Below are 57,671 nucleotides of genomic sequence, written 5' to 3' on the forward strand. Positions count from 1 at the left end.
CGAGGACACCGCCCTGGCCCTCGGCGCCGCCTTCAAGCAGGCCCTCGGCGACAAGGTGGGCATCTACCGCTTCGGCAACTGCACGGTCCCGCTGGACGAGTCCCTCGCCCAGGTCACCGTCGACCTGTCCGGCCGCCCCTACCTCGTGCACACCGAGCCCGAGAAGACGGCACCGATGATCGGCGAGTACGACACCACGATGACCCGGCACATCCTGGAGTCCTTCGTCGCCCAGGCCCAGGTCGCGCTGCACGTGCACGTGCCGTACGGGCGCAACGCGCACCACATCGTCGAGTGCCAGTTCAAGGCCCTCGCCCGAGCCCTGCGGTACGCGTCCGAGCGTGACCCGCGCGCGGCGGGCATCCTGCCCTCCACGAAGGGCGCCCTGTAAGCATGAACGGCCTGTCCACCGCACTGATCGTCGTCGGCCTGTTCTTCGCCGGCGGCGTCGTCTCGTTCACCAAGCAGAAGATGCCCAAGGGCGTGACCGCGGTGCTCGCCGTCGGCGCCGTGCTGTGCCTGACCGCGGGCGTCCTGCGGCTGGAGGTGTGACCGTGAGCACCACCAAACGGGTCGTGGTCTTCGACTACGGCTTCGGCAACGTCCGCTCCGCCGAGCGCGCCCTCGCCCGCGCGGGCGCCGACGTGGAGATCACCCGCGACTTCGACACCGCCATGAACGCCGACGGGCTGCTGGTCCCCGGCGTCGGCGCCTTCGCCGCCTGCATGAAGGGTCTCAAGGAGGCGCGCGGCGACTGGATCATCGGCCGTCGGCTGTCCGGCGGCCGGCCCGTCATGGGCATCTGCGTCGGCATGCAGATCCTGTTCGCCCGCGGCATCGAGCACGGCGTCGAGACCGAGGGCATGGACGAATGGCCCGGCACGGTCTCCCCGCTCCAGGCCGACGTCGTGCCCCACATGGGCTGGAACACCGTGGACGTGGCGGCCGGCTCCGAGCTCTTCGCCGGCCTGGACGCGGACGCCCGCTTCTACTTCGTGCACTCCTACGCCGTCCACGACTGGACCCTCCAGGTGGACAACCCGGTGATGCGGGCACCCAAGGTCACCTGGTCCACCCACGGCGAACCGTTCGTCGCCGCCGTGGAGAACGGCGCCCTGTGGGCGACACAGTTCCACCCCGAGAAGTCCGGCGACGCCGGAGCCCAGCTCCTCACCAACTGGATCGGAACCCTGTAGCGACATGGCCAAGCTCGAACTCCTCCCCGCCGTCGACGTCCGCGACGGCCAGGCCGTCCGCCTCGTGCACGGCGAGTCCGGCACCGAGACCTCCTACGGCTCCCCCCTCCAGGCCGCGCTCGCCTGGCAGCGCTCGGGCGCCCAGTGGCTGCACCTGGTCGACCTGGACGCCGCGTTCGGCACCGGCGACAACCGCGCGCTGATCGCCGAGGTCACCGGCGCCATGGACATCAAGGTGGAACTGTCCGGCGGCATCCGTGACGACGCCGCCCTCGCCGCCGCCCTCGCCACCGGCTGCACCCGCGTCAACCTCGGCACCGCCGCCCTGGAGACCCCCGGGTGGGTCGCCGAGGTCATCGCCGAGCACGGCGACAGGATCGCCGTCGGCCTCGACGTGCGCGGCACCACGCTGCGCGGCCGCGGCTGGACGCGTGACGGCGGCGACCTCTACGAGACGCTGGAGCGCCTCGACAAGGAGGGCTGCGCCCGCTACGTCGTCACCGACATCGCCAAGGACGGCACCCTCCAGGGCCCCAACCTGGAGCTCCTGAAGAACGTCTGCACCGCCACCGACCGTCCCGTCGTCGCCTCCGGCGGCGTGTCGTCGCTCGACGACCTGCGGGCCATCGCCGAGCTCGTCCCGCTCGGCGTCGAGGGCTCCATCGTCGGCAAGGCCCTGTACGCGAAGGCCTTCACCCTGGAAGAGGCTCTGGAGGCTGTGTCCCGATGACGTCCGAAGCCGTACGGCGCGTACGGGGCGACAGCCCCTGGGACGAGGCCTTCGGGTCCGCGCGCGCCGTGGCGGCGGGCGACCGCGTCCTGGTGGCCGCCGCCACCGCGTTCAACGGTGATGTGCTGTACGGGGAGGGCGACCCGTACGAACAGGCCAAGGCGGCCTTCGGCAGTGCCCTGGAGGCGATCGCCGAGTTCGGGCTCGGCGCCGACTCCGTGATCCGCACGCGCGTGTACCTCGCGCACTCGCGGGACATCGACGCGGCGGGACGCGCCCACAAGGAACTGTTCGACACGGTGCGCCCGGTCACGACCCTCCTGGTGGTGGGGGGCTTCATGGACTCGCGCGTACTGGTGTCGGTGGAAGTCGAAGCATTCAGAGGAGCCGTGATCTCATGACCCTGGCGGTCCGAGTCATCCCCTGCCTGGACGTGGACAACGGCCGGGTCGTCAAGGGCGTCAACTTCCAGAACCTGCGTGACGCGGGCGACCCCGTCGAGATGGCCAAGGTGTACGACACCGAGGGCGCCGACGAGCTGACGTTCCTGGACATCACCGCCTCGTCGGGCAACCGCGAGACGACCTACGACGTGGTGCGCCGCACCGCCGAGCAGGTGTTCATTCCCCTGACCGTGGGCGGCGGCGTCCGCACCACCGAGGACGTGGACAAACTGCTGCGGGCGGGCGCCGACAAGGTCGGCGTCAACACCGCCGCGATCGCCCGCCCGGACCTCATCCGGGAGATCGCCGAGCGTTTCGGCCGCCAGGTCCTCGTCCTGTCGGTCGACGCACGCCGCACCGAGTCCGGCGACTCCTTCGAGGTCACCACGCACGGCGGGCGCCGGGGCACCGGCATCGACGCCGTCGAGTGGGCCCACCGGGCCGCCGAACTGGGCGCGGGCGAGATCCTGCTCAACTCCATGGACGCGGACGGCACCAGGGACGGCTACGACCTGGACATGATCGCCGCCGTCCGCAAACACGTCACCGTCCCGGTGATCGCCTCGGGCGGCGCGGGCCGGCTCACCGACTTCCCGCCCGCCGTCGCCGCGGGTGCCGGCGCGGTCCTGGCCGCCTCTGTCTTCCACTTCGGCGACCTGCGCATCGGCCAGGTCAAGCAGACCCTGCGGGAAGCGGGCCACCCGATGCGCTGACGCCCGCCGTCCGGCCCGCTCAGTCCTCCTTGGACTGGGCGAGCCGGACCAGATTGCCCACCGTGTCGTCCAGTACGGCGGTGAGCACCGGGCCCTGGTCCTGCGGCTCCTGGACGAAGGCCACGCCCTCGCCGCGCAGCCGCTCGTACTCCGCGCGGAGGTCCGTCACCGAGAACACGATGACGGACAGTCCCGCCTCCCGGACCGCTCTGCGGTACGGCTCCGCGATGGGACCCTGCCCCGGTTCCAGCAGCAGCTCCAGATCCCGCTGTGCCCCCTCGCCCGCCCCGACCGTGACGAGCGGGGTGCCGTCGTCCAGGTCCGTTCGGGTGCGGGTCTCGAAGCCGAGGACACCGGTGTAGAACGCGTGCGCCTTGGCCACGTCATCGACGTACACGCTGGTCATGGCGACCTTGATCATGGGGATTCTTCTTCCGGTCTTGCGCGCTGGACGGCCCCCGGATCGTTCGGATTCAGATGCCGAGCTGCTTGGACGCGTTCAGTTTCTCGATCGCGTCCGCGTCGCCCACCAGTTCGACCTCGGCCACCTCGCGCCGCCCGTAGACGAACAGCAGCAGCTCCGACGGCTCACCGGTCACCGTGACCACCGGTGTGCCGCGGTGGGCCACCGCCGTCCGGCCGTCCGGGCGGCGCAGCACCAGGCCCGTGGGCGCGCCACGGACCACCATCCGGGCGGTCTGCTCCAGCCGCGACCACAGGGTGTCCTGGAACACCGGGTCGAGCTCACGCGGCGTCCAGTCGGGCCGCGCGCGGCGCACGTCCTCCGTGTGGACGTAGAACTCGACGACGTTCGACAACTCGTCGATCTGCTTGAGGTTGAAGGGCGAGAAGCGCGGCGGGCCGCTACGGAGGAGCTGGACCAGCTCCTCGTACGGCTTGGCGGTGAACTCCGCCGTCACCCGCTCCAGACGCTGGGCGAGCTGCTTGACCAGGATCCCGCCGGCGGCGTCCGGGCGGCGCTCGCGCACCACCACGTGGGCGGCGAGGTCGCGGGTGCGCCAGCCCTCGCACAGAGTGGGCGCGTCCGGGCCCGTGGTCTCCAGCAGATCGGCCAGGAGAAGTCGTTCACGCTTGGCATGGGTCGACATACAGCCAGCCTACGGCGACCAGCCCGCTCCGCACACCCGTCGCCCGGCCACCCCTCGACGCGGCGCGTACGCGCCCCGTCCCCTGCCGCGCCTTTCCAACCGGTGGACGGCAACCGGGCACCGTCCTCCCGCGCGGCACAATGGCTTCCATGACCAGCACGTCCCGGCCCAGCCGCCTCGCCCCCGAGATCGCCGCACGGCTCAAGCGCAGCCCCGACGGCCTCCTGCCCGCCATCGCCCAGCAGTACGACACCCACGAGGTGCTGATGCTGGGCTGGATGGACGACGAGGCGCTGCACCGCACCCTGACCACCGGCCGCTGCACCTACTGGTCGCGCAGCCGCCGGGAGTACTGGGTCAAGGGCGACACCTCCGGGCACGTCCAGCACGTGAAGTCCGTCGCCCTCGACTGCGACGCCGACACCGTCCTCGTCCAGGTCGACCAGGCGGGCGCCGCCTGCCACACCGGCGCCCGCACCTGCTTCGACGCCGACGTGCTGCTCACGGACACCCCCGCGGACCGCGTCGGCCGCGGCGCGCACACCCCCGGTCAGTAAGGTCTGCCGCCATGGACCTCGAGACGTTCCGCAAGCTCGCCACCGACCGCCGGGTCATCCCGGTCACCCGCAAACTGCTCGCCGACGGCGACACCCCGGTCGCGCTCTACCGCAAGCTCGCCGCGGACCGCCCCGGCACCTTCCTCCTGGAGTCCGCCGATGGGGGGACCGCCCACGCGTTCGGCAGTGGGGGAGGGCGCTCCTGGTCCCGCTACTCCTTCGTCGGCGTCCGCAGCGCCGCCACCCTCACCGAGCAGGGCGGACAGGCGCACTGGAAGGGCACCCCGCCCGTCGGCGTACCGGTGGGCGGCGACCCGCTCGCCGCACTGCGCGCCACCCTCGATGCCCTGCACACCCCGCGTGACCTCGCCCACGACCTCGGCCTGCCGCCCTTCACCGGCGGCATGGTCGGCTACCTCGGCTACGACATCGTGCGCCGACTCGAGAACATCGGCCCCGGCGAGCGGGACGACCTGCGGCTGCCCGAGCTGACCATGCTGCTCACCAGTGACCTCGCCGTGATGGACCACTGGGAGGGCTCCGTCTGGTTGATCGCCAACGCGATCAACCACAACGACCTGGAGACCGGCGTCGACGAGGCCCACGCCGACGCCGTGGCCCGGCTGGACGCCATGGAGGCCGATCTCTCCCGCGCGGTGGCCCAGCCCCCGGCCGTCCTGCCGCCCTCCGAACTCCCCGACCACACCGCCCTGTGGGGCGGACCCGACTTCCGGGCCGCCGTCGAGGACATCAAGGAACGCATCCGCGCGGGAGAGGCCTTCCAGGTCGTCCCCTCCCAGCGGTTCGAGACCCCCTGCACGGCGAGCGCCCTGGACGTCTACCGGGTGCTGCGGGCCACCAACCCGTCGCCCTACATGTACCTGTTCCGCTTCGACGCGTTCGACGTCGTCGGATCGTCCCCCGAAGCACTCGTGAAGGTCGACGACGGACAGGCGATGGTCCACCCCATCGCCGGCACCCGGCCGCGCGGCGCCACCCCGCAGGAGGACCAGGCCCTCGCAGAGGAACTACTCGCGGACCCCAAGGAGCGCGCCGAGCACCTCATGCTCGTCGACCTGGGACGCAACGACCTCGGGCGGGTCTGCGAGCCCGGCTCCGTCGAGGTCGTCGACTTCATGTCCGTCGAGCGGTACTCGCACGTCATGCACATCGTCTCGACGGTCACCGGCCGGGTCACGCCCGGCCGGTCCGCCTTCGATGTGCTCGCCGCCTGCTTCCCGGCCGGCACCCTCTCCGGCGCCCCCAAGCCCCGTGCCATGCAGATCATCGACGAACTCGAGCCGTCCCGGCGCGGGCTGTACGGCGGCTGTGTCGGTTACCTGGACTTCGCCGGGGACTCCGACACGGCCATCGCGATCCGCACCGCGCTGCTGCGCGACGGCACCGCGTACGTCCAGGCAGGCGCCGGAATCGTCGCCGACTCCGACCCCGTCGCCGAGGACACCGAGTGCCGCAACAAGGCGGCCGCCGTGCTGCGCGCCGTCCACACGGCGAACCGGCTGGGCACGGTGTGACCCGCGTGCCCGGGGAGGTGCCGCACACACCGGGCGCCGTGCACCGGGCGCGACGCGTCCGGAGCCGTGTGAGATACGACCGGGACGGGCCCCGGGTGACCGTTCGCGCGCGGTTCACGCGATAGTGGAGTACGTGACTGCTGCTCCTCATCCCCGTTCCGAGGCCGCCGGCCCCGCCCGGACCGGCCGCCTCAGCCTCGCCGTCGCCCTGCTCTGCGGTGCCCTGGGCGCCACCGTGGTCCTGCTCGCCACCCGGCAGCAGTGGTCCGAGGGCACCGCGACCGTGGCCGGCGGCTCCTTCCCCCTGACCGCGAGCGGCAGCGACGTCACCGGCGTCCCCGCCGCCCTCGCCGTGGTGGGCCTGGCCGCGCTCGTCGCCGTCTTCGCCGTCCGGCGGGCCGGCCGGTTCGCCGTCGCCGCGGTGCTCGCCCTGTCCGGAGCGGGCACCGCCGTGGCCGCCCTGCTCGGTGCCTCCGACAGCTCCGCGCTCGACGACAAGGCCGCCGAGGTCTCCGGCGACACGTCGGCCGCCGTGGGGGCCCTCGGCCACACGGCCTGGCCCTACGTCGCGGCCGCAGGCGGCCTGCTGATCCTGGTGGCCGGCGTGCTCGCCCTGCACTACGGCAGGCTGTGGCCCGCAATGTCCGGCCGTTACGAGCGCGCCGCCGCCCCGCGGCCACGCGGTACGGCCGCCGTCGGTGATCCCGACCGTCCGGAGGAACTGTGGAAGGCCCTCGACCGAGGCGAGGACCCCACCGGAGCCTGAACCACCGGACCGCCGTCTCCCCTCCGCCGAGCGGCAGGCCAGGGGCGTTCACCGCGCGGAGGAGCACCCCCGATCACCGCACGCGCGCGCGTGCGGGACAATCGATCCGAGCGTCCTGCTCAGACACGTACACAGCACTGAGGAGCAAGCAATGGCGGGCAGCAGCCACGGTCACACCCCGGCCGCCTGGACCGGTGTCATCATCTCGTTCATCGGTTTCTGCGTCGCGAGCATGTTCATGGTGATGAACTCGCCGGTGGGATTCTGGGCCGGCATGGTCGTCGTGCTGCTCGGCGGTGTCGCCGGAGGCATCATGAAGAAGATGGGCATGGGCCAGCAGCAGCACGTCCACCCCGTCAACCCGCCCTCCGCCGACCGCGAGCCGGTGCGCGCCGAAAGCTGAACACCCGAAGCACTCCCGGGCGGGGGCGGTCGGCACACGGGTGCCGCAACCGCCCCTGACGCGTGTGCGCGGGGCACAATGCCCGTGTGAACGCCGTCAGCGCCAGCGTCCTCCGCGCCGCCGCCCGTCTGGCGCTCCCCGTAGGAGCGCTCGCCGCCGTCGCCGGAGCCTTCGCCTACGTCGGGGCGGTGGACCCCAACGAGCCCGGGCACTACTCCGCCTGCCCGCTGCTGCGCCTCACCGGCCTGTACTGCCCCGGCTGCGGCGGACTGCGCAGCGCGCACGCCGTCGCCCACGGAGACCTCCCGGCCGCCCTCCAGGCCAACGCGCCCGCCGTTCTCGGCTACGCGGCCTTCGCCGTCCTCTGGGCCGTGTGGGTTTTCCGCGCGGCGCGCGGAAAACCCACACGCATCGACCCCACACCGGTGTTCCTGTGGTCCCTGGGGGCGTTCGTGCTGGTCTTCACGGTTGTCCGGAACCTGCCGTTCGGTGGCTGGCTACATCCTTGATCAACGGGTGAACGTCCAGGTAGGGGGACCGGCGTCAACCGGATGTGAGGCGTACCCCCTGCTGCGGATACCATCGCAGTGACCACCGGTTCCGTCCGGCGACCCGCCCGTCAGGACGGGGAACGCCCCGAGGACGGAAACGAACGCACTGAAGACGGACCGTCTGGAAGGGGGCCCTCGCGTGAGTGTGCTCGACGAGATCATCGACGGAGTCCGTGCCGACCTCGCGGAGCGGCAGACACGGGTCGGCCTCGACGAGCTCAAGGAACGCGCGGCGAAGGCTCCCGCGGCCAAGGACGGCGTGGCCGCCCTGCGCGGCGAGGGCGTCAAGGTGATCTGTGAGGTCAAGCGCTCCAGCCCGTCCAAGGGTGCGCTCGCCGCGATCGCCGACCCGGCCGGACTCGCCGCCGACTACGAGGCGGGCGGCGCGGCCGTCATCTCCGTCCTCACCGAGCAGCGCCGCTTCGGCGGCTCGCTCGCCGACCTGGAGGCGGTCCGCGCGCGGGTGGACATCCCCGTCCTGCGCAAGGACTTCATCGTCACCTCGTACCAGCTCTGGGAGGCACGGGCGCACGGTGCCGACCTCGTCCTGCTCATCGTCGCCGCCCTCGAGCAGCCCGCCCTCGAATCGCTGATCGAGCGCGCCGAGTCCATCGGACTCACCCCGCTCGTCGAGGTGCACGACGAGGACGAGGTCGAGCGCGCGGTCGACGCCGGCGCCAGAATCATCGGGGTCAACGCGCGCGACCTCAAGACCCTCGAGGTCGACCGCGGCACCTTCGAGCGGATCGCCCCCGAGATCCCCGGCCACCTCGTCAAGGTCGCCGAGTCCGGCGTCCGCGGCCCGCACGATCTCATCGCCTACGCCAACGCCGGCGCCGACGCCGTCCTGGTCGGCGAGTCCCTGGTCACCGGCCGCGACCCGAAGACCGCGGTCGCCGACCTGGTGGCGGCCGGCGAACACCCGGCACTGCGCCACGGGCGCGGCTGACCCCGGCCAGGCCCTGTCGCCATACTCCCGCCCGCCTTGCGACGGGATGCGTACTCCCGCCGCACCGGGCCCCGGCCCGAGTACGTCCAGTACCAGGACCGGGGCCCGGCACACCGAGAGCACGCTCCCCCAAGCTCTCGGCTTCGCTCGAGCGGGGACCCATCGGCAGGGGGACCACCATGACGCCGCCAGACCCGCCCTCCGGGCGGACGACGCGAACGTGACGACAGGGCCTAAGCTTGGCACCGATGACCCTCCCGATCACCCTGGCGACCAGGGACCCGTACGCGCGGCTCGCCCGCGGCTGTCGTCCGCGCGGCTGCCGGGCCCCCGCACGCCGCGTGCACGGCCGCCGGGTGCGCTACGTCATCGGTGACGAACCCGGCCAGGTCAACGGCATGCGATGGCAGCACCCCGCCCGCAGGGGCGGGGAGCCGTGCCCGAACACGCGGCTCCACCGCGCGGACACGACCGGCCACGTCCGGCCCACAGCGGCCTGACCACCCCCGCCCCCACGGCGACCAGTGCCCGAACACCACTCACCGTGAGGATCACGCATGCCCAGCGACTTCTTCATTCCCGACCCGGAGGGCCGAACCCCCAGCGCCGAGGGCTACTTCGGCGCGTTCGGCGGCAAGTTCATCCCGGAGGCGCTCGTCGCCGCCGTGGACGAGGTCGCAGTCGAGTACGACAAGGCCAAGGCCGACCCCGAGTTCGCCCGTGAACTCGACGACCTGATGGTCCACTACACCGGCCGCCCGAGCGCCCTCACCGAGGTGCCCCGGTTCGCCGGACACGCCGGCGGCGTCCGGGTCTTCCTCAAGCGCGAGGACCTCAACCACACCGGTTCTCACAAGATCAACAACGTGCTCGGCCAAGCCCTGCTCACCCGGCGCATGGGCAAGACCCGCGTCATCGCCGAGACCGGCGCCGGCCAGCACGGCGTCGCCACCGCCACCGCCTGCGCCCTGTTCGGCCTCGACTGCACCATCTACATGGGCGAGATCGACACCGAGCGCCAGGCCCTCAACGTGGCCCGGATGCGCATGCTCGGCGCCGAGGTCATCGCCGTGAAGTCCGGCAGCCGCACCCTCAAGGACGCCATCAACGAGGCGTTCCGGGACTGGGTCGCCAACGTCGACCGCACGCACTACCTCTTCGGCACCGTCGCCGGACCCCACCCCTTCCCCGGCATGGTCCGCGACTTCCACCGCGTCATCGGCGTCGAGACCCGCCGCCAGTTGCTGGAACGCACCGGACGGCTGCCCGACGCCGCGATCGCCTGCGTCGGCGGCGGTTCCAATGCCATCGGCCTCTTCCACGCCTTCATCCCGGACACCTCGGTCCGGCTCATCGGCTGTGAGCCGGCCGGACACGGCATCGGGAGCGGCGAGCACGCGGCCACCCTCACCGCGGGCGAGCCCGGCATCCTGCACGGCTCGCGGTCCTACGTCCTCCAGGACGACGAGGGCCAGATCACCGAGCCGTACTCCATCTCGGCCGGGCTCGACTACCCGGGCATCGGACCCGAGCACTCCTATCTCAAGGACTCCGGCCGCGCCGAATACCGCGCGGTCACCGACGAGGCCGCCATGCAGGCCCTGAGGCTGCTGTCGCGCACCGAGGGCATCATCCCGGCCATCGAGAGTGCCCACGCGCTGGCCGGTGCCCTGGAGGTCGGCAGGGAGCTGGGCAAGGACGGGCTGATCGTCGTCAACCTGTCCGGCCGCGGCGACAAGGACATGGACACCGCCGCCCGCCACTTCGGCCTGTACGACACCGACAGGACCGTCGCCGCCGACGCGGACGCCGGCACCGCCGAGATCGAGGGGGACGCCAAGTGAGCGGGAACGTGAAGCTGCTGGACGACACCCTCGCCGCGGCGAGGTCCGAGGGCCGGGCAGCGCTGATCGCCTACCTTCCGGCCGGGTTCCCGACCGTCGACGGCGGCATCGACGCCGTCAAGGCCGTCATCGACGGCGGCGCCGACGTCGTGGAGGTGGGCCTGCCGCACAGCGACCCCGTCCTCGACGGGCCCGTCATCCAGACCGCCGACGACATCGCGCTGCGCGGCGGCGTGCGGATCGCCGACGTGCTGCGCACGGTCCGGGAGGCCCACCGGGCCACCGGGAAGCCGATTCTCGTCATGACGTACTGGAACCCCATCGACCGCTACGGCGTCGAGCGGTTCACCGCCGAACTCGCCGAGGCGGGCGGCGCCGGCTGCATCCTGCCCGACCTGCCCGTCCAGGAATCGGCACTGTGGCGGGAGCACGCCGCCAAGCACGGGCTCGCCACCGTCTTCGTCGTCGCGCCCAGCAGCAGGGACGAGCGGCTCGCCGAGATCACCGCGGCGGGCAGCGGCTTCGTCTACGCCGCTTCCCTCATGGGCGTCACCGGCACCCGTGAGTCGGTCGGAGCGCAGGCCGAGGAACTCGTGTCACGCGCCCGGGCGAGCCGCGCCGACCTGCCGGTGTGCGTCGGGATCGGCGTCTCCGACGCCACCCAGGCCGCCGAGGTCGCCCGCTTCGCCGACGGCGTGATCGTCGGATCGGCCTTCGTCAAGCGGTTGCTGGACGCCCCCGACCGGGCCGCGGGCCTCCAGGCCGTGCGGACACTCGCGGGCGAGCTGGCCGAGGGCGTGCGCGGCCGGACGTGACGGCGACACGGATACCCAAGCCCCGGCAGAAGTGCGGTAGTTAGTCATACGGGTCGCTCGTACGGGTGGACCTGGGGCCGGGGAGGCGCGTTGCGCCTCCCCGGTTCGTTCTGAGGGGTGTGAGCGAGAAGAACCGTGAGGGAAAGCGCACCGCTCGTGAGCGGCTGGCGGTCGAGCGCGAGAAGCAGAAGTCGGCGGACAGGAGGCGCCGCACCCTGACCGTGGGTGCGAGCGTGGTCTGTGTCCTGGCACTCGCGGCGGTGATCGGTATCGTCGCCGCCAACGCGGGCAAGGACGAGGGCAGCGAGGAGGCAGGCCCGGTGGTGGCGCCCTCGGGGGCGCTGGGCAAGGACGGCCTGGCCATCCCCGCCGGCAAGGAGAGCGCCCCGTCCACTCTCACCGTGTGGGAGGACTTCCGCTGCCCTGCCTGCAAGTCCTTCGAGCTGGCGTACCGGCCGACGCTCCACGAACTGACCGGGTCCGGCCAGTTGGAGATCGAGTACCACCTGGTCACGCTCATCGACGGGAACATGGGCGGCACCGGCTCCCGCAACTCCGCCAACGCGGCGGCCTGCGCCCAGGACGCCGGAAAGTTCACCGAATACCACGACGTGCTGTTCGACAACCAGCCCCCGGAGCCGGACGACGCCTTCGCCGACAACGCCAAGCTCATCGAGCTGGCGGGCAAGATCGAAGGCCTCGACACCCCCGCCTTCCGCAGCTGTGTGGAGGACGGCACACACAACAGCTGGGTGGCGAAGTCCAACGAGGCCTTCCAGCAGGGCGGCTTCTCCGGCACACCGACCGTCCTGCTCGGAGACAAGAACATCTACCAGGACCGGTCGATGACCCCGGCGAAGCTCAAGGAGATGGTGGAGGAGGCCAATCGGCAGTAGGGCTGCGCGCCTTCCCGTTATGGACCCGTAGCCGGGCCGCCCACCGTGCGGTCGGTCCGGCACGGTAGCGTCGACCCTGCCATGGAACTTGCCTACATTCCCAGCCCGTCGAGCGGGGTGCTGTACCTCGGCCCCGTTCCGCTTCGCGGCTATGCCTTCAGCATCCTCGCCGGTCTCTTCGTCGCCCTCTGGATCGTCGACCGCCGGTGGGTGGCACGTGGCGGCCAGAAGGGCACCGCCTGGGACATCGCGTTCTGGGCCGTCCCGTTCGGCCTGGTCGGCGGTCGCCTCTACCACGTGATCACCGACTACCAGCTCTACTTCGGTGAGGGCCGGAACCCGGTCGACGCCTTCAAGATCTGGGAGGGCGGCCTCGGTATCTGGGGCGCCGTCGCGCTGGGCGCGGTGGGCGCCTGGATCGCCTGCCGGCGCCGGGGCATCGCCCTGCCGCCGTACGCCGACGCTCTGGCCCCCGGTCTGGTGCTGGCACAGGCGATCGGACGCTGGGGCAACTGGTTCAACCAGGAGCTGTACGGGCGGGAGACGGACCTTCCCTGGGCGCTGCACATCACGTCCACGGACGGCGGTCGGGTACCGGGGCACTACCACCCGACGTTCCTGTACGAGTCGCTGTGGTGCGTGGGTGTCGCCCTGCTGATCATCTGGGCGGACCGCCGCTTCAAGCTCGGACACGGGCGGGTGTTCGCACTGTACGTCGCCGCGTACTGCGCGGGCCGGTTCTGGATCGAGTACATGCGCGTCGACGAGGCCCACCAAGTCCTGGGTCTGCGGTTGAACAACTGGACCGCGTTGATCGTGTTCGTGCTCGCGGTCGCGTACTTCGTGGTGTCGGCGAAGCTGCGCCCGGGACGCGAGACCGTGGTGGAACCGGGCGCGGCAGACGGTTCCGCCGGGGGCGACGAGCCGGAGGCCGTCGGTAAGGCGGGCTCTCCGGAGGCGGAGCGGGAGAAGGAAGAAGCCGAGCCGAAGAAGCCGGACACCGAGTCCGGGGCGGGCACGGGCCCGAAGGAGGACGGTGGCGACGGCAAGGCGGCCAAGGACGCCACCGAGCCGGGTGACGCGAAGGACGAGGATGCCGAGGCGGAGACGGCCCAGGCAGATTCCGGGGACAGGGATCCAGCGGACACGGGCTCCGGGTCTGCGGAGTCCGGGGACGCGCGGTCCAAGGACGGGGCCGGGTCGGCGAAGAAGAGCTGACGGTCTGCCCGGTCGGCCGTTCTGCCGCTGACCGGCGGCCCGCCGCACAGGTACGACGCCGTGGGGCGCCCGGGCTCTCCGGACGCCCCACGGCGTGTGTGCGGGAGCCTCAGACGCGGCGGGCCAGGGAGAGAACCCGCTGGGCGGCCGTCACCACCGCCGCGTCGACGAAGCGGCCGTCGGACAGCGCCTGGGCGCCCTTCTCGTCGGCCGCCGCCTTGACGACCGCCTCCGCCCGTTCGATCTCCTCCTCCGTGGGCAGGTAGGCGCGCTCGATGACCGGCAGCTGACGCGGGTGGATGGCGGCGCGGCCCAGAAAGCCCAGGGCGCGACCACGGGCGCAGGAGGCGAGGAGACCGTCCAGGTCGCGGGTGTCGGGATGGACGGACTGCGCGGGCGGGGCCAGACCCGCCGCCCGCGCGGCGACGACCACGCGGGAGCGGGACCAGTCGAGGCCCGCGTCCTCACGCACGCCCAGGTCGGTCCGCAGGTCCTCCTCACCGATCGAGATGCCGCACATGGTGGGTGGGCCGGGCCGGGTCATGGGCGGGAGGCCTCCAGACGGGTCAGACGGGCCAGGGTGTCGAAGCCGACGCCGTTGAAGTCGCTGACGGAGGTGGCCAGCCGGTTCTTCAGCGGGGCCGTCCAGCGTTCGGGAAGCGCGGCGGGGGAACCGGCGAGCAGGGCGGCGATGCCGCCGGCCGTCGCGCCGTTCGAGTCCGTGTCCCAGCCGCCGGACACCGCACGGCAGACGGAGCTGGTGAAGTCGCCGTCCGCGTGGGTGAGGGCGGCGGCGATCAGGGCGGTGTTGGGGACGGCGTGCACCCAGTGGATACCGGCGTGCAGGGCGTGGAGCCGGTCGACGACGGTGTCGAAGTCGTCGTGCTCGTGCGCCAGCCGGACGGCCTCGCGCACGGCGCGGGCGAGCCGGGAGCGGGGCGGTACGACGGTGAGGCCGGCGCGCAGGCAGGCGCGGATGTCGGGGGGGCCTGTGCCTGTGCCTGTGCCCGCGGCGGTGGCGATGACGGCCGCGCCGAACATCGCGGCGTGGACGCCGCCCGCGGTGTGCGTGAGGGTGGCGTCGCGGTGGGCCTGTTCGGCGGCGCCCGCCGGGTCGCCGGGGTTGGTCCAGCCGTGCACGTCGGCGCGGATCAGGGCGCCGATCCACTCGCGGAACGGATTGCGGTGACGGGCGGTGCGCGGGGGTTCGATGCCGTCGAGGAGGTTGCGGTAGGCGATGCGCTCGGCCGTGAAGGCGCGGCCCGCGGGGAGTTCGTCCAGCCAGAGCCGGGCCACGTCGGTGGTGGTGAACGCCTTGCCGTACCGCTGGAGCAGCAGCAGGTTGAGGAGCGGGTAGTCGAGGTCGTCGTCCTCGGGCATCCCGTCGATGTTCTCGGCGAGGGAGGTGGCCGCCGAGCGGCGGTTCCAGGGGTGGCGCGCGGCCAGCTCCCCGGGGACTCCGCGGGCGGTGAAGTAGCCGTTCAGAGGCCAGTTTCCGGTGGCCCGGGCGAGTTGTCGGATGCCGTCGAGGGGGAGCTTCTCCACCGGCTTGCCGAGCAGGCAGCCGACGGCACGGCCGAGCCAGGCGGCTTCGAGACGGCCGGTCTCGGGATGCCCGGTCACGAGGTCGGCTTCGAGCTGGTCAGGGGCGGCCGGGGGAGTGGCGTCGACGGGTGGAGGCCACTGAGGGCACAGGGACTTGATGGCCTCGAGGTCCGTCGGTTCGTCGTCCGCCAGGCCGCTGGGCAGGTCGGCGAGTTCGTCCAGGAGGTCCCCGGCCAGCAGCCGGAGGTAGCCGGACGCCGGCCGCGGGGAGGCGCCCGCGCGGGGCGGGGCCGCGGGGCCGCCCGCCGCGTGCCACCGGGCCGCGACGGCGGCGACGGCCGTGGCCGCCCGGCCGTCCTGGGCGGCCTGGCGCAGCTCGTGCCCGATCAGGTCCTCCGGCTGGACCCAGGTCAGTCGGAGCATCCCGCGCCTCCCAGCTCGGCGAACGCCCTCTCGTGTGCCCCGCGCCGGGACACGTCGCGCGCGAAGACCTCACGGGCCACCTCCGTCAGCGTGGCCGCGGGTTCCAGGAGGTCGAGACGGCTGGCCTCCGCCACCGTCTTCGCCCAGTCCTCGGGGACCGGCGAACCGAGGGCGCCCGTCACGGCGCCGGCCATCGTGGCGATGGAGTCGCAGTCCCGGCCGTAGTTCACCGCGCCCAGCACCGCATGCCGGAAGTCACCACCGGCCACCACCACCATGCCCAGTGCGACCGGGAGTTCCTCGATCGCGTGCAGCCGCGACGGACGGCGGGCGCCCAGCGAGGGAGAACGGTAGTCGGGGCCCACGGTGTCGTACGGGGCCACCGCCTCCCGCAGCGGGCGCAGTGCGGACGCGAAGTCCGTGTGATGGGAAGCCACTTCGCAGACCCGCTCGATCGCCGTCCTCGTGCCGTCTTTCGCCAGGGACAGGCAGGCCGCGACGACCGAGGCCGGTGTCGCCCCCGGTACGCACGCCGCCGCCACGGCCGCCGCCAGGACGCCCGCCGCCTCCCGGCCGTACGACGACTGGTGGGCCCCCGCGACATCCAGCGCCTCGGCGTAGGCGCCCGCCGGGTGGGCCGCGTTGACCAGGCCGACCGGGGCCATGTACATCGCGGCACCGCAGTTGACGATGTTTCCGACGCCCGCCTCGCGCGGGTCGACATGGCCGTAGTGGATCCGGGCCACCAGCCACTTCTCCGCGAGGAAGATCCGCTGCAACGGGAGTGCCTCCGCCTGCAGCTCCGGGATCCAGCGCGGGTGCGTCATCAGGTCCGGGACCAGGTGGTCGGCGACGGCGTGGGCGTCCAGATGGTCCCGGACCCGCGCGTACACCCGGACCAGGGCGTGCGTCATGAGGGTGTCGTCGGTGACGTGGCCGTCGCCCTTGTGATATGGGGCGATGGGGCGGGCGGTACGCCAGGCGTCGCCGTTCCAGGGGCCGACGACGCCGTGGACACGCCCGCCGTGGCGCTCGGCGATCTGCTCGGGGGAGTACCCCTCCACCGGGCCGCCGAGCGCGTCGCCGACGGCAGCGCCCACCAGCGCGCCGGTGATCCGCTCGTCCAGGGAGGCGCCCTGGACCTGCTTTTCCTGCTCTTTGAGCGTCATGCCCGAATCATCCTCCGGGGGGAGGCGGTTGCGCCGCTTCCAGGAGTCCGGCGAGTTCCACCAGGTCGGTGCCGGTGAGCCGCGGGAGCGTGCAGCCGGAGAGGGTGCGGCAGCTCTCCCGCCAGGAGTCGGGGATCGCCGCGCCGCCGCCGAGCGCGCCGGTCAGCGCGCCGACGAGGGCGGGCGCCGAGTCCGCCACCCGGGACAGACAGGCCGCCGCGGGGACCGCCTCCGCGATGCGGCCGTGCGCGGCGGTCGCCAGCGCGAGGGCCACGGGGACGGTCTCGGCGGCGGCAATGCCGTAGCTGTAGACGTGGTCGACGATCTGGTGCTCCAGGGGCGGTACGAGAGCGAAGACGCCGTCGGCGTCCGCGGCGAGCCGCAGCGCGTGCCGGGCGTTGCGGCCGATCTCCGTCTCCTCGGGCAACTCGGCGACCGCGGCCGCCACGCATGCCTCCACGCCCGCTCCGGCCAGCGCGAGGGCGACGGCGGCGGCCATCGCGCGGGCGCCGTGCACGCCGTCGCCGTCCTGGGTGTAGCGGGCGTCGAACTCGGCGAGTGCGGCGGCGCCTTCGGGGTCGCCGGGATGGGCCACGGCCAGGACGCAGGCCCGTACACAGGCCGCGTCGTCGAAGTAGTGCGGGTTGTCGTGGCCGGTGGCGGGCGGGCGCAGACCTGCGGCGAGATTGCCGAGCCCGGCCCGTACGGAGATACGGGCGCGCAGCGGGAGGACGGCCGACTCGATCTCCGGCGCCCGTTGCGCTGCCGCGGCGACCTCGCCGGCCGCGGCGTTCCACGTGAGGTCGATGGCGGCCCGGGTACGGCGCTCGCGGCTCAGGTCGCCGAGCGCGCCGTCGTCACCGGCCCGCAGGACCGCCTCGGCGGCGAACACCGCCCACTCGGCGTCGTCGGAGGGGCCGAGGCGCAGGGGTTCCGAGGGCTGGTTGAGGGCGATGGGCACGGGAAGGGTGGTGGTCGCGTTCCGCTCGGCGAAGGTGTCCAGCTCCCGGGTGAGGCGCCGGGTCCACTCGGGCATCCGGGCGGCACGGTGCCGTGCGGCGGGCCAGCCGGCGGCGTCTCCGGCGGCGAGGCCGAGGAGGAGACCTTCGATGCGGGGTGCCTGCGGCGGCGGGGCGAGGGGTGCGGCGCGGGTCCGGCGGGCTGTGGGGGCCTCGGTTTCGCCTTCGGCGCGGTGCTTTCCACCCGCACCGCCCGTGCGGGGTTCGCGGCCGGGTGCGGGTGGCCCCGGTGGGGCCTGGCCGTCGGTGGCGGCTCCGGGGGAGCCCTCGGGGCGGGAGGTCTCGGTCGTGCCGGTCGTGCGGGGTTCGCGGTCGGACGGGGGTGGCCCCGGTGGGGCCTGGCCGTCGGTGGCGGCTCCGGGGGAGCCCTCGGGGCGGGAGGTCTCGGTCGTGCCGGTCGTGCGGGGTTCGCGGTCGGACGGGGGCGGACCTGGCGGGGGGTTCTCGGCGGGGGATGCCGGGGGGTGTTCCGGCGGTCGGGCCGGTGGTGTCGATGTGGGTACCGTTGCCGGCGGGGAGAGAGTCATGACGGGGTCTCCGTGGTGTTGTCGGCCGCTGTCGGGGTGAGCAGGTCCGCGATGCCCAGGACGTGGTGGCCCGCCATCGCCGGGAGACAGCTGCCGCGGGCCGGGCCGATGGAGGCCGCCCATGCCTCCGGGATGGCGGCGGCACCCCGGGTCGCGCCCGCGAGGGCGCCCGCCACGGCCGCCGTGGTGTCCGCATCGCGGCCCATGTTGACGGCCGTCAGCACCGACTGCCCGAAGTCCCCGTCCGCCGCCGCGTAGGCTCCGAAGGCGAGGGCGACGGCCTCCGGGGCCAGGTCGGTCCAGGGGTAGCCGCCGATCACGACCGCGGAGCGGACCGCGCGTTCGCCCCAGTGGGCGGCGGTGACGGCGCGGCGCAGGGAACGGGCGGTCCAGGAGTCCTCCGGCACCAGGGCCAGTGCGGTGGCCACGACGGTGACCACCGGCGCTCCCGTCATCGCCGCCGCCACGCCCGCCGCCACCGCCTGGCCTCCGTAGATGCCCTCTCCGTCGTGACTGACCGAGCCGTCGATCGCCGCCAGCCGGGCCGCCTCGGCGGGACGGCCGGCCGCGAAGACGCCGTGCGGTGCCGCCCGCATCGCCAGCCCGTCGCTCCAGGCGTGGCGGTGCTGCGCGGAGACCGGGGCGGCCAGCCCCCGGCGGAGGTTCTCCAGGGTGCCGCGCTCACTGAAGCCGGCCCCGCGGAAGCGCCCCTCGGAGCGGTCCGCGATCCACTCGTGCCAGGCCGCCCCGACCTGCGCCGGGGTGAGCGCCGCCCCGTGCCGGGCCAGCAGCAGGCCGGAGAGGATCGCGTACTCGGTGTCGTCCGTGCCCGCGGGGTGCTCCGCCACGTACCCGGTGATGCGGCCCCACCGGGCGCGGATCTCGGACGGTTTCATGTTCTCGGCCGGGGCGCCCAGCGCGTCGCCGACGGCCAGGCCGAGCAGCGCGCCGCGTGCCCGTTCGCGGTGCCCGAGACAGTCCCCGGGCACCGGGGCCGAGGGCATGCGGGCGGTCGACGTCATACGCGGCTCTCCTCTCAGGGGCGCCCCGAGAGGCGCGAAGCCCTTTACGGAACTGTCCCCGGTGTGATGTCCGACACAGCCCCACAGGCCCCGGTGTCACCCGGTCGACATCTGCGCGGACCTTCCCGCACGCGAGCGGCGGAATTGGCGAAACCGCAGGTTAGAGCAGCCTTTCCGGGTTGGCGGGAGAGGGTTCGGAGGCATGGATTGGATATAGTCAAAAAATGGAAACTGTCTAAGTTTGGGCCTGCGTCGGTTGACGCCGTCGTCGGCTTCGCAGGCGCTTTCGCGAACTCCCTGGGGGACGGCATGGCGATCACCGAGACCGAGGCGACGCTGCACGAGGCGCACCGCGACAACCACACGCACCGCGATGTCAGCGGCGGCTGGCTGCGCCCCGCCGTGTTCGGCGCGACGGACGGCCTGGTCTCCAGCCTCGCGCCGATGACCGGCGTCGCGGGTGGCTCGGTCGGGCAGCAGACCATCGTCATCACCGGTCTCGCGGGCCTGGCGGCCGGCGCCTTCTCCACGGCCGCCGGCGAGTACACCTCCGTCGCCTCCCGGCGCGAGCTCGTCGAGGCCGAGCTGGACGTCGAGCACCCCAAGCACCCCAAGCACCCCAAGGGCGAGGAGGCCGAACTCGCCGCCCTCTACGGGGCCCGGGGCGTCGAGCCGGAACTCGCCGCCGAGGTGGCCCGGCAGCTGTCGCAGGACCCCGGACAGGCGCTGAAGATCCACGCCCGCGAGGGACTGGGCATCGACCCCGGCGCTGCCCTCGCCCACGGTGGCCGCGGCCTCCGGCTTCGGCGCCTTCGCGCTCGGTGCGCTGCTCCCCGTCCTGCCGTGCCTGCTCGGCGCGAGTGCCCTGTGGCCCGCCGTACTGGTGGCGCTGCTGGGGCTCTTCCTGTGCGGCGCGATGGTGGCCCGGGTGACCGCGCGGACCTGGTGGTACAGCGGCCTGCGGCAGCTCGCCCTCGGTGGTGCGGCGGCCGGTGTGACATACGTCCTGGGCACACTGCTCGGAACGGCCGTAGGATGAACCGGCCCGGACGACTGTGCCGGCCCGGCCTGGTACCGCTGCCCCGACCGGGCGCCGGTACGGACACCCCGGCTCCGCTTCTGCGCGAGTGACCGCGCAAGTAGCTGTTACTCGTTGGTTTCGACCGCGTGACGACCGGGCATGAGCCGAAAGCACTGTGGGCAATGAGGCTCACGGCGCAGCCGCGGGAGTGGGCGAAGACGCCTGCCCCCGCCCTCGGACCGGCGGGCACCGATCTGCCCGCCCCGGTCCCCCAGCTTCCATCGCCAGGCGCGGAACCCCCGCCGTGACCTGCATGGTGTCCACATGGTGGAACGGAATGTCCCGCTCACCGGGAACCGATCCATCGTGTAACCTGCACGAAATTTTGCAGTCACGCAGAGGGCCAACGTCGTCCCTCGGCACTTTGCACATGCCATATGACGACGACGGGAGAGCCGATGCGTACGCCGCGCCAGCCGTCCCAGCATTCCGCGCAGGGCCGGAACTGGTCCTTCATGGATGCTCGCCCTGCTCCGCAGGGCATGTACGACCCCCGCGACGAGCACGACGCCTGCGGCGTCGGCTTCGTCGCCACTCTCACCGGCGAGGCGTCCCACACCCTGGTCGAGCAGGCCCTCACCGTCCTGCGCAACCTGGAACACCGCGGCGCCACCGGCTCCGAGCCGGACTCCGGTGACGGCGCGGGCATCCTCTCCCAGGTTCCGGACGCCTTCTTCCGCGAAGTGGCCGGATTCGAACTGCCCGAGGCCGGCGCCTACGCCGTCGGCACCGCCTTCCTCCCCGCGGACGCCACCGACGGGACCGCCGCCCGCATCGAGGAGATCGCCGCCGCCGAGGGCCTGACCGTCCTCGGCTGGCGCGAGGTGCCCGTCGCGCCCGACCTGCTCGGCGCCACCGCCCGCTCCACGATGCCGGTCTTCCGCCAGATCTTCGTCACGGACCACGCGTCCCGGGGCATCGACCTCGACCGCACGACCTTCGTGCTGCGCAAGCGCGCCGAGCGCGAGGCGGGCGTCTACTTCCCGTCGCTGTCCGCGCGGACCATCGTCTACAAGGGCATGCTCACCACCGGTCAGCTCGAGCCCTTCTTCCCGGACCTGTCCGACCGCCGCTTCGGCTCCGCGCTCGCCCTGGTGCACTCCCGGTTCTCCACGAACACCTTCCCCTCGTGGCCCCTCGCACACCCCTACCGCTTCGTCGCCCACAACGGTGAGATCAACACCGTCAAGGGCAACCGCAACTGGATGCGCGCCCGCGAGTCCCAGCTGGCCTCCGAACTGTTCGGCGCCTCCGCCGACCTCGACCGGATCTTCCCCGTCTGCACCCCCGACGCCTCCGACTCGGCGTCCTTCGACGAGGTCCTCGAACTGCTGCACCTCGGTGGCCGCTCCCTGCCGCACTCGGTACTCATGATGATCCCCGAGGCGTGGGAGAACCACGGATCCATGGACCCCGCACGCCGTGCCTTCTACCAGTACCACTCCACGATGATGGAGCCCTGGGACGGCCCCGCCTGCGTCACCTTCACCGACGGCACCCGGGTCGGCGCCGTACTCGACCGCAACGGCCTGCGCCCCGGCCGCTACTGGGTCACCGACGACGGCCTCGTCGTCCTCGGCTCCGAGGTCGGCGTCCTCGACATCGACCCCGCGAAGGTCGTCCGCAAGGGCCGCCTCCAGCCCGGCCGCATGTTCCTCGTGGACACCGCCGAGCACCGCATCATCGAGGACGACGAGATCAAGGCCCAGCTCGCCGCCGAGCACCCCTACGCCCAGTGGCTCGAAGCCGGCGAGATCGACCTGTCCGACCTGCCCGAGCGCGAGCACATCGTGCACACCCACGCCTCGGTCACCCGCCGCCAGCAGACCTTCGGCTACACCGAGGAAGAGCTGCGCGTTCTGCTCGCCCCGATGGCCAAGGCCGGCGCCGAGCCCATCGGCTCCATGGGCACCGACTCGCCCATCGCCGCCCTCTCGGACCGCCCCCGGCTCCTCTTCGACTACTTCACCCAGCTGTTCGCCCAGGTCACCAACCCGCCGCTGGACGCGATCCGCGAAGAACTGGTCACCTCCCTGCGCAGCCCGCTCGGTCCCCAGGGCAACCTGCTCGAACCGAGCGCCGCGGCCTGCCGCACCGTCGTCCTGCCCTTCCCCGTCATCGACAACGACGAGCTCGCCAAGCTCATCCACGTCAACGCCGACGGCGACCTGCCCGGCTTCAAGGCCGCCACCCTCTCCGGCCTCTACCGCGTCTCCGGCGGCGGCGACAGCCTCGCCGCCCGCATCGACGAGATCTGCGCCGAGGCCGACGCCGCCATCGACAACGGCGCCCGCCTGATCGTCCTGTCCGACCGGCACTCCGACGCCGAGCACGCGCCCATCCCGTCGCTGCTGCTCACCGCGGCCGTCCACCACCACCTCATCCGCACCAAGCAGCGCACCCAGGTGGGCCTCCTCGTCGAGGCCGGAGACGTCCGCGAGGTCCACCACGTGGCCCTCCTCATCGGCTTCGGCGCCGCCGCCGTCAACCCCTACCTGGCGATGGAGTCCGTCGAGGACCTCGTCCGCGCCGGCACCTTCCTGCCCGGCATCGAGTCCGAGAAGGCCATCCGCAACCTCATCCACGCCCTCGGCAAGGGCGTCCTGAAGGTCATGTCCAAGATGGGCATCTCCACCGTCGCCTCCTACCGCGGCGCCCAGGTCTTCGAGGCCGTCGGCCTCGACGCGGAATTCGTCGAGAAGTACTTCCACGGCACCGCCACCAAGATCGGCGGCATCGGCCTCGACGTCGTCGCGAAGGAGGTCGCCGCCCGCCACGCCAAGGCGTACCCCGTCACCGGCATCGCCCCCGCGCACCGCGCGCTCGACATAGGCGGCGAGTACCAGTGGCGCCGCGAGGGCGAACCGCACCTGTTCGACCCCGAGACGGTCTTCCGCCTCCAGCACTCCACGCGCTCCGGCCGTTACGACGTCTTCAAGCAGTACACCGACCGCGTCAACGAGCAGTCCGAGCGTCTGATGACGCTCCGCGGCCTCTTCGGCTTCACCTCGGGCCGGGGGCCGATCCCCCTCGACGAGGTCGAGCCGGTCTCCGAGATCGTCAAGCGCTTCTCCACCGGAGCCATGTCGTACGGCTCCATCTCCCAGGAGGCGCACGAGACTCTCGCCATCGCCATGAACCAGCTCGGCGGCAAGTCGAACACCGGTGAGGGCGGCGAGGACCCGGAGCGCCTGTACGACCCGGCCCGCCGTTCCTCCATCAAGCAGGTCGCCTCCGGCCGCTTCGGTGTGACCTCCGAGTACCTGGTCAACGCGGACGACATCCAGATCAAGATGGCCCAGGGTGCCAAGCCCGGCGAGGGCGGCCAGCTGCCCGGCCACAAGGTCTACCCGTGGGTCGCCAAGACCCGCCACTCCACGCCCGGTGTCGGCCTCATCTCCCCGCCGCCGCACCACGACATCTACTCCATCGAGGACCTCGCCCAGCTCATCCACGACCTGAAGAACGCCAACCCCGAGGCGCGCATTCACGTCAAGCTGGTCTCCGAGGTCGGCGTCGGCACCGTCGCCGCGGGCGTCTCCAAGGCACACGCCGACGTCGTGCTCATCTCCGGCCACGACGGAGGTACCGGCGCCTCCCCGCTGACCTCCCTCAAGCACGCCGGCGGCCCCTGGGAACTCGGCCTCGCCGAAACCCAGCAGACCCTGCTCCTCAACGGCCTGCGCGACCGGATCGTCGTCCAGACCGACGGCCAGCTCAAGACCGGCCGCGACGTCGTCGTCGCCGCCCTCCTCGGCGCCGAGGAGTTCGGCTTCGCGACCGCCCCGCTGGTCGTCTCCGGCTGCGTCATGATGCGTGTCTGCCACCTGGACACCTGCCCGGTCGGCATCGCCACGCAGAACCCGGTCCTGCGCGACCGGTTCTCCGGCAAGGCCGAGTACATCGTCAACTTCTTCCGCTTCGTCGCCGAAGAGGTCCGCGAACTCCTCGCCGAACTCGGCTTCCGCTCCGTCGAGGAGGCCGTCGGTCACGCCGAGGTCCTCGACGTCACCCGCGCGGTCGACCACTGGAAGGCGCAGGGCCTCGAACTCGCCCCGCTGTTCCACGTGCCCAACCTGCCCGAAGGAGCCGTCCGCCACCGGACCGTCACCCAGGACCACGGCCTGGCGAAGGCCCTCGACAACGAGCTGATCAAGCTCGCTGCCGACGCCCTCGCCGCCGACGGCTCCGGCGAGGCCCAGCCCGTCCGCGCCCAGGTCGCCATCCGCAACATCAACCGCACCGTCGGCACCATGCTCGGCCACGAGGTGACGAAGAAGTTCGGCGGCGCCGGCCTGCCCGACGACACCATCGACATCACCTTCACCGGATCCGCCGGTCAGTCCTTCGGTGCCTTCGTCCCGCGCGGCATCACGCTGCGCCTGGAGGGCGACGCCAACGACTACGTCGGCAAGGGCCTCTCCGGCGGCCGGATCGTCGTGCGCCCCGACCGGGGCGCCGACCACCTCGCCGAGTACTCCACCATCGCCGGCAACACCCTCGCCTACGGCGCCACCGGCGGCGAGATGTTCCTGCGCGGCAAGGTCGGCGAACGCTTCTGCGTCCGCAACTCCGGCGCGCTCGTCGTCTCCGAGGGCGTCGGCGACCACGGCTGCGAGTACATGACCGGCGGCCAGGCGGTCGTCCTCGGCGAGACCGGCCGCAACTTCGCGGCCGGCATGTCCGGCGGCACCGCCTACGTCATCGACCTCGACCGGGACAACGTCAACCCCGGCCACCTGGACGCCGTCCACGAACTCGACGACACCGACCGCGCCTGGCTGCACGACGTGGTGCGCCGGCACCAGGAGGAGACGGGCTCCACCGTCGCCGCCAAGCTGCTGGCCGAGTGGGGCAGCCCCGACGGAGGCGCCACCCGCTTCAGCAAGATCATCCCCAGCACGTACCAGGCAGTGCTCGCCGCCAAGGAAGCCGCCGAGCGAGCCGGACTCTCCGAGTCCGACACCCACCGGAAGATGATGGAGGCGGCGACCAATGGCTGATCCGAAGGGCTTCTTGAACCACGGGCGCGAGGTCGCCACCTCCCGCCCGGTCACCGAACGCGTCAAGGACTGGAATGAGGTCTACGTCCCCGGCTCCCTGCTGCCGATCATCAGCAAGCAGGCCAGCCGCTGCATGGACTGCGGCATCCCGTTCTGCCACAACGGCTGCCCGCTCGGAAACCTCATCCCCGAGTGGAACGACTACGCCTACCGCGAGGACTGGTCGGCGGCGAGCGAGCGTCTGCACGCCACCAACAACTTCCCGGAGTTCACCGGCCGCCTGTGCCCCGCTCCGTGCGAGTCGGCGTGCGTGCTCGGCATCAACCAGCCGCCGGTCACCATCAAGAACGTCGAGGTCTCGATCATCGACAAGGCGTGGGAGACCGGCGACGTCGCCCCGCAGATCCCCGAACGCCTCTCCGGCAAGACCGTCGCCGTCGTCGGCTCAGGACCGGCCGGCCTCGCCGCCGCCCAGCAGCTGACCCGGGCCGGCCACACCGTCGCCGTGTACGAGCGGGCGGACCGCATCGGTGGCCTCCTGCGGTACGGCATCCCCGAGTTCAAGATGGAGAAGCGGCACATCAACCGCCGTATCGAGCAGATGCGCGCGGAGGGCACCAAGTTCCGCACCGGTGTCGAGATCGGCCGGGACATGCCGGCCACCGCGCTGCGCAAGCGCTACGACGCCGTCGTTCTCGCCGTCGGCGCGACGGCCGCACGCGACCTGCCGGTGCCGGGCCGCGAACTGGGTGGCATCCACCAGGCCATGGAGTACCTGCCGCTGGCCAACAAGGTCCAGGAGGGCGACTACGTCGCTCCGCCGATCACCGCAGAGGGCAAGCACGTCGTCGTCATCGGCGGCGGCGACACCGGCGCCGACTGCGTGGGCACCGCCCACCGCCAGGGCGCCGCCTCCGTCACCCAGCTCGAGATCATGCCCCGCCCGAACGAGGAGCGGGACACCCTCTCCCAGCCGTGGCCGACCTTCCCCATGCTCTACAAGGTCACCTCCGCGCACGAGGAGGGCGGCGAGCGGGTCTACTCCGTCTCCACCACCCACTTCGAGGGCGACGAGGACGGCAACGTGCAGTGGCTGCACCTGACCGAGGTCGAGTTCGTCGACGGCAAACTCACCCAGAAGCCCGGCACCGAGCGCAGGATCCCGGCCCAGCTGGTCACCCTCGCCATGGGCTTCACCGGCACCGACCAGGACAACGGCCTGGTCGAGCAGTTCGGCCTGGAACTCGATGCGCGGGGCAACATCGCCCGCGACGCCGACTTCCAGACCAGCGTGCCGGGCGTCTTCGTCGCCGGTGACGCCGGACGCGGCCAGTCGCTCATCGTCTGGGCGATCGCCGAGGGCCGCTCCGCCGCGCGCGGCTGCGACCGTCACCTCACCGGGACGAGCGAACTGCACGCCCCGATCCGCCCGACCGACCGCTCCCTTATGGTGTGACCGGCCGCCCCGCACCGCACCACGCGGTCCGGACCGCACCGGCCCGGACCGCGCACAACGGGACCTGACGGTCCCCCCACAGAGGTCCCGTACAACGGCGTACGGAACAACAGGTGGCGCCTGCCCGCCAGTCCCCGACCGGACGAACCGGGCAGGTGCTGCCGTATGCGCCCGCACGCTCAGGGAATCCGGAAGGTCTCCCCGTACACCTGCCACGTCAGCGGCGCGGACAGCTCCAGGTTCCCCTCTCGCAGGAACCGGCGCTGGGCGGTGTCGATCCGGGACGTGTCCGCGCCCGCGTCCCGTGCCAGCACGACGGTGCGGCGCACATCGAGGAACGCCTCCAGATACGCCTTCTCGGCGCCGCCACCGCCAGGCGTCCTCGCCTTGCGCACAGCCTGCTCCCGGATGCCGTAGAAGCCCTCGGGGCCGGTGTCCGGGCCGTGCGTGACCATCGCGTCGTAGTACACGAACTGGCCGAGCGTGCCGAGGCCGTCGAGCTTCGCCATCCGCACCGCGGGCTCGAAGTAGACCCGGTCGCGCTCGGTCTCCTGAGCCGTCCGGAACGCCGGCACGCCCGCCTCGGCCCGCCAGGCATCGGTGAAGCCCGGGTCCAGACCCTCGTGCGAGTCCGTGCCGTCCACCTCGCGCAACGCCGGCAGATATCTTGCCAGGCCGTTGTCCGGGTGGTCCTCGGTGTAACGCTCGACGAGGGCGAGCAGGTCGTGGGTGCCGGTACAGAAACCGACAATGCCGGCCGTGTAGCCGTCCCCGTCACCGGTGTCCTCGATGACGCCGTAGGTCTCGCGCCAGCGCAGCGTCGAGTTCTCGGCGCTCGTCAGGATCTGCTGGGCGAGTTCCTTCTTCGCCGGGTCGGCCAGCCCCGGTGGACGGCTCGCCACCAGCCTGTCGTCCTTGGCCGACTCCGACTCGGCGCGCTCCTTGGCCAGCTCGCCCGCATGCGGCGAGGCGGACACGGCCGGGCCCCCGCCCACGGCCGCGCCGTCGGACCCCCCGGGCACCAACAGGTACACGGCCGTCGCCACCACGGGCACGGCCGCGACCAGCAGGGCTGGACGTTTCACTGGGGAACACCCCCACCCTTCAGTTCCGACACCTTGACCACCGTCAGGACGACGAGCAGCCCGAGCAGCACCAGACAGGCTCCCGCCTGCAGCAACATACGATGCCTGCCCCTGGGCACGTACGCGAAGACCGCCGCCACCGCACCGCCCGTCAGCAGCCCCCCGAGATGCCCCTCCCAGGACGTGGCCACCGCGGAGATCACCAGCCACAGCAGCAGCCCGCCCATGAACCGGTTGACCGCACGCATGTCGGCACCGATCCGGCGGGCCACCACGTAGTACCCGGCACCGAGCCCGAAGATCGCCCCGGACGCGCCCACCACGGAATCCTGCGGAGCCAGCAGCAGCACCAGCACCGAACCGCCCAGCGCCGACAGCAGGTACAGGGCGAGACAGTGGACCCGGCCCAGCATCGGCTCGACGGCCCGGCCCAGGTTCCACAACGCCACCATGTTCATGACGATGTGCAGGATCCCGAACGTGCCCCCGGTGGGTGGCAGATGCAGGAAGGCGCCGGTCAGCAGCCGGTACCACTCCCCGTTCACCAGGCCCTCCGGACGGAAGTCCCCCAACAGAGGCCCCTCGACCCACAGATAGTGACCGCCGTCCGGCCCGGACAGCCCCGCGCCCAGCATCGCGAACCGGTCCACGACCTCCGGCAGCGCCAGCTCCGCCAGATACGCCAGTACGCTGACGGCGACCAGCACGTACGTCACCACCGGCACCGCCGAGACACGGCCGCCGACGACGGTACGGGCCTGCCGTACCGACCGCATGCCCTCCTTCACACAGTCCGGACACTGGTGGCCGACGGCCGCCTCGCGCATGCAGTCCGGGCAGACGTACCGGTCGCAGCGCACGCAGCGGACATGGCACTCCACCCTGGTGTGGCGGTAGCAGGTGGTGACGGTGGACTCAAAATCCACGAGCCGGCTCCTAGCGAAGAACGGGACGGACGAGCCGGTGGGGACGGCGGCGAACAAAATATCGAACAACGGGGGAGCGCCGCGGAGGCGGGGTCGAGGTGCCGTAGCCTCGGGACCGGTTCCGGTGACCGAGAGGGGAGCGCACATGGCCGCGATCGGCCTGACCAGGATCGAGGAAACCGCGCCCAAGCTGGTCAGCCTGTACAAGACCGCAGGACACGCCGTGTCGGGACACGGGCTGGACGGCCTGCGTGCCGCGGTCTACCTCGTGATCGACTACTCCGGCTCGATGAGGCCGTACTACAAGGACGGCAGCGTCCAGGCTCTCGCCGACCGGGTGCTGGGCCTGTCCGCCCACCTCGACGACGACGGCATCGTGCCGGTGGTGTTCTTCTCCACGGACGTCGACGCCGTCACCGACATCGCCCTCGCCGACCACGAAGGGCGCGTCGAACGGATCGCGGCCGGACTCGGCCACATGGGAAGGACCAGCTACCACCTGGCCATGGACGCCGTCATCGACCACTACCTCGACAGCGGATCGGCCGAGCCGGCCCTCGTCGTCTTCCAGACCGACGGCGGCCCCGTCAACCGGCTCGCCGCACAGCGGTACCTGTGCAAGGCGGCGAAGCTCCCGCTGTTCTGGCAGTTCATCGGCTTCGGCGACCCGGACAGACGGCAGTTCGACTACCTGCGCACACTGGACGAGCTGGCCGTGCCGGACAAGCGGGTCGTCGACAACGCCGGGTTCTTCCACGCAGGCACCGACCCCCGCGAGGTGCCCGACGCCGAGCTGTACGACCGGCTGCTGGACGCGTTCCCCAAGTGGCTGGCCGACGCGCGGACGCGGGGGATCGTGCGGCCACAGCGCGGTGGCCGCGGTCCCGGATCCCGGGCGCGAGACACAGTGACAGCCGACCACCGACCCCCTACGTGTCGCACTCCAGCACCGTCCGGCACAACCCGCACCGCGCCCGCACCCGCCCCCGCACCGGGACCCTGATCCGCTGATGGCACACAGGACACGGGAACGACACCCGCAGCGGCTCCTCACCGCCACCCCCCTGCACGAAGCTGTACGGCACATCCGGCCGGGCCGCAGGGAAGAAGAGAACCCCGCGCCGCCCCTGAGCATGCCGACGCTCCCGCGCGTACCGCCGGCGCCCCGTCCCGCCGGCGGCCGCCAGCGGCGGCTGCCGGCCGTCGTACCGGGCCAGCTCCCTCCCCCTCACGTACGCCGTATAAGCCTGCTCACTGGTGAACCACGCCGACGGGTCCTCACCGAACACCAGCGACCGCTTCGCCAGCACATAACCGAACTCCTCCGGCGTAAGATACCCCAGCTTCTGGGACGACACCCCGTCCTCGCGGAACGCGTCCAGCAACAGCCACCCCGCCCCCAGGTACGTCGCCGCCGTGTCCGTCAGCAACTCGTTGTCCCGCGTCCCGGGAAACGACAGCCCCAGACGATGCAGATACACATGCGTCACCTCATGAGCCAGCGCCGCACCGATGTCCCGCCGATGCATCCGGAACCGGTCGTTCAGCTCCACGAAGTACTCAGGCCCCGCCGCCAGCTCGACATGCGCCGCATGCCTCATCTCGCGAAAACTCACGATCAACCGCGCATCGGGCAACCGGTAGTGCCGCACCATCTCCCGCGCCACCCGCTGCGCCCCCAGATGAAGATCCTCCGTGTCACGGAACGCCACATCGACAGGCGCCACACTCACCGGGAACGCCCGCACCGTGTCATACGACAAACGCCGGTACACCGCGGTCACCGCCGCCCGCACCGTCTCCAGATGCGGAAAGCCCCGCTCCACCAACCCGTCGCCCGTCACGCCCCACCCCCAGACGCCCAGAACCGATTCCACTGTACGAGCCCATCCCGGAACCCGACCCCGGCCGCGGGCACCCGGCACCTCACCACCGCCCCGTAGGGTGGCTCCCCATGACCACCAGCAACACCGGTACCGGTGACGTCGACCCCGCAGTCCGCGAGGAACTCGCCGCGTTGCGCGACAGCATCGACAACATCGACGCGGCCGTCGTCCACATGCTCGCCGAACGCTTCAAATGCACCCAGCAGGTCGGCCGCCTCAAAGCCGAACACCGGCTGCCACCGGCCGACCCGGCCCGCGAAACCCGCCAGATCACCCGGCTGCGCGCCCTCGCCGAGAACGCGAAACTCGACCCGGCCTTCGCCGAGACGTTCCTGAACTTCATCATCGCCGAAGTGATCCGCCACCACGAACGCATCGCCGAGGACACCACCAAGAGCCCCGTCAGCAGCCCCACCGGCGCCCCGGCACCCCTCACCGACTGACCCCCGCCCCCACACCGGGGCGTGACACGAACACCACCACCTGCCGGGCCGCGGCCCCCGCCACACCCCGCCCGTACGCCCCCACGGGGCCCGGCAGGCCCCGCCCCCACATGACGGCACTCACCTGCCGCCCACTCCGCAGACCCCGCAGACTCTGCTGCTCGATTCGAGGGATGGTGGGTCTTCGAACTTGATGGGGGTACCGCCGACCGTCGGCACCTCGGCACGCGCCGACTGCCCGTCGAACGTCCTGGTCGGGCGGCGCTCCGTGGGGCGGCCGAGGCGCGTCGGCCGACGATCACCCCCCCCCACTTCGAAGAGCCGGGATGGTCACGCACCGCATCCGAGAGGGGCCGGCCGGGGTGCCGGACCGCCTCCTCGCGAGGCCCGTTCCACGCGCCCCGTCGACAGGCCGGCGTCACTCTCCGCAATTGAGCAGCAGAGTCCCCGCAGACTCTGCTGCTCAATTCGAGGGATGGTCACGCACCGCATCCGAGAGGGGCCGGCCGGGGTGCCGGACCGCCTCCTCGCGAAGCCCGTTCCACGCGCCCCGTCGACAGGCCGACGTCACTCTCCGCAATTGAGCAACAGAGTCCCCCCACACCCCAAAGCCCTCGCACGCGGGCGCACGTCCGGGGCCCCCGCCCAGGGCCGGACAGAGGCCGTGTACCGATCCGCCTCTGTGCCACACCATCGCCATCAGGCAGCATGGCCCGCATGTCCGTACTGACGCGCGACGAAGCGCAGAACCGAGCACAGCTCCTCCACGTCCACCGCTACGCGATCGAACTCGATCTCACCACCGGTGACGACACCTTCGACTCCCGCACCGTGATCCACTTCACCGTCCTCGCGAACCGGGACAACGCGGACACCTTTGTCGAAGTCAAGCCCGCCGAGCTGCGCTCCGTCACTCTCGACGGACACCCCCTGGACCCCGAGATCCTCGACGGCAACCGACTGCCGCTCAAGGACCTCACCCCCGGCGAACACGAACTCCACGTCGACGCCGCCATGCACTACTCCCGCACCGGCGAAGGCATGCACCGTTTCACCGACCCCGCCGACGGCGAGACCTACACCTACACCCAGCTCTTCCTCGACGACGTCCAACGCGTCTTTCCGGCCTTCGACCAGCCCGACCTCAAGGCCGTCTTCGACCTCACCGTCACCGCCCCCCACACCTGGACCGTCCTCGCCAACGGCATCACCGAACACCTCGGCGACGGCCGCTGGAAAGCGGCAACCACCCCCCTCATCTCCACCTACCTCGTCGCCGTCGCCGCCGGACCCTGGCACTCCGTACACACCGAACACCGCGGCCTCCCCTTCGGCATCCACTGCCGCCGCTCCCTCGCCCCCCACCTCGACGCCGACACCGACGAACTCCTCGACGTCACCCGCGCCTGCTTCGACCGCTACCACGAGAAATTCGCCGAACCCTACCCCTTCGACTCCTACGACCAGGCATTCGTCCCCGAATTCAACGCCGGCGCCATGGAAAACCCCGGCCTCGTCACCTTCCGCGACGAATTCGTCTTCCGGTCCGCCGTCACCGACACCCAACGGCAGACCCGCGCCATGGTCATCGCCCACGAAATGGCCCACATGTGGTTCGGCGACCTCGTCACCCTCACCTGGTGGGACGACATCTGGCTCAACGAGTCCTTCGCCGAATACATGGGCTACCAGATCACCGCTGAAGCCGCCCTCGGGGGATCTGGGGAGAACCCCCCCAGAAAGTGGGGTACCGACACCTGGACCGACTTCGGAGTCACTCGCAAATCCTGGGGCTACGACGCCGACCAGCGCCCCTCCACCCACCCCGTCGCCCCCGAAGACGTCCAGGACACCGCCTCCGCCCTCCTCAACTTCGACGGCATCTCCTATGCCAAGGGCGCCTCCGCCCTGCGCCAGCTCGTCACCTGGCTCGGCGAAGACGCCTTCCTCACCGGCATCAACACCCACATCCGCCGCCACAAGTTCGCCAACGCCACTCTCACCGACTTCATCGACTCCCTCGCCTCCGCCACCGACCGCGACGTCCACGCATGGGCCACCGCCTGGCTCACCACCACCGGAGTCGACACCCTCACCCCCCACCTCCACACCGAACACGGCCACTGGCACCTCACCATCCAGCACGAACCCAGCCCTCCCCACCCGTCCGAACCCGCCCCGGCCAAGGACCGCGACGGCCGCGAACCCCTCACCACCCCCAAGCCGGACACCGGCATCCGCCCGCACCGCATCACTCTCGGCCTCTACGACCACGACCTCCACGACGCACGCGGCCTCACCCCTCGCAAACATCTCGACATCGACCTCCCCACCACCGACGACATCGCCATCGGCGCAGCCGGCCCCCGCCCCGCCCTCCTCGTCCTCAACGACGGCGACCTCACCTACGCCAAGATCCGCTTCGACCACGAGTCCACCCGCACCCTCCGCACCCGCCTCTCCGGACTCCCCGACCCCCTCACCCGCGCCGTCGTCTGGAACGCCCTCCGCGACGCCGTCCGCGACGGTGAACTCCCCCCCACCGACTACCTCGACATCGCCCGCACCCACCTCCCCCACGAAACCGACCTCGCCCTCGTCGAAGGTGTCCTCGCCTTCGCCACCACCCACATCACCGGCCGCTACGTCACCCCCGGTGGGCGGCCCGCCGCCCTCGCCACCCTCACCGACCTGTGCCGCGACCTCATCCGCCGCACCGAGGACGGCGACAACCCCAGCTTGCGCCTCATCGCCGTACGCCACCGCATCGACACCGCCGCCCACCCCCACACCATCGCCGCCTGGCTCACCGACGGCACCGTCCCCGGCGGCCCCGAACTCGACCCCGAACTGCGCTGGCGCATCCTCACCCGACTCGCCGTCCTCGACGCCACCGACGAAGCCGCCATCGCCGCGGAACTCGCCGACGACCCCAGCGCCACCGGCCAGCAGGGCGCCGCCCGCTGCCGCGCCGCCCTGCCCCGCGAAGACACCAAAACCCGAGCCTGGGACGCCATGTTCCACACCGACACCCTGTCCAACTACCTGTTCACCGCCACGGCCCAGGGTTTCTGGCAACCCGAACAAGCCGACCTCATCCGCCCCTACGTCGCCCGCTACTACAAGGACGCCGTAGCCCTCGCCGCCCGCCGCGGCCCCGCCCTCGCCGAAGCCGCCGGCCACTGGGCCTTCCCCGTCCACGCCGCCGACCCCGAAACCCTCCGCCTCGGCCAGAAATGCCTCCGCAAGGCCGACCCGACCCCCGCCCTCCGCCGCAAACTCGTCGACCAGCTCGACGACCTCGCCCGCGCACTGCGCATACAGCAGGCACAGGCCTGAACCGGCAGGCACAGGCCTGAACCGGCAGGCACAGGCCTGAACCGGCAGACGCACAACCAACGCAACCGAACGCAACCGGGGGTGCCGCACCACCACGCGGCACCCCCGGCGCGCCTCACTCCACCCGGGGCAGCACCACGCGTCAGAACACCGGCGTGCCCTCCCGCGTCAGCCGCCAGTCCACCGACGCGAACTCCGCCGGATCCAGCACACCCCGCGCCGTCACCCACTCCGCGATCCGCGTACGGATCTCCGTCGACTCCGACCAGACCTCCTTCGCCGACGCCACATGCGGAAACGCGCCGCCCCCGTTCGCCCGGTAGTTGTTCACCGCGAACACGAACTCCTGCGCGTCGTCCAACGGAGCGCCCCCGACCGTCACATTCCGGATCCGCGACCCCGCCGGCTGCGCGATATCAATGTCGTACCGCAACCCCGACACATAGTCGTAGTTGTAATCCGGACGCCCGCCCGCATTCGTCAAAGCCGCCACATCCACCGGCGCACCCACTGCCGTCCGCACGAAATACTCCGCCGAATACTCCAGATACGCCCGCACCTGCGCACCCGTCATCAACTTCGCCACCAGCGTGTTGTCATACACATACAGACCCGACAGGTCCCGGATCGTCACCTCACCCGCCGGAATCTGGGACGTCCGCGAGAACGGCGACCCCTGCGACAGCACCGGCAACGACGCGTACTCCGAACCCGCCAACGCGGCCCGCACCACGTCCTCCTGCACCTTGGTGATCAGATCGATGATCGGAGCGTCCTTGTAACGTGCCGCCACCGTCGTCAACGCCACCGTCGCCGAACCCACCACCTGATTGACATACGCCACCACCTCCGCGTGCTCGTCCGCCAGCAGGCGCGTGATCCGCGGATCGTCCTCCACCGACGCCGCGTCCCGCAGCGACGCCCTCACCGACTCCACCCGCCACCGGCCCCGCTCCAGCACGAGCCCGACATCGAACAACGTCAGCCGCTCCGCGTAACACAGCGGCTCCGACAGCACCACCTCCCGCCCCGTCTCCTCATTGACGACCCGCAACTCCTCGATCTCCGCATGCGCGTGACCGACCAGAATCGCGTCGATCCCCGGCACCAGCCGCGCCACATTCGCCGCCGCGTTCTCCACGTACGGCAACTGATCCCCGTACGACGACGTCCCCGACGTCCCCGAATGCGCCGACACCACCACCACGTCCGCACCCATCGACCGCAGCTTCGGCACCCACTTCGCCGCCTGCTCCTCAAGCCCCGGGAACGTCAGCTTCCCCTGCACATAGGCCTTGTCCCAGATCGCGATCCCCGGATTCGTCAGTCCCAGCACCGCCACCCGCACCGGCGGAGCACCCTTCACACGGAACTTCTTGATGAAGTACGGCAAAAACGCCGGCTTCAACGTCCTCGCATCCAGCGCGTTCGCACCCAGCAACGGGAAACGGCACTGCTCCTCGAACTTCCGCAGCGTCTCGATCCCGTAGTTGAACTCGTGATTGCCGAGCGCCACCGCGTCATACCCGATCGCGTTCATCGCCTGCGCCATCGGATGCACCGGACCGCCCTCCGCGGTGATCGGATCCACCTTCGCGTAGTAGTACGCCAACGGCGTGCCCTGGATCGTGTCACCCGCGTCCAGCAGCATCGTGTTGCCCCGGCCCTTCTCCTTACGGACCTGCTCCACCAGGGTCGAGATCCGCGCCAGGCCCTGGGCGTTGCCCGCCCCGTCCTCGTACTCCGCGTCCTTGAAGTAGTCCCAGTTGAAGACATGGCCGTGCAGGTCCGTCGTCCCCATCGCGGTCAGCGCATACCGTTTCACCGGCTTGCCCCTGCCCTTTCCCCCCGCCCCCTGGCCCGCAGCCGCAGGGGAGGCCCCGGCGGCCTGAGCCGCGGGAGCCGCCGCACCCGCCAGCGTCACCCCCGCCCCCGTCACAGCGGACCTCGTCAGGAACTTCCGGCGGTTCAAGGGCACCCGAGCTCTCCTCATCCAGGCAATGACGCGCATAGATCCGCGTGCGACGATTCTGACCTGAACATGTCGAGCCTGAACAGTCCTCACCGGCATCGATACGGCAACCGGCAACCGCAGCCGGCGACACCGGTGTGCTCATCGGAGCACGCCGCCGCACAATTCAACACCTGTCAATAACCGTTCATACCCGGTCCGCCGAATGGTCACATGTGCCCTCATCCCTACCCGCCGGTAAGCCCTAGGGTCAGACCATGCGCCGAGCAAAAATTGTTTGCACGCTGGGGCCCGCCACCCACACATACGACCAGATCAAAGACCTGGTCGACGCCGGAATGGACGTAGCCCGACTCAACCTCAGCCACGGCACCCACGCCGAACGCGAGGAGCGCTACCACCGGGTCCGGAAAGCCGCCGACGAAACCGGCCGCAGCGTCGGCCTCCTCGCCGACCTCCAAGGCCCGAAAATCAGACTCGGCCACTTCACCGAAGGCCCCGTACTCCTCGAACGCGGCGACACCTTCACCATCACCGTCGAAGACGGCACCCCGGGCGACCGCCACACCTGCGGCACCACCCACGCCGGCCTCGCCGCCGACGTCACCACCGGCGAACGCATCCTCATCGACGACGGCAGAGTCACCCTCCAGGTCGACGCCGTCGACGGCCCCCGCGTCCACACCACCGTCATCGAAGGCGGCATGGTCTCCGACCACAAGGGCCTCAACCTCCCCGGCGTCGCCGTCTCCGTCCCCGCCCTCTCCAAAAAGGACGAGGACGACCTGCGCTGGGCCCTGCGCACCGGCTTCGACACCATCGCCCTCTCCTTCGTGCGCAGCGGACACGACATCAAAGACGTCCACCGCATCATGGACGAAGAAGGCCGACGCCTCCCCGTCATCGCCAAAATCGAAAAACCCCAGGCCGTCCAGAACATCGACGACATCATCGCCGCCTTCGACGGCATCATGGTCGCCCGCGGAGACCTCGGCGTCGAAATGCCACTCGAACAAGTCCCCATCGTTCAAAAACGCGCCATCAAACTCGCCAAACGCAACGCCAAACCGGTCATCGTCGCCACCCAAATGCTCGACTCGATGATCGACAACGCCCGCCCCACCCGTGCCGAAGCCTCCGACGTCGCCAACGCCGTCATCGACGGCACCGACGCCGTCATGCTCTCCGGCGAAACCAGCGTCGGAAAACACGCACTCAGCTCCGTCCGCACCATGGCCCGCATCGTCGAAGCGGCCGAAGAGGACATCCTCACCAAGGGCCTCCCACCCCTCGCCGAGACCAACAAACCCCGCACCCAGGGCGGCGCCGTCGCCCGAGCCGCCGCCGAAATGGGCGACTTCCTCAACGCCACCCACCTCATCGCCTTCACCCAGTCGGGCGACACCGTCCGTCGGCTCTCCCGCTACCGCTCACCCATCCCCCTCCTCGCCTTCACCCCCGACCCCGCCACCCGTTCCCGGCTCAGCCTCACCTGGGGCGTCGAAACCTTCCTCGGCCCCCACGTCGACTCCACCGACGCCATGGTCGACCAGGTCGACGAACTCCTCCTGGCCTACGGCCGCTGCAAGAAGGGCGACATCGTCGTCATCACCGCCGGCTCCCCACCCGGCGTCTCCGGCACGACCAACCTCGTCCGCGTCCACCACATCGGCGAGGACGACAGCCCCAAGTGACCAGAGCAGGGTCCCGGTTCAGTACTTGGGGCCCACGTGAAGGCCCATCAGGGCAACGGACACCTTCTTGGCGGCGGAGATGTTGAACGGCACGCCGTCACGCGTGCAGTGCGTCCACTCGACGCCGAGGCGATCCAGGGTGTCGGTGCCGAGGTCCCGGATGTCGTCGGACTTGCTGGAGAAGAAGTACCGGGGGTCCTCATAGCGTTTCCGTTCACCACGCACCATGCGCGTGGCCCAATTCGTCATCCGGCACCCGTCGGAGTGGATGAGCCCTCGAACGAACTCCCAGGGGTGGCTGTCGACAAGCCCCTGCTGCCAAGGCGTCAGAGCAGTCACCCGCTGGTGCTTTTTGCCGGGGCCGTGCTGAGGGAAGAGGCACCGGATGTGCTTCGAGTAGAGCTTGACCTCACGGCATCCCCTGCGGTGCACTCGGCAGACCGAGCTGTTGGGGGAAGACGGAACGCATGGCGCTCTCGCAGGCGTCCATGAGGCCGGGCCACGATTCGGCGCATACGACGGAGAGGCTCGGCGTTCGCGTGGAACGGGTTCTGGACGATATGACCCTCGCCGAGCCAGAGCCCCCGCAGGTAGGTGCAGGCCGCCTCGTCCAGGTCGCCCTCACCGCGTGGGCAGACCGATTGGTGGGCTCCTGAGCATTCGCCGCGCCTGGCGCGGTCCAGACGCTTTCCGTAGCTGATCGTTCCTACCAGGACACTGAGATCCCGGGCCACTTCCGTGGTCTTTGCGCCGCCGCGCAGGAGTGTCAGGGCCTTCTGCCGCACCTGTGTGTCATGGATGTACATGGAGCCACTGTTGGGCGCCGTCTACGGCGACACGCAGAAGATCGCCCAGGTTCACGAGGACGTGGACATCCGTTCCCCCGCGCGAGCCTGGGAATCAAAGGAAAAGTGCCCCCGGTCGGACTCGAACCGACACTGTATGGGTTTTGAATCCATTGCCTGCTGCCAATTGGGCTACGGGGGCCTGGGAAACGAAGGCTGGCGGTCACCCGCCGTGCCCCCACCTTACCGCAGCTAGGTACGCTCTTGTCAGCAGTACCGGTCTGCCCCGCATCAAGGAGCCCCACGTGAGCGTCCCCGAGTCGCCCCAGCCAGTAGACGCGTCCGACGGCGACAAGTCGCACGTGCCTCCGATGACGACGCGCGTCGTCATCGCCGAGGACGAGGCGCTGATCCGGCTCGATCTCAAAGAGATGCTGGAGGAGGAGGGGTACACCGTCGTCGGTGAGGCCGGTGATGGTGAGCGGGCGGTGGAGCTGGCTCGTGAGCACCGTCCTGATCTGGTGATTCTCGATGTGAAGATGCCGAAGCTGGACGGTATCTCGGCGGCGGAGAAGATCGCCGAGGAGGGTATCGCGCCGGTATTGATGCTGACGGCGTTCTCGCAGCGTGACCTGGTGGAGCGGGCGCGGGATGCGGGGGCGATGGCGTATCTGGTGAAGCCGTTCTCGAAGAGTGATGTGGTGCCGGCGATCGAGATGGCGGTGTCGCGGTTCACGGAGTTGCAGGAGCTGGAGCGTGAGGTCGCGGATCTGAGTCTGCGGCTGGAGACGCGGAAGCTGGTGGACCGGGCGAAGTCGGTGTTGCAGACGGTGTACGGGTTGTCGGAGCCGGCGGCGTTCCGGTGGATTCAGAAGACGTCGATGGATCGACGGATGTCGATGCAGCAGGTGGCGCAGGCGGTTATTGACGACGCGGCGGAGAAGAAGGCGTCGAAGGAGTAGGTGTCGGTGGTGTTGGTGAGGCCCGCGTCCCTTTTCGGGGGCGCGGGCCTCGGTGTTGTGGTGAGTGGGGTGGGTCAGTCGACGCCGAGGTAGGCGTTGCGGACGGATTCGTCGTGGAGGAGGTCTTCTCCGGTTCCGGAGAGGACGATGTTGCCGACTTCCATGACGTGGCCGTGGTCGGCGAGGGAGAGCGCGGCTTGGGCGTTCTGTTCGACGAGGAGGATGGTGGTGCCCTGGGCCTTGAGTTCGGTGATGGTGGCCATGATTTTCTGCATCATGATCGGTGAGAGGCCCATGGAGGGTTCGTCGAGCATGAGGAGTTTGGGCCGGGACATGAGGGCTCTGCCCATGGCGAGCATTTGCTGTTCTCCGCCGGAAAGGGTTCCGGCGGCCTGCTTGCGGCGTTCTCCGAGGATGGGGAAGAGGTCGTAGGCGCGTTGGATGTCCTTTTCGATGCCTGCTTTGTCGGTGCGGAGGAAGGCGCCGAGGCGGAGGTTGTCCTCGATGGTCATGCGGGGGAAGATATGTCGACCTTCGGGGGAGTGGGCGAGGCCGTGGGAGACGATTTCGTGGGCGGGGATCTTCTTGAGGGATTTGCCGTTGAATTTGATCTGGCCGCCGACGGGCTTGAGGAGGCCGGAGAGGGTGCGGAGTGTGGTGGTTTTGCCTGCGCCGTTGGTTCCGATGAGGGTGACGACTTCGCCGGCTTCGACCTTGAAGGAGATGCCTTTGACGGCTTCGATTTTACCGTAGGCGACTTTGAGGTCTTCGACTTCGAGGAGTGCGGTCATCGGTCGTTCTCCTTGCCGAGCGCTGCGTCCGTGGTGGTCTCGGCGGCGGCTGCGGCGGCTGCGGCGGCTTCGACTTCGGCTGCTTCCTCGGCACCGGGTTCGTTTTCGAGGGGTTCTCCGAGGTAGGCGGCGATGACGCGTTCGTCGCCCTGGACGGTGGTGGCGTCGCCTTCGACGAGTTTTTGTCCTTGGACGAGGACGGCGACGCGGTCGCAGAGGTTGAAGATGAAGCGCATGTCGTGCTCGATGACGAGGATGGCGATGCCCATGTCGCGGATGGCGAAGATGAGTTCTTCGGCGGCGCGGGTTTCCTGGGGGTTCATGCCGGCGGTGGGTTCGTCGAGGAGCAGGAGGCCGGGTTCGCTGGCGAGGGCGCGGGCGATCTCGAGTTTGCGTTGTTCGCCGTAGGGGAGGTTGCGGGAGAGGTGTTCGGCTTTGTCGGCGAGGCCGACGAAGTCGAGTAGCTCCATGGCGCGTGCGCGGGATTTCGCTTCGGCTTTATGGAAGCCGGGGCCGCGGAGGAGGGCGGACCAGAGGCCTTCTTTGGTGCGGGTGTGGCGGCCGACGAGGACGTTTTCCAGGACGGTCATGTTGCTGAAGAGGCGGATGTTCTGGAAGGTGCGGGCGATTCCGGCGGCGGTGACTTTGAAGGATTTGGGGGGCAGTACGTTGCCCTTGTAGCGGACTTCGCCTTCGGTGGGGATGTAGAGGCCGGTGAGGCAGTTGAAGAAGGTGGTTTTTCCGGCGCCGTTGGGTCCGATGAGGCCGACGATTTCGCCGCTGTTGACGGTGAGGTCGACGTCGCGGACGGCGGTGAGGCCGCCGAATCGCATGGTGACGCCGCGGGCGTCGAGGACGGTTTCGCCGGGGGTGGCGCCGGTGGGGGTGTTCTTGGTGGTGGTGTCGGTGGTCATGGTGGTCAGGCCCCTGCCTTGCTGAGGACTGTGGGTGGTTCGGCCTCTTCGTGGAATTCGAGCTGTCGGCGCCGGTTGGGGATGAGTCCTTCGGGGCGGAAGCGCATGAGGAGGACGAGTGCGAGTCCGAAGGCGAGGAGTTGGTAGTCGCCGAGGAACTGGAGTTTGGCGGGGATGAGGTAGAGCAGTGCTGCGCCGACGAGGGGTCCGCTGATGGTGCCCATGCCGCCGAGGACGACGGCGGCGAGGAGGAAGGCGCTGTTGGGTGGGACGACGTGGGCGAACTGGTACTGCTCGGGGGTGACGGTGTAGGTGACGTGGGCCTGGACGGTGCCGGCGAGGCCGGCGAGTGTGGCGCCGAGGGCGAAGGCGACGAGTTTGACGCGGAAGCCGTTGATGCCCATGGCGAGGGCGGCGGTTTCGTCTTCGCGGATGGCTACCCAGGCTCGGCCGATGCGGGAGTCGCTGCTGCGTCGGAAGACGATGACGACGATCAGCGTGATGAGGAGCATGAGCAGGAAGTAGTTGGCGAAGCGGCCGATGGTGAAGCCGGCGATGCTGTGTTCCTGGCCGAAGTCGAAGCCGAGGATGTTGAGGTTGGGGATGGAGGAGATGCCGTTGGAGCCGTTGGTGATGTCGGGTCCGGAGGTGCCGTCGGTGTTGAGGACGGCGATGCGGAAGATTTCGCCGAAGCCGAGGGTGACGATGGCGAGGTAGTCGCCGCGCAGGCGGAGGGTGGGGGCTCCGATGAGGACGCCGAAGACCATGGCGACGGCTGCGCCGAGGAGGGCGCTGAGCCAGAAGGGGAGGTGGATGTCGAAGGGGCTGGAGGGGCTTCCGGAGACCATGGCGGCGGTGTAGGCGCCGACGCCGAGGAAGGCGACGTATCCGAGGTCGAGGAGGCCGGCGAGGCCGACGACGATGTTGAGGCCGAGTGCGACGGTGGCGAAGATGAGGATGTAGACGCCGATGGTGGCGTACTGGTCGTCGGACTGGGTGAAGGGGAAGGCCGCGGCTGCGACGAAGGCGCCGATGAGGGTGACGTTGCGGTGTTCGGCGGTGATGGCGGAGACGCGGTTGATGAGTCCGGCTTTGATGACGGCGGCGAAGCCGAAGCCGGCGGTGATGAGGAAGCCGATGAAGAGTTCGTCGTATTCGGTGCCGATGCCGTAGGTGAAGATGATCAGGCCGAGGGCGAGGGCGGCGACGACGATGAGGATTTCGGCGTAGGCGGGCAGTTCGCGTGCGGGCCGGGTGCGGCCGGTGGCGATGGATGCGCGCAGGACGGCGAAGTTGTGCCGGGTGGTGTGGCGGAACCTTTCCCATCCGCTGTCGTCGGGGTCGTGGGGGTCGGGTGCCGGCCGGTCGAAGGGGAGGGCGTAAGCGCCGAGGAGGGCCACGAGGGTGACGACGGCAGCGGTCCAGCCACCGGGTTCGAGGTTGACGACTCCGCCGAGGTTGATGCTGATGGCGGTGACGGTGTACCAGGTGGTGGCGAAGGTGCCGGCGGCGGCGAGCTTGAGGGCGCTGTCGGCACCTGCGGGGGTGAGCCATTGGAGGCCCTTGGTGCCGTAGGAGGCGAGGCCGAGGAGGGTGGTGAGGAGGCCGCCGATGAGGACGAGGACCTGGAGGCCGCCGGGGTAGCCGTAGTAGGTGAGGTCGCCGGGGAATTCGCTGGTCCAGGTCCAGGCGAGGAAGGTGGAGACGGTGGCGAGGGCGCCGCCGCCGGTGGCGAGGGCGCGGCCGATGTGCGGGGGCATGCCGATGAGGCCTGTGGGGGTGTGGGTGGTGGGGGTGTCGGGGGTCTTGGGGGTGGTGGTGTGTGTGGTCATCGGTGTCACGCCCTGTCCGCGACGCGCTCGCCGAGCAGGCCCTGGGGCCTGAAGAGGAGCACGAGGATGAGGAGTATGAACGCCCAGACGTCGGCCCAGGACTGGCTGCCGAACTGGTTCATGCCGGGGATGTCGGAGATGTAGGCGGTGGACAGGGCTTCGGCGATGCCGAGGACGAGGCCGCCGAGCATGGCTCCGTAGATGTTGCCGATGCCGCCGAGGACGGCGGCGGTGAAGGCTTTGAGTCCGAGGATGAAGCCCATTCGGAAGTCGATCTGGCCGTATTTGAGGCCGTAGGCGACGCCGCCGACGGCGGCGAAGACGGCGCCGAGGGCGAAGGCGACCACGATGATGCGGTCGGTGTTGATGCCCATGAGTTTGGCGGTGTCGGGGTCCTGGGCGGTGGCTTGCATGCCGCGTCCGGTGCGGGTGCGCATGACGAAGTAACCGAGGATGGCCATGCTGAGGGGGGCGGCGCAGAGGACGAAGATGTCACCGGTCTGGATGGTGACGGAGCCGATTTCGAAGGGGCCGCCGGGGATGCTGGGGAAGGTGTGGGCGGACTTCGCGTCGGGGTACCAGGCCCATACGGCTTGCTGGAGGGCGAGGGAGAGGCCGATGGCGGTGATGAGTGGGGCGAGGCGTGGGGCGCCTCGGAGGGGCCGGTAGGCGAACCGTTCCGCCCCGACGGCGACGGTGGTGGAGACGAGCATCGCGCCGATGATCATGAGGGGGAGGGCGATGAGCATGGAGGTGCCGTCGGGCAGGATGTAGAGATAGACCGTGAGTGCGCCGAAGGCGCCGGTCATGAAGATCTCGCCGTGGGCGAAGTTGATGAGCTGGACAATGCCGTAGACCATTGTGTAGCCGAGGGCGACCAGCCCGTACATGGATCCCAGTAGCAGGCCGTTGACCAGCTGCTGCGGCAGTTCGTTCACCGCATGTCCTCCGAGACGTTCGGAATGTTCGACGGATGATGGGGCCGGATGTGAGCCGCGCGGGGCGCCAGTGGTGTGGCGCCCCGCGCGGCTCGGTTGGTTCGGGTCCGGGTCAGCCGGTGTAGGTGCCGGACTTGACGTCGTTCCAGTCGCCGTTCTCGACGGCGTAGACGGTCAGCTGCTTGTTGGTGGCGTCGCCGAACTCGTCGAAGGCGACGGGGCCGGTGACTCCGTCGAAGGAGACGTCCTGCATGGCGGCGGCGACCTTTTCGCGTGCGTCGTCGGGGAGCTTGCCGTCGTTGTCCTCGACGACCTTCTTGACGGCTTCGATGACGGCCCAGGCCGAGTCGTAGCTGTAGCCGCCGTAGGCCTCGTAGTCCTCCTTGTAGCCCTCGGCCTCGTAGTTGGCGACGAACTCCTTGGCGGAGGGGAGGTCTTCGACGGGGGCGCCGACGGAGGTGGCGAGGTCGCCGGTGCCGGTGGTGCCGGCGAGCTTGATGAACTCGGCGCTGTAGATGCCGTCGCCGCCGACGAGCGGGATCTTGGCGCCTGCGGCCTTGATCTGCTTGCTGAGGGGGCCGGCCTGGGGGTATTCGCCGCCGTAGTAGACGACGTCGGCGCCGGAGTTCTTGACCTTGGTGGCGACCGCGGAGAAGTCCTTGGTGTCGGGGTTGATGTGCTCGGTGCCCACGACGTCGCCGCCGAGTTTCTTGAACTCGTCAGTGAAGGTGCCGGCGAGGCCGGCGCCGTAGGTCTTCTTGTCGTCGATGACGAAGACCTTGCGCTTCTTGGAGTCGTTGTACAGGTACTGGGCGGCGAACGGGCCCTGGATGGCGTCCGTGGTCGCGGTACGGAAGTAGGACTTGTAGGGGCGCGCCGGGTCGGTCTGCCAGTCGGTGCCCTGGGTGAGGGCGGGGCTCGTGTTGGCGGGTGAGACCTGGACGAGCTTGGCGTCGTCGAGGACCTTCTGCATGGATTCGCCGACGGAGGAGTTCAGCGGGCCGACGACGCCGAGGACCTCGTCGTCGGCGACGAACTTGGTGGCGTTCTGCTGGCCGGAGGAGGGCTGTGCCTGGTCGTCGAGGGCTTCGACCTCGAAGGTGATGCCTTCGACGGTCTTTTCCTTGTTGGCGGTCTTGGCGGCGAGGTCCACGGAGTTCTTGATGCCGAGGCCCAGCGCGGACAGGTCGCCGGTCAGCGGCGCGTCGACGCCGATGACGACGGTGGTGGTGCCGCCGTTGCCGGAGTCCGAGCTGCCGCCGCCGTTCTCGTCGCGCGAACCGCAAGCGGTGAGGGTGAGTGCTCCCGCCGCCAAGGCAGCGGTGACGGCGATGAGTGAACGTTGACGCACGATCCAGTCCTTTCCCCTGACGGCCGTTTCCCGGTGGAAACGGCCGAGTCGAGCGCTGGGCCGAAGTGATAATCGGGGTGCGCGGTGACTGGCCGTGACTCTAAGCGGGTGGGGGGAACGGGGAGGAGGGTCTGGCCAATGCTGTGACTCTCTTGTTATGACACGACGTATTGCAGAGCGGTACTGAGTGGGGGGAACGGCGGAATTCAAGCCGTTTTGGCCTGTCCGGATGGTGAGAAACCGCAGGACCGGGCGGGGTGCGTTCAGGTGTATCAGGAGTTTTGGTGATTACCGAAAATCGTTGCTGCAGGCGACCTGTAGGCGACCTGCAGGGCCAGGGAGAGGTCCTGTGCGTAGCGCGGTCCGAGGATGAAGCTGTGGGTCTGTATTGCGCGCGCATTACGTAGAGTTACATCCAGGAAAGGCAGTCCGGCGTTCCCTGGCAATCCTCCGCATTCCGTGATGCGCAGGGTGACGGCGACTTTGCGGGGGGATCCTGCTTTTGTCCGGAAAGGGGTGCGTGGGCTGGAGGTCGCGGAAAGGCCCGCGTACGGCTGGGATATGCGGGTGACGGTGACCGGGGGGTCTGATTCCACGGCGAGTTCGATGGCGAAGGTGAAATTCCGTTTGTCTGTTTCCGGGCCTGTGGCCTGCGGTTTCACGTAGGTGATGGTCGTCGCTGCGGAGGGCAACGGCGGTGCGGGAGGCGGGAGTTGACGGGGGCGGGTGGCGTGCAGGAGGACGCCGGCCGCGAGGACGGTCGCCGCGGTGAGGGCGGCGAGTACGGCCCGGCGGTGACGCCCGTACAGCCGTGTGAGGCGCTCGTGGCGGGAGCTGAGCGGGCCGAGGGGGCCGAGGGGGGCCGCGGGGGGCTGGGGGGCGTGGAGGAGCGGTGGGGCGGCCGGGAGGCGGGTCCCGTCACCGGGTTCCACGGGGCCGATGGCGTTCACCGCCAGGCGCCTTCGTCCGCCGGTCCGCCGGTGCGGTACCGCTCGGCGCAGGCCCCGCGGACGTGACGGCCGATCACGCCGTGGGCGGCCGGGGTGCCTTGGCGCTCACGGACGGGGCGGGCGGCGTCCACGGCGTCGCGCAGGATGTCGTACTGGCCGTTGGACAGGCCCATCGACTGGTAGTCGCCGTAGCTGGTGCCGTCCAGCACCTCGCGGGCCCAGTGGGTGACGATCCGTACGCACACGTCCTCGGGTGCGGTCGCCGACGGGGAGGTCGGCGGCAGGGACGGTGCCGGAGTGCCGGTGCGTTCGGACGGAACGCATCCGGTTGCCAGGAGGACGGTCACGAGGGCAGCCGGGAACGCCGTCGTGAAGACCGGCGGGAGGAGTCCGGAGGGTGAGGGGAGTGGGAGTGGAGGGAGCGGCAGCCTCGTGCGCAGGGGGCGGCCGGGGCCCCGCGTGGCGGGCCGGGTGGCGCCTCCCCGTTCCATGCCCGAACGGTAGGACGCCCACGAGTCCCGGGCAATGGGCGGACAAGGGGTGGTGCGGGGCGGTCACGCGCCCCGCACCACCCCTTGGCCGGTCGGCCGGCCGGGTCTCAGCCCGTCGCGGCGCCGAGGGCCTGCTGCGCGCCCTTCGGGCCGAGGTCGCGCAGCAGGCAGGTCAGGCGCGCGGTGCACACCCGCTTGCCGGCCTCGTCGCTGATGACGATCTCGTACGTGGCGGTGGAGCGCCCCCGGTGCACCGGGGTGGCGATCCCGGTGACCAGTCCCGAACGCGCGCCGCGGTGGTGGGTGCAGTTGAGGTCGACGCCCACGGCGATCCGGCCGGCGCCGCCGTGCAGCATCGACCCCACCGACCCGAGGGTCTCGGCCAGGACTGCGGAGGCGCCGCCGTGCAGCAGCCCGTAGGGCTGGGTGTTGCCCTCCACCGGCATCGTCCCGACGACGCGCTCGGCCGAGGCCTCCAGGATCCGCACGCCCATGCGGGTGCCGAGAGGACCGGCGGAGAACAGCGCCCGCAGGTCCACGCCGAGCGAGGCGTACTCGTCGATGACCTCTTGCGGGAACGTGACGTGCTGCTGCTCTCCCATGGGGCCGGGCTCCGTTCGTCGTGATCACTGCGGCGGTGCGGTACGGCGCCGCACCGCACTGAGCAAACGCTCAGTCGGTCGCAGATTGTTCCAGCCGGACCACGACGGACTTGCTGGCCGGGGTGTTGCTGGTGTCGGCGGTCGCGTCCAGCGGCACGAGGACGTTGGTCTCCGGGTAGTACGCGGCGGCGCAGCCGCGGGCCGTCGGGTAGTGCACGACGCGGAATCCGGGGGCCCTGCGCTCCACACCGTCCTTCCACTCGCCGACCAGGTCGACGTACGAACCGTCCGCGAGCCGCAGCTCGCGTGCGTCCTCGGGGTTGACGAGCACCACGCGGCGGCCGTTCCTGATGCCGCGGTAGCGGTCGTCGAGGCCGTAGATCGTGGTGTTGTATTGGTCGTGCGAGCGCAGGGTCTGCAGCAGCAGCCGCCCCTTCGGCAGTTCGGGGTACTCGACCGGGGCGGCCGTGAAGTTGGCCTTGCCGGTGGCGGTGGGAAAGCGCCGCTCGTCGCGCGGGGCGTGGGGGAGGGCGAAGCCCGAGGGGTCGGCCACGCGCGCGTTGAAGTCCTCGAAGCCGGGGATCACGCGTGCGATGCGGTCGCGGATCGTCGCGTAGTCCTTCTCGAACTCCTCCCACGGTACCTTGCTGCCGGCGCCGAGGACGCGGCGGGCCAGCCGGCAGACGATGGCGGGTTCGGACAGCAGCTGTGTGCTCGCCGGTTCGAGGCGTCCGCGGGAGGCGTGCACCATGCCCATGGAGTCCTCGACCGTCACGAACTGCTCGCCGCCGCCCTGCAGGTCGCGTTCGGTGCGCCCCAGGGTCGGCAGGACGAGGGCCCGCGCGCCGGTGACGGCGTGCGAGCGGTTCAGCTTGGTCGACACGTGCACGGTCAGCCGGGCCCGGCGCATCGCGGCCTCGGTGACCTCGGTGTCGGGGGAGGCGGAGACGAAGTTGCCGCCCATGGCGAAGAAGACCTTCGCCTCTCCGTCGCGCAGTGCGCGGATGGCCCGTACGACGTCGTAGCCGTGTTCGCGCGGCGGGGCGAAACCGAACTCCTTCTCCAGGGTGTCCAGGAACGCCCCGGCGGGCCGCTCGAAGATGCCCATGGTGCGGTCGCCCTGCACGTTGGAGTGGCCGCGCACCGGGCAGACGCCCGCGCCGGGGCGGCCGATGTTGCCCCGCAGCAGCAGGAAGTTGACGATTTCGCGGATCATGGGCACGGAGTGCTTGTGCTGGGTGAGGCCCATCGCCCAGCACACGATGACGCGCCGGGATTCGAGGACCATGCGCAGGCACGTCTCGATGTCCTCGCGGGTGAGGCCGGTCGCGGTGAGGGTGGCGTCCCAGTCGGCGGCGCGGGCGGCCTCGGCGAAGTCCTCGTAGCCGTGGGTGTGTTCACGGACGAAGTCCTCGTCGACGGCGTCGGGCGTGTCGAGGATCAGCTTGTTGAGAATACGGAAGAGGGCCTGGTCGCCGCCGAGGCGGATCTGCAGGAACAGGTCGGTCAGGGCGGCGCCGGCGGTGAGGCCCTTGGGGGTCTGCGGGTTCTTGAAGCGTTCCAGGCCGGCCTCGGGCAGCGGGTTGACACTGATGATCCGTGCGCCGTTCTCCTTGGCCTTCTCCAGGGCGGAGAGCATGCGCGGGTGGTTGGTGCCGGGGTTCTGTCCGGCGACGATGATCAGGTCGGCCTTGTGGAGGTCCTCGAGCAGGACGCTGCCCTTGCCGACGCCGATCGTCTCGGACAGGGCGGAGCCGGAGGACTCGTGGCACATGTTCGAGCAGTCGGGGAGGTTGTTGGTGCCGAGTTCACGCGCGAACAGCTGGTAGAGGAACGCGGCCTCGTTGCTGGTGCGTCCGGAGGTGTAGAAGACGGCCTCGTCGGGGGAGTCGAGGGCGTTGATCTCCTCGGCGACGATGTCGAAGGCACGCTCCCAGGTGACGGGTTCGTAGCGGTCACCGCCCTCGGGGAGGTAGACGGGGTGGGTCAGGCGGCCCTGCTGGCCCAGCCAGTAGCCGCTGCGGCCGGCCAGGTCGGCGACGGGGTGCCGGGCGAAGAACTCGGGGGTGACCCGGCGCAGGGTGGCCTCCTCGGCCACGGCCTTCGCGCCGTTCTCGCAGAACTCCGCCGTGTGCCGGTGCTCGGGCTCGGGCCAGGCGCAGCCCGGACAGTCGAAGCCGTTCTTCTGGTTGACGCTCAGGAGGGTCAGTGCCGTGCGTTTCACGCCCATCTGCTGGTGGGCCATGCGCAGACCGTGGCCGATGGCCGTGAGGCCTGCGGCCGCGTGTTTCGGCTCGGCGACCTTCGGCGCGTCCTGGACCGGGTCCCCCTTGGGCGGCTTGCTGGCCATCGCGCACTCCTCCTCGCGTACACGTGTGACGTACGCCTCCGATCCTCGCACGGGACGGTGACGACGGCGGAGGCCGGGCGGGCTCCGGTCGGGCGGGCTCCGGTCGGGAGGGCGGCAGGGACATTCGCCGTGAACAGTTGTGAACGGTCGCGAACGCTTGGGGGCGGCTTGTGGGGGAGGGGGACCGGACGCGGGGCGTCGGCCGCGGGCGGTCATGGCGTCCGGCGGCGCGGGGGCGGGGCCGACTGTCAGTGGGGCGTGACAGGATCGGGGGCGTGGCAGAGACAGCAGCGAAGAAGACCGACCAGACCTCCGGCGAAGCCCGACCGCGACTGATGCTCATGGACGGGCATTCGCTGGCCTACCGCGCGTTCTTCGCGCTGCCCGTGGAGAACTTCACCACCGCGACGGGCCGGCCGACGAACGCGATCTACGGCTTCGCGTCGATGCTGGCGAACACGCTGCGCGACGAGGCGCCCACACACTTCGCGGTGGCCTTCGACGTCTCCCGCAAGACCTGGCGTTCGGCGGAGTTCGCCGAGTACAAGGCGAACCGCTCCAAGACCCCGGACGAGTTCAAGGGTCAGGTCGAGCTGATCGGGGAACTGCTCGACGCGATGCACTCCCCGCGCTTCGCGGTCGAGGGGTTCGAGGCGGACGACGTCATCGCCACGCTCGCCACCCGCGCCGAGGCCGAGGGCTTCGACGTGCTGATCGTCACCGGTGACCGGGACTCCTTCCAGCTGGTCTCCGAGCACACCACGGTGCTGTATCCGACCAAGGGGGTCTCCGAGCTGACCCGGTTCACTCCCGAGAAGGTGTTCGAGAAGTACGGGCTGACGCCTGCGCAGTACCCCGATTTCGCGGCACTGCGCGGCGACCCGTCCGACAATCTGCCCGGTATTCCCGGTGTCGGTGAGAAGACGGCCGCGAAGTGGATCAACCAGTTCGGTTCCTTCACGGACCTCGTCGAGCGGGTGGACGAGGTCAAGGGCAAGGCCGGGCAGAATCTGCGCGACCACCTGGAGTCGGTCAAGCTCAACCGCCGCCTCACCGAGCTGGAGCGGCAGGTCGAACTGGCCAAGGACGTCGCCGACCTGGAGCGGACCGCCTACGATCGCAAGGCCGTCGCGACGATCCTGGACACCCTGGAGATCAGGAACCCGTCGCTGCGCGAGCGGCTCTTCGCCGTCGACCCCGGAGCGCAGGAGGCCGGGGCCACCCCGGTCGCGGACGGCGTGGAGCTGGACGGGACCGTCCTGGGCGCGGGCGAACTGACCGGCTGGCTCGCCGAGCACACCACCGGCCCCCTCGGCGTCGCCACGGTCGACACCTGGGCGCTGGGGACCGGCTCGGTCGCCGAGATCGCCCTGGCCGCGGCCGCCGGACCGGCCGCCTGGTTCGACCCGGCCGAGCTGGACGAGAGCGACGAGCAGGCGTTCGCCGCCTGGCTCGCGGACGCGGGCCGGCCCAAGGTGTTCCACAACGCCAAGGGTGCGATGCGGGTCTTCGCCGAGCACGGCTGGAGCGTCGAGGGCATCTCCATGGACACGGCGCTCGCCGCCTACCTGGTCAAGCCGGGCCGCCGCTCCTTCGCCCTGGACGCCCTGTCCCCGGAGTACCTGCACCGCGAGCTGGTGCCCGCCGCCGCGGCCGACGGCCAGCTGGCCTTCGGCGCGGACGACGCCGCCGAGGCCGAGGCCCTGATGGTGCAGGCCCGCGCGGTCGTCGACCTGGGCGAGGCCTTCGAGGACCGCCTGCAGGAGGTGGGCGCCGCGGACCTGCTGCGGAGCATGGAGCTGCCGACGTCCGTCCTGCTGGCCCGTATGGAGCGGTACGGCATCGCGGCGGACCGTGCCCATCTGGAGTCCATGGAGCAGATGTTCGCGGGCGCCGTGCAGCAGGCCGTGAAGGAGGCGCACGCGGCGGCGGGGCACGAGTTCAATCTGGGCTCGCCCAAGCAGCTCCAGGAGGTCCTCTTCGGCGAACTCGGCCTGCCGAAGACGAAGAAGACCAAGACCGGCTACACGACCGACGCCGACGCCCTGGCCTGGCTGGCCGGCCAGACCGACAACGAGCTGCCGGTGATCATGCTCCGCCACCGTGAGCAGGCGAAGCTGCGCGTGACCGTCGAGGGCCTGATCAAGACGGTCGCCGCGGACGGCCGGATCCACACCACGTTCAACCAGACGGTCGCCGCCACCGGCCGCCTGTCGTCGACCGACCCGAACCTGCAGAACATCCCCGTCCGTACCGACGAGGGACGCGCGATCCGCCGGGGCTTCGTCGTCGGCGAGGGCTTCGAGTCCCTCCTCACCGCCGACTACAGCCAGATCGAGCTGCGGGTGATGGCCCACCTCTCCGAGGACGCCGGTCTCATCGAGGCGTTCACCTCCGGCGAGGACCTGCACACCACGGCCGCCGCGCAGGTGTTCGCGGTCGAGCAGTCCGCCGTGGACGCGGAGATGCGCCGCAAGATCAAGGCGATGTCGTACGGCCTCGCGTACGGGCTGTCGGCCTTCGGGCTCTCGCAGCAGCTGAACATCGAGGCGGCCGAGGCCCGCGCCCTGATGGACGCGTACTTCGAGCGGTTCGGCGGCGTACGGGACTACCTGCGCCGCGTGGTCGACGAGGCGCGGGCGACGGGCTACACGGCGACCCTCTTCGGCCGCCGGCGCTACCTGCCCGACCTCAACAGCGACAACCGTCAGCGTCGCGAGGCGGCCGAGCGCATGGCGCTGAACGCGCCGATCCAGGGCACGGCGGCGGACATCGTGAAGATCGCCATGCTGAACGTGGACCGCGCGCTGCGTGAGGCGGACCTCAAGTCCCGCATGCTCCTCCAGGTCCACGACGAAATCGTCCTGGAGATCGCCCCTGGCGAGCGCCCGGTGGCGGAGGAACTGATCCGTCGGGAGATGGCCGACGCGGTCCGGCTCCGCGTCCCGCTGGGCGTCTCGGTCGGCGCGGGCCCGGACTGGGAGTCGGCGGCACACTGACGACACCGGGCACGGCCGGGAGCGACGGGCGAGGGCAGAGATGACGGAAGGGCTGTCGGCAGGCACCGGCCGTTCCCTCCCGTCGCCTGCCGGTGTCCTCTGTTGTCCCCGCGGGGACGCTGCTGATCACCAGCCCTTCACCCGGGCCCGGTGACGGCACGGGGCGGCGCGCCGAGGGTCGCTGCGATCACCGGCGGTCGGCTGCGCCGTCGACGGTGACCACCGACGCCGCCCGCCGGGACCCTCGGGGGCCCTACCGGCCGATGCCACCTGCCGAAGCCCTCCGCCCCGCGGACCGCGGCCGCGTCGCGGTCCGGGGCCCGCGGCCGTCTGCTCGCCGCCTCCGCCACCTGCCGCGCCCGGCACACCGCATGCCCGCCCCGCCGGCGCCCGCCCCGCACGGCCCACAACCCACGGTCCGTCCCGCCCTCCCGCTCCCGGAGGTCTGCTTCACCCGCGTGGACCATGCGGGCAAGCCGTCGGGTGGGCCGGACGCCAGGATGCGGGTCATGGGTATACGCATGCTTCACCGCAGAGCGGCATCCCCGAGGGCCGCCGCCGACGGACCCACCCCCGAGGCGCTGTCGCCGGTTCCGGTCTTCGCGGCCGACGCGAGTACCGCCCGCACCCCCGCCCTCCCCCTCACCCACACGCTGCGCCGCACCACCGCGGACCTCGGCCGCCGCATCGCCCACGGACCCTGGCGCCCCGGCCGTGAACCGTTCCGGGTTCGGTAGAGACTCCAGAGAAAGGCAACCCGGCTCCTCGGAAGGGTGGTTGCCCGGGCGGTTCGGCCCGGGTGCTCGGCGGCCCCCAGTATGCGTGAGCGGTCGTCCGCGACCGGTGGGAGAACGACTGTGGTCAACCGGTGAATACCGGGTATGAACGGGTGTCCGGGCAAAGGATGTTGCCGTAGGGTCGCGAGAGTTGCCGTGTCCGGTGCAACCGGCGGGGCAGGCCGCATCGTCGGAACGGGTCGCTGTACCAGATCATCATACCGATCATGACAACCAATGGTCACAGCCGATCGTCACAACAGACGAGCGTGAAAGACGTTGACGGATGCTCCGGCATCCACGGGGAGGGGTTCACTCTATGGCGGCGCATTTCGGCAGGAGGCTGCGCAAAGGGGCGGCAACCACCGCCGTGGCGGCGGCCGCGGTGGCTGCTCTGTCCGCGTCCCAGGCTCCGGGCGCGCCGATCGACGGCCAGGGCGGCCGGACCTCCTCCGACGCCGCCTCGGCGCCGGAGGAGAGCACCGGCGACCCCGGCGCGACCGGCAACTCGCCGTACTACACGGACCTGCCGCCGCTCAACAGCCCCAACCCGGCGCCGCCCGCGAGCTCCGACCCGATCGTCTCGGGCGCCTCCGAGGCGGGTATACCCGCGACCGTCCTCGACGCCTACAAGAAGGCCGAGACCGCGCTGCGCGAGTCCAGGCCCGCATGTAACCTGCCCTGGCAACTGCTCGCCGCCATCGGCAAGGTGGAGTCCGGCCAGGCCCGCGGCGGACGCGTCGATGCCGAGGGCACGACGACCTCCCCGATCATCGGCCCGCAGCTCGACGGCAACGGCTTCGCGCTCATCAGGGACACCGACAACGGCGAGTACGACGGCAACAGCGCCTACGACAACGCCGTCGGCCCCATGCAGTTCATCCCGTCCACCTGGGCGTGGGCCGGCCGCGACGGCAACAACGACGGCCGCGAGGACCCCAACAACATCTACGACGCCGCGCTGGCGGCCGGTCACTACCTGTGCCGCTTCGGCTGGGACCTGTCCGACCAGACGGACCTCGACAAGGCGATCCTCAGCTACAACAACTCGACGGAGTACCTGAACACCGTCCTGTCGTGGCTGGAGTACTACCGCAAGGGCACGCACGAGATCCCGGACGGCACCGGCACCCTGCCCGACAACCGCAGCGACAACACCACCGACCCCACCCCGTCGAGGCCGGGCAGCAGCCCGTCCACCCCGGACAAGCCGTCGACGAAGCCCGGCACCGGGCCCGGCAAGCAGGACAGCGGCAGCACCCCGCCGCCGGCCACGACCCCGCCGCCGGCCACGACCCCGTCGTCGGCCACGACCCCGCCACCGGCCTCCCCCGGCACACCGGGCGCCCCGCCGGCCACGACCCCGCCACCGGCCTCACCCGGCACACCGGGCGCCCCGCCGGCCACGACCCCGCCGCCCACCACGTCCCCCACACCCACCGACACGGTGGACCGCCTGGAGAACGCCGGCACCGGCCGGCTCACCGCTACGGCGGGCGAGACGTTCGCCGAGCGGATCGGCACCCGCGCGGAGACGCACGAGGGCGGGGCCGTCGCGAAGGTGCGGATCCGCTTCACCGTCGTCGGCGACACCGACACCACCTTCACCGGCGGCGAGAGCGTGGCCACCGTCCTCACCAACAGCTCCGGGGTCGCCGTCGCGCCCGCACTCCGGGCGGGCGAGAAGACCGGCGACATCACCGTCCGCGCCACCGTCGTCGGCCGCATGGTGCCGGGCCTCGACTACCGGGCCACCGTCACCGAGCGCGTCGCCGACACCGTCGTGCGCACCGATGACGAGGCGCTGACCTGCACGCCGGGCGGCGAGTTCGCCCACCGCGTCGAGGTACGGGCCACCCGCGACGGCGCCGCCGCCGACAAGGTCGCGGCCACCGCCACCCTGATCACATCGGCCGACGATCCGGCCGCCAACGACGAGGGCCCCTATTTCAAGGACGCCGACGACAAGGCCGTACGCACCCTCAGCGGCCTGAAGACGGACGCGGACGGCCGGCTGAAGCTGCCCCGGATGTACACGGACGACACCACCGGTACCTTCCTGCTCCGCATCACCCTGGCGGGCGGCGCCACCCTCACGGTCGAACTCACCGTGGCCGCGGACGAGACGGCGTCCCCCGGCCCGTCGGCGTCCCCCGGCTCCGCCACCGGCACGTAGCCGCACCCGCACGAACACGGGGCGCCCTCCGTCACCGCCGGAGAGGGCGCCCTTGCGTGTACGTACGGCGTTTTCTCGTTCCGCCCGCCGTTGCCGCGGTGCCGACCCCGACGCCATCTGACGGGCCGTCGGTCCGGCGGTGGAGCAGGAGGAGGTCACCGCCCGAGCCGCGCGTTGGTGTGCCGGGTCGGTTCGGCAGCGGCGGGGTCCTCGGGCCACGGATGCCGGGGATAGCGGCCGCGCAGCTCGGCCCGTACACCCTTGTAGCCGTCCTTCCAGAAGGAGGCGAGGTCGGCGGTGACGGCGGCGGGCCGCCCGGCCGGGGACAGCAGATGCACCAGCAGGGGCACCCCGGCCACCCGCGGCGACTCCTGGAGTCCGAACATCTCCTGGAGCTTCACCGCGAGGACCGGCTGTCCGGGGTCGGAGTAGTCGATCCGGACCGCGGACCCACTGGGCACGGTGATCCGCTCGGGGGCGAGGCCGTCCAGGCGGGCGGCCTCGCCGGACGCCCACGGCAGCAACCGGCCGAGGGCCTGCCCGGCGTCGATCCTGGCCAGGTCGGCGCGGCGCCGGGCGCGGCTCAGCTCCGGCTCCAGCCACTCCTCCACGCGCGAGTGCAGCGCCTCGTCGGACACGTCGGGCCAGGGCTCACCGGCCTGCCGGTGCACGAACGCCAGCCGCTGCCGCAGCACGGCCGCCCCGGCCGGCCACCGCAGCAGCCCGAACCCCTCCCGCCGCAGCCCCTCCAGCAGCGCGGCCCGTACGAGTTCCGGCTCCGGGTCGGTACGGGGCCGTACGGCCAGTTCGACGGCCCCCAGCCGCTCGACCCGCCGGGCGACGACGTCCCCGTCGGCCCAGTGCACCTCCTCGAGTGTCTTCAGCAGGGCGCCTGCCGCCCACCGCGCGGTGTCCTCGTCGACGACCGCGCCGAGCTGCACGCGCGCGTGGCCCCGTCCCACGGGCCGGTCGGCCACGGCGACCGCGATCCAGGGCGCGCCGCGCAGCCCGGTGCCCGCCCCTGCCTCGGCCCGCGTCCCGGACACCATCAGGTACGAACCGCCGTCCGCGCGGGCGATCCGCTCGGGGAACGCGAGCGCGGCCACCAGCCCGACCCGCGCGTCCTCCCCGTCCAGGCGCGGCATGCCGCCGCCCGTCGGAGAGAGGCCCCGTGAGAAGCCCTGTACCGAGGCTCGTGCGGGGGTCCGCGCGGAAGCCTTCGCCGAGGCGTCCGGTGCGAGCGCGCGCAGCCGGCGCACCTCGGTCCGCCACCGCTGTGCGTAGGCGTCGCCCCCGCGCCGCGCGGCGCGCAGCGCACCGGCGAGATCGTCCCCGTAGCTCCGTGGCGCCTCCTCGCCGATCAGCGCGACCACCTCGGCGGCGAGCCCGGGGCCCACGGCCGGTGCCGCGTCCAGCAGGGCCCGCCCGAGCCGGGGGTG

Annotated in this window: 46 protein-coding genes, 1 tRNA gene and 4 pseudogenes (2 of these 51 only partly in view); 28 read left to right on the forward strand and 23 right to left on the reverse strand. The window is 70.9% G+C overall.

Going from position 1 to position 57,671, the window contains the following annotated elements; genetic code table 11:
• The 6 genes in view from hisB to hisF are tightly spaced (at most 4 nt apart) and all read left to right on the forward strand, a layout consistent with a single transcriptional unit that may run on beyond the window.
• On the forward strand, nt 1-391 hold the 3' portion of the coding sequence (hisB, locus tag HUV60_RS25615; protein ID WP_257849563.1) for an imidazoleglycerol-phosphate dehydratase HisB. Its footprint begins 203 nt before the window's first position; the window shows 391 of its 594 coding nt (coding positions 204-594); the start codon falls outside the window, past its left edge; it ends in the stop codon at nt 389-391.
• 2 nt (nt 392-393) lie between these two features.
• A complete protein-coding gene (locus HUV60_RS25620) occupies nt 394-552 on the forward strand; it encodes a hypothetical protein (protein WP_257849564.1) in 159 nt (52 codons plus the stop codon).
• The gene (gene hisH / locus HUV60_RS25625; RefSeq protein WP_257849565.1) at nt 549-1,196 is read left to right on the forward strand and encodes an imidazole glycerol phosphate synthase subunit HisH; all 648 of its coding nucleotides are present in this window, start codon (nt 549-551) and stop codon (nt 1,194-1,196) included. The genes HUV60_RS25620 and hisH overlap by 4 nt, the downstream gene beginning before the upstream one ends.
• Before the next feature lie 4 nt (nt 1,197-1,200).
• The gene (gene priA, locus HUV60_RS25630) at nt 1,201-1,926 is read left to right on the forward strand and encodes a bifunctional 1-(5-phosphoribosyl)-5-((5-phosphoribosylamino)methylideneamino)imidazole-4-carboxamide isomerase/phosphoribosylanthranilate isomerase PriA (protein ID WP_257849566.1); all 726 of its coding nucleotides are present in this window, start codon (nt 1,201-1,203) and stop codon (nt 1,924-1,926) included.
• Nucleotides 1,923-2,327 carry a Rid family hydrolase gene (locus tag HUV60_RS25635; RefSeq protein ID WP_257849567.1) on the forward strand — a complete coding sequence of 135 codons (405 nt, stop codon included), beginning with the start codon at nt 1,923-1,925 and terminating at the stop codon, nt 2,325-2,327. Before priA ends, HUV60_RS25635 begins: the two co-directional genes overlap by 4 nt.
• Nucleotides 2,324-3,082, forward strand: coding sequence for an imidazole glycerol phosphate synthase subunit HisF (hisF, locus tag HUV60_RS25640; protein ID WP_257849569.1), 759 nt, complete (start codon nt 2,324-2,326; stop codon nt 3,080-3,082). Before HUV60_RS25635 ends, hisF begins: the two co-directional genes overlap by 4 nt.
• A 19-nt stretch (nt 3,083-3,101) precedes the next feature.
• Here hisF and HUV60_RS25645 read toward each other — a convergent pair whose 3' ends face one another.
• Together HUV60_RS25645 and HUV60_RS25650 are read right to left on the reverse strand one after the other, a co-directional pair.
• Nucleotides 3,102-3,503, reverse strand: a complete 402-nt coding sequence (locus tag HUV60_RS25645; protein ID WP_257849570.1) for a VOC family protein — start codon at nt 3,501-3,503, stop codon at nt 3,102-3,104.
• A 52-nt stretch (nt 3,504-3,555) separates the two neighbouring features.
• Nucleotides 3,556-4,191 (reverse strand): TIGR03085 family metal-binding protein, encoded by a 636-nt coding sequence (locus HUV60_RS25650; protein ID WP_257849571.1) that lies wholly within the window; start codon nt 4,189-4,191, stop codon nt 3,556-3,558.
• A gap of 149 nt (nt 4,192-4,340) precedes the next feature.
• Between HUV60_RS25650 and hisI the strand changes: the two genes are divergently transcribed.
• From hisI to lgt, 11 genes are all read left to right on the forward strand, one after another.
• On the forward strand, nt 4,341-4,748 hold the full coding sequence (hisI, locus tag HUV60_RS25655) for a phosphoribosyl-AMP cyclohydrolase (RefSeq protein WP_257849572.1): 408 nt from the start codon (nt 4,341-4,343) through the stop codon (nt 4,746-4,748).
• A gap of 11 nt (nt 4,749-4,759) precedes the next feature.
• Nucleotides 4,760-6,283, forward strand: a complete 1,524-nt coding sequence (locus HUV60_RS25660) for an anthranilate synthase component I (protein WP_257849573.1) — start codon at nt 4,760-4,762, stop codon at nt 6,281-6,283.
• Nucleotides 6,284-6,407: 124 nt separating this feature from the next.
• Entirely contained in the window at nt 6,408-7,049 is a 642-nt protein-coding gene (locus tag HUV60_RS25665) for a TIGR02234 family membrane protein (RefSeq protein ID WP_257849574.1), read from the forward strand.
• Nucleotides 7,050-7,200: 151 nt separating this feature from the next.
• Nucleotides 7,201-7,452: an HGxxPAAW family protein gene (locus HUV60_RS25670; protein WP_257849575.1), complete on the forward strand. Its 252-nt coding sequence runs from the start codon at nt 7,201-7,203 to the stop codon at nt 7,450-7,452.
• A gap of 86 nt (nt 7,453-7,538) precedes the next feature.
• Nucleotides 7,539-7,961 (forward strand): DUF2752 domain-containing protein, encoded by a 423-nt coding sequence (locus HUV60_RS25675; protein ID WP_257849576.1) that lies wholly within the window; start codon nt 7,539-7,541, stop codon nt 7,959-7,961.
• 181 nt (nt 7,962-8,142) lie between these two features.
• Nucleotides 8,143-8,952: an indole-3-glycerol phosphate synthase TrpC gene (trpC, locus tag HUV60_RS25680; RefSeq protein ID WP_257849577.1), complete on the forward strand. Its 810-nt coding sequence runs from the start codon at nt 8,143-8,145 to the stop codon at nt 8,950-8,952.
• 248 nt (nt 8,953-9,200) lie between these two features.
• Nucleotides 9,201-9,452 (forward strand): tryptophan biosynthesis modulator TrpM, encoded by a 252-nt coding sequence (trpM, locus tag HUV60_RS25685; protein WP_257849578.1) that lies wholly within the window; start codon nt 9,201-9,203, stop codon nt 9,450-9,452.
• Between the two features lie 57 nt (nt 9,453-9,509).
• A complete protein-coding gene (trpB, locus tag HUV60_RS25690) occupies nt 9,510-10,796 on the forward strand; it encodes a tryptophan synthase subunit beta (RefSeq protein ID WP_257849579.1) in 1,287 nt (428 codons plus the stop codon).
• Entirely contained in the window at nt 10,793-11,611 is an 819-nt protein-coding gene (trpA, locus tag HUV60_RS25695; protein WP_257849580.1) for a tryptophan synthase subunit alpha, read from the forward strand. Before trpB ends, trpA begins: the two co-directional genes overlap by 4 nt.
• 119 nt (nt 11,612-11,730) lie before the next feature.
• Nucleotides 11,731-12,507, forward strand: a complete 777-nt coding sequence (locus HUV60_RS25700; RefSeq protein ID WP_257849581.1) for a DsbA family protein — start codon at nt 11,731-11,733, stop codon at nt 12,505-12,507.
• 81 nt (nt 12,508-12,588) lie between these two features.
• Complete coding sequence (lgt, locus tag HUV60_RS25705; RefSeq protein WP_257849582.1) at nt 12,589-13,725, forward strand: prolipoprotein diacylglyceryl transferase; 1,137 nt, start codon at nt 12,589-12,591, stop codon at nt 13,723-13,725.
• Between the two features lie 109 nt (nt 13,726-13,834).
• On the opposite strand, the pseudogene HUV60_RS25710 reads toward lgt, so the two are convergent.
• The 5 genes and pseudogenes from HUV60_RS25710 to HUV60_RS25730 all read right to left on the reverse strand — a co-directional run.
• A pseudogene (locus HUV60_RS25710) lies at nt 13,835-14,251 on the reverse strand (aldolase/citrate lyase family protein); the annotation flags it as partial.
• Between the two features lie 14 nt (nt 14,252-14,265).
• Nucleotides 14,266-15,693 carry an ADP-ribosylglycohydrolase family protein gene (locus HUV60_RS25715; RefSeq protein ID WP_257849583.1) on the reverse strand — a complete coding sequence of 476 codons (1,428 nt, stop codon included), beginning with the start codon at nt 15,691-15,693 and terminating at the stop codon, nt 14,266-14,268.
• Nucleotides 15,681-16,862 (reverse strand): ADP-ribosylglycohydrolase family protein, encoded by a 1,182-nt coding sequence (locus HUV60_RS25720; RefSeq protein ID WP_257849584.1) that lies wholly within the window; start codon nt 16,860-16,862, stop codon nt 15,681-15,683. Before HUV60_RS25720 ends, HUV60_RS25715 begins: the two co-directional genes overlap by 13 nt.
• Before the next feature lie 7 nt (nt 16,863-16,869).
• Entirely contained in the window at nt 16,870-18,408 is a 1,539-nt protein-coding gene (locus HUV60_RS25725; RefSeq protein ID WP_269441237.1) for an ADP-ribosylglycohydrolase family protein, read from the reverse strand.
• Complete coding sequence (locus tag HUV60_RS25730) at nt 18,405-19,430, reverse strand: ADP-ribosylglycohydrolase family protein (RefSeq protein ID WP_257849586.1); 1,026 nt, start codon at nt 19,428-19,430, stop codon at nt 18,405-18,407. Before HUV60_RS25730 ends, HUV60_RS25725 begins: the two co-directional genes overlap by 4 nt.
• Nucleotides 19,431-19,739: 309 nt before the next feature.
• Here HUV60_RS25730 and HUV60_RS25735 point away from each other — a divergent pair.
• From HUV60_RS25735 to HUV60_RS25745, 3 genes and pseudogenes are all read left to right on the forward strand, one after another.
• Nucleotides 19,740-20,469: pseudogene (locus tag HUV60_RS25735) on the forward strand (VIT1/CCC1 transporter family protein).
• Nucleotides 20,470-20,909: 440 nt separating this feature from the next.
• On the forward strand, nt 20,910-25,514 hold the full coding sequence (gene gltB, locus HUV60_RS25740) for a glutamate synthase large subunit (protein ID WP_257849587.1): 4,605 nt from the start codon (nt 20,910-20,912) through the stop codon (nt 25,512-25,514).
• A complete protein-coding gene (locus HUV60_RS25745; RefSeq protein WP_257849588.1) occupies nt 25,507-26,970 on the forward strand; it encodes a glutamate synthase subunit beta in 1,464 nt (487 codons plus the stop codon). The genes gltB and HUV60_RS25745 overlap by 8 nt, the downstream gene beginning before the upstream one ends.
• 179 nt (nt 26,971-27,149) lie before the next feature.
• Here HUV60_RS25745 and HUV60_RS25750 read toward each other — a convergent pair whose 3' ends face one another.
• Together HUV60_RS25750 and HUV60_RS25755 are read right to left on the reverse strand one after the other, a co-directional pair.
• A complete protein-coding gene (locus HUV60_RS25750; RefSeq protein ID WP_257849589.1) occupies nt 27,150-28,055 on the reverse strand; it encodes a chitosanase in 906 nt (301 codons plus the stop codon).
• Entirely contained in the window at nt 28,052-28,981 is a 930-nt protein-coding gene (locus tag HUV60_RS25755) for a rhomboid family intramembrane serine protease (protein ID WP_257850255.1), read from the reverse strand. Before HUV60_RS25755 ends, HUV60_RS25750 begins: the two co-directional genes overlap by 4 nt.
• A gap of 145 nt (nt 28,982-29,126) precedes the next feature.
• Here HUV60_RS25755 and HUV60_RS25760 point away from each other — a divergent pair.
• Nucleotides 29,127-29,846 (forward strand): annotated as a pseudogene (locus HUV60_RS25760) (vWA domain-containing protein); the annotation flags it as partial.
• Nucleotides 29,847-29,910: 64 nt separating this feature from the next.
• On the opposite strand, the gene HUV60_RS25765 reads toward HUV60_RS25760, so the two are convergent.
• Nucleotides 29,911-30,825 (reverse strand): hypothetical protein, encoded by a 915-nt coding sequence (locus HUV60_RS25765; RefSeq protein WP_257850256.1) that lies wholly within the window; start codon nt 30,823-30,825, stop codon nt 29,911-29,913.
• 110 nt (nt 30,826-30,935) lie between these two features.
• Between HUV60_RS25765 and HUV60_RS25770 the strand changes: the two genes are divergently transcribed.
• Nucleotides 30,936-31,310 (forward strand): chorismate mutase, encoded by a 375-nt coding sequence (locus HUV60_RS25770; protein ID WP_257849590.1) that lies wholly within the window; start codon nt 30,936-30,938, stop codon nt 31,308-31,310.
• 708 nt (nt 31,311-32,018) lie between these two features.
• On the forward strand, nt 32,019-34,649 hold the full coding sequence (pepN, locus tag HUV60_RS25775) for an aminopeptidase N (protein ID WP_257849591.1): 2,631 nt from the start codon (nt 32,019-32,021) through the stop codon (nt 34,647-34,649).
• Between the two features lie 142 nt (nt 34,650-34,791).
• Here the strand turns inward: pepN and HUV60_RS25780 are convergent, their stop codons facing one another.
• Nucleotides 34,792-36,627, reverse strand: coding sequence for a bifunctional metallophosphatase/5'-nucleotidase (locus HUV60_RS25780; protein ID WP_257850257.1), 1,836 nt, complete (start codon nt 36,625-36,627; stop codon nt 34,792-34,794).
• A gap of 251 nt (nt 36,628-36,878) precedes the next feature.
• Between HUV60_RS25780 and pyk the strand changes: the two genes are divergently transcribed.
• Nucleotides 36,879-38,315, forward strand: a complete 1,437-nt coding sequence (gene pyk / locus HUV60_RS25785; protein ID WP_257849592.1) for a pyruvate kinase — start codon at nt 36,879-36,881, stop codon at nt 38,313-38,315.
• A gap of 18 nt (nt 38,316-38,333) precedes the next feature.
• Here pyk and HUV60_RS25790 read toward each other — a convergent pair.
• Nucleotides 38,334-39,121 (reverse strand): annotated as a pseudogene (locus tag HUV60_RS25790) (helix-turn-helix domain-containing protein).
• Between the two features lie 106 nt (nt 39,122-39,227).
• Nucleotides 39,228-39,302: transfer RNA gene (locus HUV60_RS25795), tRNA-Leu, on the reverse strand.
• A gap of 103 nt (nt 39,303-39,405) precedes the next feature.
• Here HUV60_RS25795 and HUV60_RS25800 point away from each other — a divergent pair.
• Complete coding sequence (locus HUV60_RS25800; RefSeq protein ID WP_257849593.1) at nt 39,406-40,062, forward strand: ANTAR domain-containing response regulator; 657 nt, start codon at nt 39,406-39,408, stop codon at nt 40,060-40,062.
• 74 nt (nt 40,063-40,136) lie between these two features.
• Here HUV60_RS25800 and HUV60_RS25805 read toward each other — a convergent pair whose 3' ends face one another.
• From HUV60_RS25805 to HUV60_RS25845, 9 genes are all read right to left on the reverse strand, one after another.
• Nucleotides 40,137-40,853 carry an ABC transporter ATP-binding protein gene (locus HUV60_RS25805; protein WP_257849594.1) on the reverse strand — a complete coding sequence of 239 codons (717 nt, stop codon included), beginning with the start codon at nt 40,851-40,853 and terminating at the stop codon, nt 40,137-40,139.
• Nucleotides 40,850-41,767, reverse strand: coding sequence for an ABC transporter ATP-binding protein (locus HUV60_RS25810; protein ID WP_257849595.1), 918 nt, complete (start codon nt 41,765-41,767; stop codon nt 40,850-40,852). The genes HUV60_RS25805 and HUV60_RS25810 overlap by 4 nt, the downstream gene beginning before the upstream one ends.
• 5 nt (nt 41,768-41,772) lie before the next feature.
• Complete coding sequence (locus tag HUV60_RS25815; protein WP_257849596.1) at nt 41,773-43,599, reverse strand: branched-chain amino acid ABC transporter permease; 1,827 nt, start codon at nt 43,597-43,599, stop codon at nt 41,773-41,775.
• 5 nt (nt 43,600-43,604) lie between these two features.
• On the reverse strand, nt 43,605-44,537 hold the full coding sequence (locus HUV60_RS25820) for a branched-chain amino acid ABC transporter permease (RefSeq protein ID WP_257849597.1): 933 nt from the start codon (nt 44,535-44,537) through the stop codon (nt 43,605-43,607).
• A gap of 112 nt (nt 44,538-44,649) precedes the next feature.
• Complete coding sequence (locus tag HUV60_RS25825) at nt 44,650-45,888, reverse strand: branched-chain amino acid ABC transporter substrate-binding protein (RefSeq protein WP_257849598.1); 1,239 nt, start codon at nt 45,886-45,888, stop codon at nt 44,650-44,652.
• Between the two features lie 272 nt (nt 45,889-46,160).
• Entirely contained in the window at nt 46,161-46,550 is a 390-nt protein-coding gene (locus tag HUV60_RS33655; protein ID WP_331462022.1) for a hypothetical protein, read from the reverse strand.
• 284 nt (nt 46,551-46,834) lie between these two features.
• A complete protein-coding gene (locus HUV60_RS25835) occupies nt 46,835-47,329 on the reverse strand; it encodes a hypothetical protein (protein WP_331462023.1) in 495 nt (164 codons plus the stop codon).
• 107 nt (nt 47,330-47,436) lie between these two features.
• A complete protein-coding gene (locus tag HUV60_RS25840) occupies nt 47,437-47,931 on the reverse strand; it encodes a PaaI family thioesterase (RefSeq protein ID WP_257849600.1) in 495 nt (164 codons plus the stop codon).
• A 70-nt stretch (nt 47,932-48,001) separates the two neighbouring features.
• A complete protein-coding gene (locus HUV60_RS25845) occupies nt 48,002-50,281 on the reverse strand; it encodes an FdhF/YdeP family oxidoreductase (protein ID WP_257849601.1) in 2,280 nt (759 codons plus the stop codon).
• 275 nt (nt 50,282-50,556) lie between these two features.
• Here HUV60_RS25845 and polA point away from each other — a divergent pair, with 275 nt between their 5' ends.
• The 3 genes from polA (at nt 50,557) to HUV60_RS25860 (ending at nt 56,232) form a co-directional block, all read left to right on the forward strand.
• Complete coding sequence (gene polA, locus HUV60_RS25850) at nt 50,557-53,280, forward strand: DNA polymerase I (protein ID WP_257849602.1); 2,724 nt, start codon at nt 50,557-50,559, stop codon at nt 53,278-53,280.
• 509 nt (nt 53,281-53,789) lie between these two features.
• Nucleotides 53,790-54,017, forward strand: a complete 228-nt coding sequence (locus tag HUV60_RS25855) for a hypothetical protein (protein WP_257849603.1) — start codon at nt 53,790-53,792, stop codon at nt 54,015-54,017.
• A 358-nt stretch (nt 54,018-54,375) separates the two neighbouring features.
• Entirely contained in the window at nt 54,376-56,232 is a 1,857-nt protein-coding gene (locus HUV60_RS25860; RefSeq protein WP_257849604.1) for a lytic transglycosylase domain-containing protein, read from the forward strand.
• A 155-nt stretch (nt 56,233-56,387) separates the two neighbouring features.
• Here HUV60_RS25860 and hrpB read toward each other — a convergent pair whose 3' ends face one another.
• On the reverse strand, nt 56,388-57,671 hold the end of the coding sequence (hrpB, locus tag HUV60_RS25865) for an ATP-dependent helicase HrpB (RefSeq protein WP_257849605.1). The gene runs 1,293 nt beyond the window's last position; the window shows 1,284 of its 2,577 coding nt (coding positions 1,294-2,577); its start codon lies off the right edge, out of view — the gene reads right to left on this strand; the stop codon is at nt 56,388-56,390.

The sequence above is a fragment of the Streptomyces sp. KMM 9044 genome (genome assembly GCF_024701375.2).
Taxonomy (GTDB): Bacteria; Actinomycetota; Actinomycetes; order Streptomycetales; family Streptomycetaceae; genus Streptomyces.

Excerpts from the sequence above, each read along its gene's own strand:
- HUV60_RS25620 (WP_257849564.1), top strand. The coding sequence starts at position 394 with ATGAACGGCCTGTCCACCGCACTGATCGTCGTCGGCCTGTTCTTCGCC.
- priA (WP_257849566.1), top strand. The coding sequence starts at position 1,201 with ATGGCCAAGCTCGAACTCCTCCCCGCCGTCGACGTCCGCGACGGCCAG.
- HUV60_RS25635 (WP_257849567.1), top strand. The coding sequence starts at position 1,923 with ATGACGTCCGAAGCCGTACGGCGCGTACGGGGCGACAGCCCCTGGGAC.
- hisF (WP_257849569.1), top strand. The coding sequence starts at position 2,324 with ATGACCCTGGCGGTCCGAGTCATCCCCTGCCTGGACGTGGACAACGGC.
- HUV60_RS25645 (WP_257849570.1), bottom strand. The coding sequence starts at position 3,503 with ATGATCAAGGTCGCCATGACCAGCGTGTACGTCGATGACGTGGCCAAG.
- HUV60_RS25650 (WP_257849571.1), bottom strand. The coding sequence starts at position 4,191 with ATGTCGACCCATGCCAAGCGTGAACGACTTCTCCTGGCCGATCTGCTG.
- hisI (WP_257849572.1), top strand. The coding sequence starts at position 4,341 with ATGACCAGCACGTCCCGGCCCAGCCGCCTCGCCCCCGAGATCGCCGCA.
- HUV60_RS25660 (WP_257849573.1), top strand. The coding sequence starts at position 4,760 with ATGGACCTCGAGACGTTCCGCAAGCTCGCCACCGACCGCCGGGTCATC.
- HUV60_RS25670 (WP_257849575.1), top strand. The coding sequence starts at position 7,201 with ATGGCGGGCAGCAGCCACGGTCACACCCCGGCCGCCTGGACCGGTGTC.
- trpM (WP_257849578.1), top strand. The coding sequence starts at position 9,201 with ATGACCCTCCCGATCACCCTGGCGACCAGGGACCCGTACGCGCGGCTC.
- trpB (WP_257849579.1), top strand. The coding sequence starts at position 9,510 with ATGCCCAGCGACTTCTTCATTCCCGACCCGGAGGGCCGAACCCCCAGC.
- lgt (WP_257849582.1), top strand. The coding sequence starts at position 12,589 with ATGGAACTTGCCTACATTCCCAGCCCGTCGAGCGGGGTGCTGTACCTC.
- HUV60_RS25715 (WP_257849583.1), bottom strand. The coding sequence starts at position 15,693 with ATGCTCCGACTGACCTGGGTCCAGCCGGAGGACCTGATCGGGCACGAG.
- HUV60_RS25720 (WP_257849584.1), bottom strand. The coding sequence starts at position 16,862 with ATGACGCTCAAAGAGCAGGAAAAGCAGGTCCAGGGCGCCTCCCTGGAC.
- HUV60_RS25725 (WP_269441237.1), bottom strand. The coding sequence starts at position 18,408 with ATGACTCTCTCCCCGCCGGCAACGGTACCCACATCGACACCACCGGCC.
- HUV60_RS25730 (WP_257849586.1), bottom strand. The coding sequence starts at position 19,430 with ATGACGTCGACCGCCCGCATGCCCTCGGCCCCGGTGCCCGGGGACTGT.
- gltB (WP_257849587.1), top strand. The coding sequence starts at position 20,910 with ATGCGTACGCCGCGCCAGCCGTCCCAGCATTCCGCGCAGGGCCGGAAC.
- HUV60_RS25745 (WP_257849588.1), top strand. The coding sequence starts at position 25,507 with ATGGCTGATCCGAAGGGCTTCTTGAACCACGGGCGCGAGGTCGCCACC.
- HUV60_RS25770 (WP_257849590.1), top strand. The coding sequence starts at position 30,936 with ATGACCACCAGCAACACCGGTACCGGTGACGTCGACCCCGCAGTCCGC.
- pepN (WP_257849591.1), top strand. The coding sequence starts at position 32,019 with ATGGCCCGCATGTCCGTACTGACGCGCGACGAAGCGCAGAACCGAGCA.
- pyk (WP_257849592.1), top strand. The coding sequence starts at position 36,879 with ATGCGCCGAGCAAAAATTGTTTGCACGCTGGGGCCCGCCACCCACACA.
- HUV60_RS25805 (WP_257849594.1), bottom strand. The coding sequence starts at position 40,853 with ATGACCGCACTCCTCGAAGTCGAAGACCTCAAAGTCGCCTACGGTAAA.
- HUV60_RS25810 (WP_257849595.1), bottom strand. The coding sequence starts at position 41,767 with ATGACCACCGACACCACCACCAAGAACACCCCCACCGGCGCCACCCCC.
- HUV60_RS25815 (WP_257849596.1), bottom strand. The coding sequence starts at position 43,599 with ATGACCACACACACCACCACCCCCAAGACCCCCGACACCCCCACCACC.
- HUV60_RS25835 (WP_331462023.1), bottom strand. The coding sequence starts at position 47,329 with ATGGAACGGGGAGGCGCCACCCGGCCCGCCACGCGGGGCCCCGGCCGC.
- HUV60_RS25840 (WP_257849600.1), bottom strand. The coding sequence starts at position 47,931 with ATGGGAGAGCAGCAGCACGTCACGTTCCCGCAAGAGGTCATCGACGAG.
- HUV60_RS25845 (WP_257849601.1), bottom strand. The coding sequence starts at position 50,281 with ATGGCCAGCAAGCCGCCCAAGGGGGACCCGGTCCAGGACGCGCCGAAG.
- HUV60_RS25855 (WP_257849603.1), top strand. The coding sequence starts at position 53,790 with ATGGGTATACGCATGCTTCACCGCAGAGCGGCATCCCCGAGGGCCGCC.
- HUV60_RS25860 (WP_257849604.1), top strand. The coding sequence starts at position 54,376 with ATGGCGGCGCATTTCGGCAGGAGGCTGCGCAAAGGGGCGGCAACCACC.